General features: G+C 50.2%; 47 protein-coding genes and 1 other RNA gene (1 of these 48 only partly in view). 24 read left to right on the forward strand and 24 right to left on the reverse strand.

Going from position 1 to position 57,671, the window contains the following annotated elements:
- Positions 1-7 precede the first annotated feature (7 nt).
- A complete protein-coding gene (gene yfbV / locus ACTUJZ_RS03845) occupies positions 8-457 on the reverse strand; it encodes a terminus macrodomain insulation protein YfbV (RefSeq protein ID WP_463634934.1) in 450 nt (149 codons plus the stop codon).
- Positions 458-710: 253 nt separating this feature from the next.
- Here yfbV and trxB point away from each other — a divergent pair, with 253 nt between their 5' ends.
- The 4 genes from trxB (at position 711) to infA (ending at position 3,878) form a co-directional block, all read left to right on the forward strand.
- Complete coding sequence (gene trxB / locus ACTUJZ_RS03850) at positions 711-1,676, forward strand: thioredoxin-disulfide reductase (RefSeq protein ID WP_463634935.1); 966 nt, start codon at positions 711-713, stop codon at positions 1,674-1,676.
- A gap of 442 nt (positions 1,677-2,118) precedes the next feature.
- Positions 2,119-2,877: a leucyl/phenylalanyl-tRNA--protein transferase gene (aat, locus tag ACTUJZ_RS03855; protein WP_463634936.1), complete on the forward strand. Its 759-nt coding sequence runs from the start codon at positions 2,119-2,121 to the stop codon at positions 2,875-2,877.
- The gene (locus tag ACTUJZ_RS03860) at positions 2,874-3,581 is read left to right on the forward strand and encodes an arginyltransferase (protein WP_463634937.1); all 708 of its coding nucleotides are present in this window, start codon (positions 2,874-2,876) and stop codon (positions 3,579-3,581) included. The genes aat and ACTUJZ_RS03860 overlap by 4 nt, the downstream gene beginning before the upstream one ends.
- 78 nt (positions 3,582-3,659) lie before the next feature.
- A complete protein-coding gene (gene infA / locus ACTUJZ_RS03865; RefSeq protein ID WP_108567227.1) occupies positions 3,660-3,878 on the forward strand; it encodes a translation initiation factor IF-1 in 219 nt (72 codons plus the stop codon).
- A gap of 121 nt (positions 3,879-3,999) precedes the next feature.
- On the opposite strand, the gene clpA is transcribed toward infA, so the two are convergent.
- Together clpA and clpS are read right to left on the reverse strand one after the other, a co-directional pair.
- On the reverse strand, positions 4,000-6,279 hold the full coding sequence (gene clpA / locus ACTUJZ_RS03870; RefSeq protein WP_463634938.1) for an ATP-dependent Clp protease ATP-binding subunit ClpA: 2,280 nt from the start codon (positions 6,277-6,279) through the stop codon (positions 4,000-4,002).
- A 25-nt stretch (positions 6,280-6,304) separates the two neighbouring features.
- Entirely contained in the window at positions 6,305-6,625 is a 321-nt protein-coding gene (clpS, locus tag ACTUJZ_RS03875) for an ATP-dependent Clp protease adapter ClpS (RefSeq protein WP_463634939.1), read from the reverse strand.
- A gap of 204 nt (positions 6,626-6,829) precedes the next feature.
- Between clpS and cspD the strand changes: the two genes are divergently transcribed.
- Complete coding sequence (gene cspD, locus ACTUJZ_RS03880) at positions 6,830-7,048, forward strand: cold shock domain-containing protein CspD (protein ID WP_463634940.1); 219 nt, start codon at positions 6,830-6,832, stop codon at positions 7,046-7,048.
- 264 nt (positions 7,049-7,312) lie between these two features.
- Here cspD and ACTUJZ_RS03885 read toward each other — a convergent pair whose 3' ends face one another.
- Entirely contained in the window at positions 7,313-9,535 is a 2,223-nt protein-coding gene (locus tag ACTUJZ_RS03885) for an NADP-dependent isocitrate dehydrogenase (protein WP_463634941.1), read from the reverse strand.
- Positions 9,536-9,939: 404 nt separating this feature from the next.
- On the opposite strand from ACTUJZ_RS03885, the gene ACTUJZ_RS03890 reads away from it, so the two are divergent.
- The 7 genes from ACTUJZ_RS03890 to ACTUJZ_RS03920 all read left to right on the forward strand — a co-directional run bounded on the left by ACTUJZ_RS03890 (position 9,940) and on the right by ACTUJZ_RS03920 (position 16,232).
- A complete protein-coding gene (locus ACTUJZ_RS03890) occupies positions 9,940-10,491 on the forward strand; it encodes a pseudouridine synthase (RefSeq protein ID WP_463634942.1) in 552 nt (183 codons plus the stop codon).
- 107 nt (positions 10,492-10,598) lie between these two features.
- The gene (gene mnmA, locus ACTUJZ_RS03895) at positions 10,599-11,723 is read left to right on the forward strand and encodes a tRNA 2-thiouridine(34) synthase MnmA (protein ID WP_463634943.1); all 1,125 of its coding nucleotides are present in this window, start codon (positions 10,599-10,601) and stop codon (positions 11,721-11,723) included.
- Entirely contained in the window at positions 11,723-12,352 is a 630-nt protein-coding gene (hflD, locus tag ACTUJZ_RS03900) for a high frequency lysogenization protein HflD (RefSeq protein ID WP_463634944.1), read from the forward strand. Before mnmA ends, hflD begins: the two co-directional genes overlap by 1 nt.
- A gap of 11 nt (positions 12,353-12,363) precedes the next feature.
- On the forward strand, positions 12,364-13,740 hold the full coding sequence (gene purB, locus ACTUJZ_RS03905; RefSeq protein ID WP_463634945.1) for an adenylosuccinate lyase: 1,377 nt from the start codon (positions 12,364-12,366) through the stop codon (positions 13,738-13,740).
- 265 nt (positions 13,741-14,005) lie between these two features.
- Positions 14,006-14,539, forward strand: a complete 534-nt coding sequence (locus tag ACTUJZ_RS03910) for an adenylate/guanylate cyclase domain-containing protein (protein ID WP_463634946.1) — start codon at positions 14,006-14,008, stop codon at positions 14,537-14,539.
- A 43-nt stretch (positions 14,540-14,582) separates the two neighbouring features.
- The gene (locus tag ACTUJZ_RS03915; RefSeq protein WP_463634947.1) at positions 14,583-15,725 is read left to right on the forward strand and encodes a JmjC domain-containing protein; all 1,143 of its coding nucleotides are present in this window, start codon (positions 14,583-14,585) and stop codon (positions 15,723-15,725) included.
- 30 nt (positions 15,726-15,755) lie between these two features.
- Positions 15,756-16,232: a GNAT family N-acetyltransferase gene (locus ACTUJZ_RS03920; protein ID WP_463634948.1), complete on the forward strand. Its 477-nt coding sequence runs from the start codon at positions 15,756-15,758 to the stop codon at positions 16,230-16,232.
- On the opposite strand, the gene ydiJ is transcribed toward ACTUJZ_RS03920, so the two are convergent.
- Positions 16,201-19,272 carry a D-2-hydroxyglutarate dehydrogenase YdiJ gene (gene ydiJ / locus ACTUJZ_RS03925; RefSeq protein ID WP_463634949.1) on the reverse strand — a complete coding sequence of 1,024 codons (3,072 nt, stop codon included), beginning with the start codon at positions 19,270-19,272 and terminating at the stop codon, positions 16,201-16,203. The genes ACTUJZ_RS03920 and ydiJ overlap by 32 nt on opposite strands.
- Before the next feature lie 204 nt (positions 19,273-19,476).
- Here ydiJ and ACTUJZ_RS03930 point away from each other — a divergent pair, with 204 nt between their 5' ends.
- On the forward strand, positions 19,477-19,692 hold the full coding sequence (locus ACTUJZ_RS03930) for a PGPGW domain-containing protein (protein ID WP_463634950.1): 216 nt from the start codon (positions 19,477-19,479) through the stop codon (positions 19,690-19,692).
- A 106-nt stretch (positions 19,693-19,798) separates the two neighbouring features.
- On the opposite strand, the gene ppsA is transcribed toward ACTUJZ_RS03930, so the two are convergent.
- Complete coding sequence (ppsA, locus tag ACTUJZ_RS03935) at positions 19,799-22,171, reverse strand: phosphoenolpyruvate synthase (protein ID WP_463634951.1); 2,373 nt, start codon at positions 22,169-22,171, stop codon at positions 19,799-19,801.
- A gap of 190 nt (positions 22,172-22,361) precedes the next feature.
- Between ppsA and ppsR the strand changes: the two genes are divergently transcribed.
- Complete coding sequence (ppsR, locus tag ACTUJZ_RS03940; protein WP_463634952.1) at positions 22,362-23,174, forward strand: posphoenolpyruvate synthetase regulatory kinase/phosphorylase PpsR; 813 nt, start codon at positions 22,362-22,364, stop codon at positions 23,172-23,174.
- Here ppsR and ACTUJZ_RS03945 read toward each other — a convergent pair.
- Together ACTUJZ_RS03945 and ACTUJZ_RS03950 are read right to left on the reverse strand one after the other, a co-directional pair.
- Positions 23,171-25,126 (reverse strand): tetratricopeptide repeat-containing sulfotransferase family protein, encoded by a 1,956-nt coding sequence (locus tag ACTUJZ_RS03945; protein WP_463634953.1) that lies wholly within the window; start codon positions 25,124-25,126, stop codon positions 23,171-23,173. The two genes, ppsR and ACTUJZ_RS03945, sit on opposite strands and share 4 nt — an antisense overlap.
- An 88-nt stretch (positions 25,127-25,214) precedes the next feature.
- On the reverse strand, positions 25,215-27,908 hold the full coding sequence (locus tag ACTUJZ_RS03950) for a TonB-dependent receptor (RefSeq protein WP_463634954.1): 2,694 nt from the start codon (positions 27,906-27,908) through the stop codon (positions 25,215-25,217).
- 305 nt (positions 27,909-28,213) lie between these two features.
- Here ACTUJZ_RS03950 and ACTUJZ_RS03955 point away from each other — a divergent pair, with 305 nt between their 5' ends.
- Positions 28,214-30,181 (forward strand): BCCT family transporter, encoded by a 1,968-nt coding sequence (locus ACTUJZ_RS03955; RefSeq protein ID WP_463634955.1) that lies wholly within the window; start codon positions 28,214-28,216, stop codon positions 30,179-30,181.
- Positions 30,182-30,208: 27 nt separating this feature from the next.
- On the forward strand, positions 30,209-30,688 hold the full coding sequence (locus ACTUJZ_RS03960; protein ID WP_463634956.1) for a MarR family winged helix-turn-helix transcriptional regulator: 480 nt from the start codon (positions 30,209-30,211) through the stop codon (positions 30,686-30,688).
- A gap of 20 nt (positions 30,689-30,708) precedes the next feature.
- On the opposite strand, the gene ACTUJZ_RS03965 is transcribed toward ACTUJZ_RS03960, so the two are convergent.
- Both ACTUJZ_RS03965 and ACTUJZ_RS03970 read right to left on the reverse strand, forming a co-directional pair.
- The gene (locus ACTUJZ_RS03965; RefSeq protein WP_463634957.1) at positions 30,709-31,071 is read right to left on the reverse strand and encodes an RnfH family protein; all 363 of its coding nucleotides are present in this window, start codon (positions 31,069-31,071) and stop codon (positions 30,709-30,711) included.
- Positions 31,071-31,499 (reverse strand): type II toxin-antitoxin system RatA family toxin, encoded by a 429-nt coding sequence (locus ACTUJZ_RS03970; RefSeq protein ID WP_463634958.1) that lies wholly within the window; start codon positions 31,497-31,499, stop codon positions 31,071-31,073. The genes ACTUJZ_RS03965 and ACTUJZ_RS03970 overlap by 1 nt, the downstream gene beginning before the upstream one ends.
- A 214-nt stretch (positions 31,500-31,713) precedes the next feature.
- Between ACTUJZ_RS03970 and smpB the strand changes: the two genes are divergently transcribed.
- Positions 31,714-32,187, forward strand: a complete 474-nt coding sequence (smpB, locus tag ACTUJZ_RS03975; RefSeq protein WP_463634959.1) for an SsrA-binding protein SmpB — start codon at positions 31,714-31,716, stop codon at positions 32,185-32,187.
- A gap of 37 nt (positions 32,188-32,224) precedes the next feature.
- On the opposite strand, the gene ACTUJZ_RS03980 is transcribed toward smpB, so the two are convergent.
- Positions 32,225-33,478: an NADH:flavin oxidoreductase/NADH oxidase family protein gene (locus tag ACTUJZ_RS03980; RefSeq protein WP_463634960.1), complete on the reverse strand. Its 1,254-nt coding sequence runs from the start codon at positions 33,476-33,478 to the stop codon at positions 32,225-32,227.
- Positions 33,479-33,753: 275 nt separating this feature from the next.
- On the opposite strand from ACTUJZ_RS03980, the gene ssrA reads away from it, so the two are divergent.
- Positions 33,754-34,112: a transfer-messenger RNA gene (ssrA, locus tag ACTUJZ_RS03985) on the forward strand.
- Between the two features lie 386 nt (positions 34,113-34,498).
- On the opposite strand, the gene ACTUJZ_RS03990 is transcribed toward ssrA, so the two are convergent.
- The 3 genes from ACTUJZ_RS03990 to ACTUJZ_RS04000 all read right to left on the reverse strand — a co-directional run bounded on the left by ACTUJZ_RS03990 (position 34,499) and on the right by ACTUJZ_RS04000 (position 38,780).
- Complete coding sequence (locus ACTUJZ_RS03990) at positions 34,499-36,799, reverse strand: AI-2E family transporter (protein ID WP_463634961.1); 2,301 nt, start codon at positions 36,797-36,799, stop codon at positions 34,499-34,501.
- A gap of 239 nt (positions 36,800-37,038) precedes the next feature.
- A complete protein-coding gene (locus ACTUJZ_RS03995; RefSeq protein ID WP_463634962.1) occupies positions 37,039-37,743 on the reverse strand; it encodes a hypothetical protein in 705 nt (234 codons plus the stop codon).
- 182 nt (positions 37,744-37,925) lie between these two features.
- Positions 37,926-38,780, reverse strand: coding sequence for a vWA domain-containing protein (locus tag ACTUJZ_RS04000; protein ID WP_463634963.1), 855 nt, complete (start codon positions 38,778-38,780; stop codon positions 37,926-37,928).
- Positions 38,781-39,079: 299 nt separating this feature from the next.
- On the opposite strand from ACTUJZ_RS04000, the gene ACTUJZ_RS04005 reads away from it, so the two are divergent.
- A complete protein-coding gene (locus ACTUJZ_RS04005) occupies positions 39,080-39,553 on the forward strand; it encodes an MATE family efflux transporter (RefSeq protein WP_463634964.1) in 474 nt (157 codons plus the stop codon).
- 165 nt (positions 39,554-39,718) lie between these two features.
- A complete protein-coding gene (locus ACTUJZ_RS04010; RefSeq protein WP_463634965.1) occupies positions 39,719-40,324 on the forward strand; it encodes an MATE family efflux transporter in 606 nt (201 codons plus the stop codon).
- A 110-nt stretch (positions 40,325-40,434) separates the two neighbouring features.
- Here ACTUJZ_RS04010 and ACTUJZ_RS04015 read toward each other — a convergent pair whose 3' ends face one another.
- The 4 genes from ACTUJZ_RS04015 to ACTUJZ_RS04030 all read right to left on the reverse strand — a co-directional run bounded on the left by ACTUJZ_RS04015 (position 40,435) and on the right by ACTUJZ_RS04030 (position 45,973).
- A complete protein-coding gene (locus ACTUJZ_RS04015) occupies positions 40,435-42,378 on the reverse strand; it encodes a hybrid sensor histidine kinase/response regulator (RefSeq protein WP_463634966.1) in 1,944 nt (647 codons plus the stop codon).
- Positions 42,379-42,387: 9 nt separating this feature from the next.
- Complete coding sequence (locus ACTUJZ_RS04020) at positions 42,388-42,912, reverse strand: methanogen output domain 1-containing protein (protein ID WP_463634967.1); 525 nt, start codon at positions 42,910-42,912, stop codon at positions 42,388-42,390.
- 1,206 nt (positions 42,913-44,118) lie between these two features.
- On the reverse strand, positions 44,119-44,607 hold the full coding sequence (locus ACTUJZ_RS04025; protein WP_463634968.1) for an energy transducer TonB: 489 nt from the start codon (positions 44,605-44,607) through the stop codon (positions 44,119-44,121).
- A 775-nt stretch (positions 44,608-45,382) separates the two neighbouring features.
- Complete coding sequence (locus tag ACTUJZ_RS04030) at positions 45,383-45,973, reverse strand: carboxymuconolactone decarboxylase family protein (protein WP_463634969.1); 591 nt, start codon at positions 45,971-45,973, stop codon at positions 45,383-45,385.
- 94 nt (positions 45,974-46,067) lie between these two features.
- Here ACTUJZ_RS04030 and ACTUJZ_RS04035 point away from each other — a divergent pair, with 94 nt between their 5' ends.
- Positions 46,068-46,559, forward strand: a complete 492-nt coding sequence (locus tag ACTUJZ_RS04035) for a P-loop NTPase family protein (protein ID WP_463634970.1) — start codon at positions 46,068-46,070, stop codon at positions 46,557-46,559.
- A 19-nt stretch (positions 46,560-46,578) separates the two neighbouring features.
- Here ACTUJZ_RS04035 and ACTUJZ_RS04040 read toward each other — a convergent pair whose 3' ends face one another.
- The 4 genes from ACTUJZ_RS04040 to ACTUJZ_RS04055 all read right to left on the reverse strand — a co-directional run bounded on the left by ACTUJZ_RS04040 (position 46,579) and on the right by ACTUJZ_RS04055 (position 49,468).
- Positions 46,579-47,001, reverse strand: coding sequence for a hypothetical protein (locus ACTUJZ_RS04040; protein WP_463634971.1), 423 nt, complete (start codon positions 46,999-47,001; stop codon positions 46,579-46,581).
- Position 47,002: 1 nt separating this feature from the next.
- Positions 47,003-47,677, reverse strand: coding sequence for a C39 family peptidase (locus ACTUJZ_RS04045; protein WP_463634972.1), 675 nt, complete (start codon positions 47,675-47,677; stop codon positions 47,003-47,005).
- Positions 47,678-47,686: 9 nt separating this feature from the next.
- A complete protein-coding gene (locus ACTUJZ_RS04050; protein ID WP_463634973.1) occupies positions 47,687-48,034 on the reverse strand; it encodes a hypothetical protein in 348 nt (115 codons plus the stop codon).
- A gap of 72 nt (positions 48,035-48,106) precedes the next feature.
- Positions 48,107-49,468: a dentin sialophosphoprotein gene (locus ACTUJZ_RS04055; RefSeq protein WP_463634974.1), complete on the reverse strand. Its 1,362-nt coding sequence runs from the start codon at positions 49,466-49,468 to the stop codon at positions 48,107-48,109.
- A 449-nt stretch (positions 49,469-49,917) separates the two neighbouring features.
- Here ACTUJZ_RS04055 and ACTUJZ_RS04060 point away from each other — a divergent pair, with 449 nt between their 5' ends.
- Positions 49,918-50,712, forward strand: coding sequence for a winged helix-turn-helix domain-containing protein (locus ACTUJZ_RS04060; protein ID WP_463634975.1), 795 nt, complete (start codon positions 49,918-49,920; stop codon positions 50,710-50,712).
- A 63-nt stretch (positions 50,713-50,775) separates the two neighbouring features.
- Here ACTUJZ_RS04060 and ACTUJZ_RS04065 read toward each other — a convergent pair whose 3' ends face one another.
- Positions 50,776-52,014 (reverse strand): transporter family protein, encoded by a 1,239-nt coding sequence (locus ACTUJZ_RS04065; RefSeq protein WP_463634976.1) that lies wholly within the window; start codon positions 52,012-52,014, stop codon positions 50,776-50,778.
- Between the two features lie 356 nt (positions 52,015-52,370).
- Here ACTUJZ_RS04065 and ACTUJZ_RS04070 point away from each other — a divergent pair, with 356 nt between their 5' ends.
- Together ACTUJZ_RS04070 and ACTUJZ_RS04075 are read left to right on the forward strand one after the other, a co-directional pair.
- The gene (locus ACTUJZ_RS04070; protein ID WP_463634977.1) at positions 52,371-53,684 is read left to right on the forward strand and encodes a hypothetical protein; all 1,314 of its coding nucleotides are present in this window, start codon (positions 52,371-52,373) and stop codon (positions 53,682-53,684) included.
- A gap of 197 nt (positions 53,685-53,881) precedes the next feature.
- Positions 53,882-56,305 (forward strand): TIM-barrel domain-containing protein, encoded by a 2,424-nt coding sequence (locus tag ACTUJZ_RS04075; RefSeq protein ID WP_463635241.1) that lies wholly within the window; start codon positions 53,882-53,884, stop codon positions 56,303-56,305.
- A 34-nt stretch (positions 56,306-56,339) separates the two neighbouring features.
- Here the strand turns inward: ACTUJZ_RS04075 and ACTUJZ_RS04080 are convergent, their stop codons facing one another.
- Positions 56,340-57,671: the 3' portion of a GGDEF domain-containing protein gene (locus ACTUJZ_RS04080; RefSeq protein WP_463634978.1), read on the reverse strand. 513 nt of this gene lie beyond the right edge of the window; 1,332 of the gene's 1,845 nt are visible here — the last part of the coding sequence; its start codon lies beyond the right edge, outside the window; it ends in the stop codon at positions 56,340-56,342.

The following is a 57,671-nucleotide window of genomic DNA, read 5'->3' on the forward strand; positions in this document are numbered from 1 at the left end:
CAAAAGACTAGTCGAACCAACTGCGGGTAAACACACGGTCCAGCTGGTCAAAAGCGGCTTTGAGTAACGCAGCCAGTTCCTGATATTTTGGCTGGCTGGTGCGTTGCTGCACTTTACAACCTTCCTGCTGCATTCTGGCATGAATTTCCATGTACCAGTTTTTCAACGCCGGCGGTAAAGTCTGGTTGGCACGATGCCCTAGCCATAGCAGCCCCTGCAGGGGTAAACTTAGAAAAAATGCACCGATGGCGATGGTTTGCGGCAAGTACTCCATGCCCAGGGTGTTGAGCAGCATGGCACAACTGACCAGTGCCGCGGGCGGCATGGTGGCAATGGCAAAGCGAGTAGCGCTAATCACCCGGCACTCAGGAAAATGGGGAAATAATTCTTTTTTAACCGGCCAGGTACGCATGTAGTGCTGCCCGTCACGGAATAATGTCAGAACAGATTGTGACATAACTCACCTCTTGTGCTGGGTATCAAAACCACAAAAAATCATGCCACTGCCAAATAGGACTGTCACAACAGCAATCTTTTCTTATAATACCCCTTTGGTCAGAGTATAGCTCAATCCCTGATGCAACCCCATTGAAAAAATGTTCATGTAAGCGGCTCATTGCATCCCTTCCTATTGAATGTAAAAATTTTGCCCAAATAAACACAGTCACAGATTTTTCAGCCTGTTAAGCAGGTTTTGATTGGAGATAAAAATGGCAGAGACCAGACACGTTCGCCTTATGATTTTGGGGTCAGGCCCCGCAGGTTATTCCGCTGCTGTATATGCAGCTCGGGCAAACCTCAATCCGGTTTTGGTAACCGGTATTCAGCAAGGCGGCCAGTTGACCACCACGACCGAAGTCGAAAACTGGCCTGGCGATCCTGAAGGCCTGACCGGCCCGGATCTGATGGTCCGCATGCAAAAGCACGCGGAAAAATTCAACACTGAAATCGTGTTTGACCATATCAACAAAACTGACCTGAGCAAGCGTCCTTATACCCTGTACGGCGATTCCGGGACGTATACCTGCGATGCATTAATCATCGCCACCGGTGCTTCAGCTAAATATCTGGGCCTGGAGTCTGAAGAAGCCTTTAAAGGCAAAGGCGTATCGGCTTGTGCAACATGCGATGGCTTTTTCTATCGCAATCAGAAAGTTGCGGTTGTCGGCGGCGGCAATACAGCAGTCGAAGAGGCGCTGTATCTGTCCAATATCGCCTCCGAGGTGCACGTTATTCACCGTCGTGATTCGTTCCGCTCTGAAAAGATTCTGGAACAGCGCCTGCGCGATAAAGCCGAAAACGGCAACGTTGTACTTCACCTGAACCGCACATTAGATGAAGTGCTGGGCGACGAGATGGGGGTCACTAAGATCCGTATCGCCGACACCCAAAGCGATGCCAAAGAAGAACTGGATGTAATGGGCTTGTTTATCGCCATCGGCCATAAGCCCAACACCGATATTTTCTCTGGCCAATTGGAAATGCGCGATGGCTACATTGTAGTTAACAGCGGCTTGCAGGGTAACGCCACCCAAACATCGGTGGAAGGTGTGTTCGCCGCCGGCGACGTCAGCGACCACGTTTACCGCCAGGCAATCACTTCAGCCGGCACTGGCTGTATGGCTGCGCTGGATGCTGAAAAATACCTCGACGGTGCCCACGCCGACCAGTGGTAAGTACTTTCGTGTAATAAAAAAACGGTGAGCCTGGCTCACCGTTTTTTTTGCCCGCAGCCATTCCCCGCCAGGCAACCTGGACACCCAATCCAAACTGGACACCCACCTCAAACTGGCCCCCCCCCAAACAGGACCCCCACCCCAAACAGGACACCCACTTCAAACAGGACACCCACCCCAAACAGGACACCCACCCAAACTGGACACCCAACCCAAACTGGACACCCACCCCAAAATGGACACCCATCCAGATCATCTGCTCTGATTAGCTTCCCTTTTATCCAACCTTTTATAGATCCTTTCTTTCCGCCGATGTTATTCACCAGCTGGTAGCAGGCCACCCACTAGAAAAAATCGTTGCCACGGATGCGTCTTTGGTGCGTATTACAGTATCATTGAGGAAACACAGCTATTCGACATTGAACGCGCGCTATTTGCCATTATGATTGAACTGCCCTACCTGACAGAACACACCCCTTTTCCGCCCGTTACTGAAGCGCTGGACGACCCCAATGGCCTGCTTGCCTTTGGTGGCTCACTGACCCCGGCGCGATTGTTGTCAGCATACAGTAAGGGCATTTTTCCCTGGTTTAGCGAGGGTGAGCCCTTGCTGTGGTGGTCCCCGGATCCGCGCGCCATCATTAACCTGGATGAATTTCACTGTTCAAAAAGCCTGGCCAAGCTGGTGCGACGCCAGCACTATCAGGTAACTGTGAATCGGGCATTTGATGTAGTCATAGAAGCCTGCGCAACCAGCCCGCGGATGGTGCGCAGCGCCGGCGAGGAAGCTGAGGAAAGCAGTGCCACCTGGATAACCGCTCAAATGCTGGATGCCTATAAAGCCTTACACCGCTTTGGCCTGGCCCATTCGGTGGAGGTATGGGATGACAGTCAAACCCTTCAGGGCGGCCTGTATGGCGTGGCTGTGGGCGAAATATTTTGTGGCGAGTCGATGTTTCATAAAGCGCCAAATACGTCTAAGCTTGCTATGTACGCGCTGGTAAAGCACATGCAACAGCATCAGCTTGCTTTTATTGATTGCCAGATGCCCACCGACCATTTGGCCAGTTTAGGCGCTGTTACCGTCAGCCGGTCAGAATTTATCGCCCGCTTGCGGCAACATAATCAGACGCTGGATAGCCAGGGCGCTATATTGTCGGCTTATCGCCAATGTTGGCAGCAGCAGGTTATCACGCCATGAAATTTGGTATTACTCAGACCTTTGATTGTAGCTATCTGCCCGGTGAACATGAACAACTGCTAGTGTTTGCCGAGCAGGACCAAAATTATGCCTGGCGATACGGCCAGCTGGTCCAGGCCGGTTTTCGGCGCAGCGGTGAACAAATCTATCGGCCTCATTGCCCACAATGTCAGGCCTGCCAGTCCATTCGTATTCTGGTGGATGAATTTTCCCCATCACGTAGTCAAAAACGTATTTTGAGCCGTAATCAGCATTTGCATTCGGTTCTGGCCACCCAGCCTAGCGACGAATATTACCCCTTGTATGAACGCTATATTACAAACCGCCACTCGGATGGTACAATGTATCCGCCTAGTCGTCGGCAGTTTGATAGTTTTGTCTGCTGTGCCTGGAAGCCGCCGGTGTTTATCGAAGCCTACGCCGGCGATACGCTGGTTGCGGTGGCGGTCACCGATGATATTGACAGCGGTGAGCTGCATCAGGCTTATTCTGCCTTGTACACCTTTTATGCGCCCGAGTTGCATCACCTGTCACTGGGTACCTGGATGATATTGCAGCAAATCGCCCATGCGCAGAGAAATGGTAAGCCCTATGTTTATCTGGGTTATCAAATAGACGGCTGCAACAAAATGAACTATAAAAGTAAATTTTATCCAAATGAGCGATTTTGTAAGAACGAATGGCTACGTTTCGATAAAAGTTAATGTTTAACCTTTACATAGCCGGGTAGATTGGTTAAGGTCTGCGCGGCAAAAATTGACTTACTGAGGTAACTGCTATACATGGCAAAAGAAGATTCTATTGAAATGGAAGGTGTGGTACTTGATACCCTTCCTAACACAATGTTCCGCGTAGAACTGGAAAATGGTCACGTGGTAACAGCGCATATCTCTGGAAAAATGCGCAAAAACTATATCCGTATTCTGACCGGTGACAAAGTCACGGTTGAGATGACACCTTACGACCTGACTAAAGGCCGTATTGTGTATCGCGCAAGATAATATCAGTAAGTAAGAATCTTAATAAAAAAACCCGGCTATTAGCCGGGTTTTTTATGGTTTGGTTTGGCAAGAACCCGAGCCCGGCAATATTTGCACGGGCACCGGACTCGGCCTTGCTCGATTAATTGGACTCAGCTTCTTCACTTTGCGATTCGACCCCGGAGAACTGAAACGTCAGCTTGTTATTCTCCAGCGTCACTTTTACGTTACCGCCTTTGCTTAACTCACCAAATAATAATTCATTAGCCAGTTCTTTCTTGATCTCATCTTTGATCAAACGTGCCATGGGCCGTGCCCCCATCGAGCGGTCATAACCTTTCTCAGCCAGGTACGCACGCGCTTCTGCGGTCACTTCCAGTGATACCCCTTTCACATCCAGCTGCGCCTGCAGTTCGATGATGAACTTATCCACGACCTGCAAGATGACATCGCTTTCCAGATGGTTAAACCAGATGATGGCATCTAAGCGGTTACGAAACTCCGGCGAAAACACCTTGTTGATTTCACTTAGCGCATCGTGGCTATGATCCTGTTGTTTAAAGCCAATAGACTTGCGAACTGTTTCCTGCACACCGGCGTTGGTGGTCATCACCAGCACCACATTGCGGAAGTCTACCTTGCGGCCATTGTTATCAGTCAGGGTGCCATGGTCCATCACCTGCAACAAAATGTTGTAGATGTCGCTATGAGCTTTTTCAATTTCATCCAGCAGCACTACCGAATAGGGGTTTTTGATCACCGCGTCGGTCAGCAACCCACCCTGATCAAAACCCACGTAGCCAGGAGGTGCGCCAATCAGGCGGCTCACTGCGTGGCGCTCCATGTACTCTGACATGTCAAAGCGCACCAGCTCCACACCCATTATTTTGGCCAGCTGTTGGGTAACCTCAGTTTTACCTACCCCGGTAGGGCCGGCAAACATAAAGCTGCCAATAGGTTTTTCTTCACTGCCCAGCCCGGAGCGCGACAAGTGAATGGCATCGGTGAGCGACTCAATCGCCTGATCCTGGCCGAATACCATCATTTTCAGGTCGCGATTCAGATTTTTCAGGATCTCTTTATCTGAAGCAGAGACTGATTTTTCCGGGATCCGCGCCATCTTGGCGATGATCTGTTCAATATCCTGCACATTGATGGTTTTTTTACGCTTAGACTGTGGCAACAAGCGCTGGCTGGCACCGGCTTCATCCATCACATCAATGGCTTTATCCGGCAAATGCCGTTCATTGATGTACTTGGCAGACAGCTCAGCAGCCGCCTGCAACGCTTTTTGCGTGAACCGTACGCTGTGGTGCTCTTCATACCGGTTTTTCAGGCCCAACAGGATCTTGGTGGTATCACTGACACTTGGCTCAGTCACATCCACTTTCTGGAAACGACGCGCCAAAGCGCGATCTTTTTCAAAAATGCTCTGATATTCCTGAAAGGTGGTGGAACCAATACACCGCAATTCACCACTGCTCAACTTAGGTTTAAGCAGGTTCGAGGCATCCATCACCCCACCAGATGCGGCACCAGCACCGATGATGGTATGGATCTCATCGATGAATAAAATCGCATGCTCGTCACGGCTCAATTCTTTCAAAATCGCTTTTAAGCGTTTTTCAAAATCACCCCGGTATTTGGTTCCGGCCAGCAAGCCGCCCAAATCCAGTGAGTAAACAGTGCTTTCGGCAATCACCTCAGGCACATCATCATTGACGATTCGATAAGCCAGGCCTTCTGCGATGGCAGTTTTTCCTACGCCGGCCTCACCCACCAGCAGTGGATTATTTTTACGCCGGCGGCACAAGATTTGGATGGTGCGCTCCAGTTCAGCATCACGGCCAATCAGCGGGTCAATCTTGCCGTCTTTGGCATGGCGGTTCAGGTCGGTTGCATATTTACTCAGCGCCGAGCCACCTTCCTCACCCTCACCGGCTTCTTCCACCGAATCGCTGCCGACGCTACCGTCTTCATCTTCGGCTTTACTGACACCGTGGGAAATAAAATTCACCACATCAAGACGGGTGACATCAGCCTTTTTCAGGATGTAGACCGCCTGTGACTCTTGTTCACTGAAAATTGCCACCAGCACATTGGCGCCGGTAACTTCGTCTTTACCAGAAGATTGCACATGAAACACAGCTCGCTGTAATACTCGCTGGAAGCCCAGGGTGGGCTGAGTTTCGCGCTCACCAATCTGCTCTTCCAGAATCAGGGGAGTGGTGTCTTTAACAAACTCAATCAGTTCGCTTTTGATGTTGTCGATGTTGGCGCCACAGGCTTTCAGGGCTTCCTGCGCTGATGAATTGTCCATTAATGCCAGCAGCAAATGCTCAACCGTCATAAATTCGTGCCGATGCTCTCTGGCAAACACGAACGCTTCATTTAACGTTTGCTCTAATTCTTTGTTCAACATATTGCTCGCCCCTACAGTTGAATACTTACGCCTGTTCCATTGTGCACATCAGCGGATGTTGATTCTTACGTGCATATTGGTTGACCTGCATCACTTTCGTTTCAGCAATTTCGGCAGTGAAGATGCCGCATATCGCTTTGCCCTGATAATGCACGGTCAGCATAAGTTGATTGGCCTTCTCAGCATCCAAGTTAAAAAATCGCATGAGTACTTCGACCACGAAGTCCATCGGCGTGTAATCATCGTTGTTTAACAACACTTTATACATTGGCGGCGGCTGCGTTTTTTTACGCTGCGCATCTCGTAGTTTTTCTTTTTCAATACTGATCGCGTTGTCTTTGCTCATAGTAATAGGATAGTGCTTAAGCGTATATTACGCAGAATTTTTTGTCGTAGATTAATTCTTCAATTTACGCTTGACATTGAGTGGTTAAAATATCTACAGTTTTGAATGTACCTTCATGAAGTGACGCATGAAAGTGCCCTTGCCTCTACAAGCTATTGTGGGGGCATTACTGTGTGAGTTCAAGGATTAAGAGGAAGTCGAAGTATGGCGGTTGGTAAAGTAAAGTGGTTTAACAACGCAAAGGGTTTTGGATTCATTGTGCCTCAAGAAGGCGGTGAAGACATATTCGCGCACTATTCCACTATCCAGATGGAAGGTTACCGTTCGTTGAAAGCGGGCCAGGAAGTAACGTTTGATGTGCAGCAGGGTCCTAAAGGCCTGCACGCTGAGAACATTGGCCTGGTGGACGAGCCAGAACGCTAACACCCACGTACGTTCAGCACAAAAGGGCTTTTTCCGGCATCACCGGCAAGGGCCTTTTTTATGGCCAAAACTCCCCTCCCTGTTTTTATTAAGTTTATTTAAACCGCTGCCATTTGCGTTGATGTAGTCTAGATTTGACGCATTTACGCCGCCTTGCTTGTTATACAAGACTTTGTTACGCAGCCTATCCTGCCTTTAATTTGCGCTGTACAAGCATAAAAAAACCCGGCATTTGCCGGGTTTTTGCCATCAACTTGTGATGATTTAGCCTAAAATTTCATGCAATGTTTTGCTTGGTGACATGGCATTGTAGACTTTCTTTGCATCCGGGTAGTAGTAACCGCCAATATCCTGCGGCTTGCCCTGAGTGGCGTCAATTTCTTCCAAAATTTTGTCCATCTTGGCTTCAAGCTGCTCAGCCACATCTTTAAACTGTGCTGCCAGCTCGCTGTCTGTGGTCTGCTTGGCGACTTCCTGTGCCCAGTACAGCGCCAGCCACACATGGCTGCCACGGTTGTCCAGTTCACCGGCTTTACGCTTCGGTGATTTACCGTTATTCAGCAGATTTTCAGTGGCTGTATCCAGCGCCTGTCCAAGGATCTTAGCGCGCTCATTGCCATGCTTCAGCGCCACATCTTCCAGTGATACCGCCAGAGCTAAGAATTCGCCCAGTGAGTCCCAGCGCAGGTGACCTTCTTCGACAAATTGCTGCACATGTTTAGGGGCAGAGCCACCAGCGCCTGTTTCATACAGACCACCACCGGCCATCAGCGGCACGATAGAAAGCATCTTGGCACTGGTGCCTAGCTCCAGGATCGGGAACAGGTCGGTCAGATAGTCACGCAGTACGTTACCAGTCACCGAGATGGTGTCCAGGCCGCGGATAGCCCGTTCCATGCTATAACGGATCGCGCGAACCGGCGACATGATTTGAATATCCAGGCCGTTAGTGTCGTGCTCGGCCAGATAGCGCTGCACTTTTTCAATCAGCTGTGCATCGTGGGCACGTTCATCGTCTAACCAGAACACTGCTGGCATGCCAGATTGACGCGCACGGGTCACCGCCAATTTTACCCAATCCTGGATAGGCGCATCTTTGGTTTGGCACATGCGCCAGATATCACCTTCTTCTACCTGGTGCTCAATCAGAACCTTGCCGTTTTGGTCCACGATCTGCACGGTGCCATCGGCTTCCACTTCAAAGGTTTTGTCGTGTGAACCATACTCTTCGGCTTTTTGTGCCATCAGGCCTACGTTGGGCACTGTTCCCATAGTGGTTGGGTCAAACGCACCATGAGTTTTACAGAAGTTGATGACTTCCTGGTAGATGGTGGCGTAGGTACTCTCCGGGATTACAGCCTTGGTGTCGTGCGCCTTGCCATCCGGTCCCCACATTTGTCCAGAATTACGGATCATGGCCGGCATGGATGCATCGACGATAACATCGCTGGGGACATGCAGGTTTGAGATCCCTTTGTCTGAATTGACCATGGCAATTGGGGGGCGGTTACCATAGCAAGCGTTGATATCACGCTCGATCTCAGAGCGTTGTGATTCCGGCAGGCTTTCAATGTTGTCATACACACTGCCCAGGCCGTTATTCGGATTAACACCCAGCTCATCGAACAAATCGCCGTACTTATCAAACAGCTCTTTATAGAACACTTTGACACAGTGGCCAAACACGATGGGGTGCGAAACCTTCATCATGGTGGCTTTTACGTGCAGGGAAAACAGCACATTATTGTTTTTGGCGTCTTCAATTTGTTCTTCAAAAAAGGCACACAGGGCTTTTTTGCTCATGAACATGCCATCGATCACTTCACCGGCCAGCAGATCTACCTTAGGTTTTAAGGTCTTTTTATTGCCCTGCTTGTCGGTGAATTCAATGGATACCGGGCCGTCCTGGTCCATAGTCATGGATTTTTCGCTAGAGAAAAAATCGCCGCCGCGCATGTGTGCAACGTGAGAACGTGAAGCCTGGCTCCACTCACCCATAGAATGCGGGTATTTGCGGGCATAGTTTTTCACCGCTTTGGGCGCACGACGGTCAGAGTTACCTTCACGCAGTACCGGGTTTACCGCACTGCCCAGCACCTTGCCATAGCGTTCACGAATGGCTTTTTCTTCATCGTTTTTCGGGTCATTCGGGAATTCAGGAACCTCAAAGCCCTGACTACGCAGTTCTTTGATAGTGGCACGCAATTGCGGAATCGAAGCACTGATATTTGGCAGCTTGATAATGTTTGCGTTAGGATCTTGCGTCAGCTCGCCAAGTTCTGCCAGAGCATCTGGCACCTGTTGCTCTTCGCTCAGGTAATCGGAGAAATTTGCCAGAATGCGGGCGGCCAGAGAAATGTCGCTCAGCTCAATATCGATACCAGCCGCGCCGGCAAATTTTTCGATAATAGGAAGCAGAGAATAAGTCGCCAGCATAGGCGCTTCGTCAGTTTTGGTATAGACGATCGTCGACTTGGCTTTGGTCATTATATACCTCAATGTTTGCGGTAAAAGTACCGTATTAATCCGTTGATTGCATACAACCGGCGAACGCTTGCCGCCAGTCTATCCATGCATCGTCAGGCACATTTAATTTTTTTAACGTATATGAGCAGCGGCCGCACAATTTGCTAAATAGCGTGTGCAAAATCATGAAGATAGGTAAAGCATGCCGCGCTCACGGGGATATCCGTGCCGTCTAGTAGTATAGGGACGAATATTTTAGTTACAAGTCATACCATTGTCGCACACAGGCGGATCATTTGGCCCGGGTGTAAGCCTGGCTGTCCAGACTCCCTGACTGTCTTTTATTGCGGTATTCAGCATTAGCTTTTCTCCCCCTTAGTCAAATTTTGTTATCCTAGGTGCCTTGCAGCAATCAGGAGATCCCCATGGCCATAACGCCCACCCAGGTGGTGTTATTTAATAAACCTTTCAATGTATTATCCCAGTTTACCGACGGCGAAGGCCGCGCCACACTAAAAGACTTTATCGATGTTCCCGGGGTGTACGCTGCCGGGAGGCTGGACCGGGATTCCGAAGGCCTGCTGGTACTGACCAATGACGGCAAGCTGCAGCACAAGCTGGCCAACCCGAAAGCTAAAACCAGCAAAACCTACTATGCCCAGGTCGAGGGCGAGGTGACCGATGAAGCCATCGCGCGGCTATGCGAAGGCGTCGAATTAAAAGATGGCATGACCGCACCGGCTAAGATCCAGCGCATGGCCGAGCCAGAGTTATGGCCGCGCAATCCGCCGGTACGCTTTCGTCAGCATATTCCTACCTCCTGGCTTCAGATTACCATCAGTGAAGGGCGTAACCGGCAAGTGCGGCGGATGACCGCTCATGTGGGCTTTCCTACTCTGCGCCTGGTCCGCTATCGGGTGGGCAGCTGGACGCTGGACGGCATTGCCAATGGTGACTACCTGCAATTTACCTTGTAAACCGGTTGAAATTCACCAGGCCGGCCACCACCTACCCGAAGACGTGAAAGCCGTGCTTTAGACGGTAAATTTTGATAGAATCCGCGACCTTCAAATACACACAGATTATGAGTACAGAGAATCCGGTGACCGAACCTACCCCTGCCCAGCAAAAAGTGATCGTCGGGATGTCCGGCGGTGTCGATTCATCCGTTTCTGCCTACCTGCTTAAACAGCAGGGCTATCAGGTAGAAGGCCTGTTTATGAAAAACTGGGAAGAAGATGACGATGATGAATATTGTGCGGCAGCCGAAGATTTAGCCGACGCACAGGCTGTGGCCGACAAACTGGGCATCCATTTGCACACCATCAATTTTGCCGCGGAATACTGGGACAATGTGTTTGAGTATTTTCTCGCTGAATACAAAGCCGGGCGTACGCCTAACCCGGATATCATGTGCAACAAAGAAATTAAATTCAAAGCCTTCTTAGAGTTTGCCGCCGAAGATCTGGGCGCGGATTTTATTGCCACCGGCCACTATGTACAGCGTCGTCTGCACGATGGCCAATGGCAGATGTTGCGTGGTCTGGATAACAACAAAGACCAAAGCTACTTCTTGTACACCTTAAGTGCGCAGCATGTTGCAAAAACCCTGTTCCCGGTGGGCGATATAGAAAAGCCGCGGGTGCGGGAAATTGCCGAAGAGCAAGGCCTGGTCACCGCCGACAAAAAAGATTCTACCGGCATTTGTTTTATTGGCGAACGCAAATTTAAAGATTTTCTGGCCCGCTATCTGCCGGCCCAGCCTGGCGATATCGAAACCGTCGAGGGTCAGGTCATCGGCACCCACGAGGGCCTGATGTATCACACTCTGGGCCAGCGCAAAGGCTTGCACATTGGCGGCCTGGCCGAATTTGGTGACGACCCCTGGTATGTGGTGGATAAAGATGTGGCGCGTAATGTGTTGATTGTCGGCCAGGGCGCCGACCATCCACGCCTGTATTCCACTGGCCTGGTGGCCAATCAGATCCATTGGGTCAGCCGTCAGCCACTGACCGGCCCTATCCGCGCTACGGTCAAAACCCGCTACCGCCAGGCAGATATCCTCTGTACGGTCACCCCCAGTGGTGATGATGAACTGACTGTGACGTTTGATGAACCGCAAAAAGCGGTTACACCCGGACAGTCTGCGGTGTTTTACCAAGATGAAGTATGCCTGGGCGGCGCCATCATTGAGAGTTATATTCGCTGATGCTCGACGAATCTATTGAAAATTATCTGGCACTGGCTGGTGTGTGCCAGGCCGCTGCACTGGTCAAACAGGTGGCCCGCGATGGTCGGGTCGATGAAAATGCCTACGAGGCCAGCTTATCCAGTATTCTGGTCACCGAGCCGGATAGCGCACAGCAGGTCTTTGGCAGTTTGAATAATGTCAAAATCGGCTACCAAACGCTGCTGGCCCAGTTGTCGGACAAATCCACCACCAAGGATACTGAACTAACCCGCTACATTGCTGGGATCCTGGGCCTGGAACGTAAGCTGGCGAAAAAGCCCGATGCCATGGCCGAGCTGGGCAAACGCATTACCCATGTGCAGCGTCAGCTGGCCCATGTCAGTTTTGAAAATCAGCAGATTGTCGGTTCACTGGCCAGCATTTATTCGGACGTAGTCAGCCCGCTGGCCCCGCGCATTCAGGTGGCCGGCAACCCGGATCATCTGCGCCAACCGGTTAATCAACAGCGTGTACGCGCGCTGCTTTTGGCCGGCGTGCGAGCTGCGGTGATGTGGCGCCAGATGGGTGGTCGCCGCCGTCAGATTTTGTTTAACCGTAAACGTATTGTAGACAGTGCTAGTCAGGCACTGAAGTTAATTACTAGTTGAGGAGCATCAAGGTGGAACTGACTCAGTTAACCGCTATTTCCCCGGTCGACGGACGTTATGCCAGCAAAAGTGAAGCATTGCGCGGTATTTTTAGTGAATACGGTTTGCTTAAGTACCGTGTCGAGGTAGAAGTACGCTGGTTGCAAATGCTGTCACAGCAAGACCAGATCAGCGAAGTACCGGCTTTTAGCGAGCAGTCAAACGCCCGCCTGGGCGCAATCGTGGCCAATTTTTCCGTGGAAGATGCTCAGCGTATCAAAGAGATTGAGCGCACCACCAACCACGACGTGAAAGCCGTGGAATACTTTTTAAAAGAACAGGTGGCCGATAACAGCGAACTGCAGGCGGTAACCGAGTTTATCCACTTTGCCTGTACTTCAGAAGATATCAACAATCTGTCACACGGGTTGATGCTACGCGCTGCCCGTGAAGAGGTCTTGTTGCCTTACTGCGATAAAATCATCGCTGAAATCACGCGCCTGGCCAAAGAAAACCGCAGTGTGCCCATGATGGCCCGCACCCACGGACAGCCAGCTTCGCCTACCACCATGGGTAAAGAGATGGCCAATGTAGTTGTGCGTCTGCGCCGCCAGCGAGAGCAAATTGCTGCTGTATCATTGCTGGGTAAAATTAACGGCGCGGTGGGCAACTACAATGCCCATCTGAGTGCTTATCCCAATGTAGACTGGCATGAGGTGTCTGAGCAGTTTGTGACCGGTTTGGGCTTAAGCTGGAATGCTTTTACCACTCAAATCGAGCCGCATGATTATATTGCTGAACTGTTTGATGCGGTGTCGCGCTTTAATACCATCCTGATTGATTTTGATCGCGATGTGTGGGGCTATATTGCGCTGGGCCATTTCAAACAAAAAACCGTAGCCGGCGAAATCGGTTCGTCCACCATGCCGCACAAAGTTAACCCCATTGACTTTGAAAACTCTGAAGGCAACCTGGGCCTGGCTAATGCGATTTTTGACCATCTGGCCAGCAAGCTACCTATCTCGCGCTGGCAGCGCGATCTGACGGACTCTACCGTACTGCGTAACCTGGGTGTTGGCGTAGGCTATGCGGTTATCGCCTATCAGGCCAGCCTCAAAGGTATCAGCAAGCTGGAAGTTAATGAAGCCAGCCTGCGCCAGGAACTGGATGCCAACTGGGAGCTGTTGGCAGAGCCGATCCAGACAGTAATGCGCCGCTATGGCATCGAAAAGCCGTATGAAAAACTGAAAGAGCTGACCCGTGGCAAAAAAGTCAATGCCGAAGCCATTGCGGCTTTCATTGACGATCTGGATATGCCAAACAGTGCTAAAGACGAGTTGAAGCAACTGTCACCGGCCACGTATATTGGCGATGCTACCCGATTGGTAGACGAGCTGCTAAAGGCCTGAATAGTCCGCCCCTGACAAGCGGTTACAAAAGGGTGTGTGCCTGCGGCGGACACCCTTTTTTTATGGCTGCAAGGAATGCACAATGCTACCTGCCCTACCCACTTTACGATCCGAACTGAATAGCTGGCTGCGCCGGCTGGCATCGTGGCTGAGCGCTGCCCGGCCTCGCCAATGTGATCCCCCTCCCATTCAACAGCCTCACTCTGCACTACGCTTACCACCATACCTTTCATCCGCAGGATATTTGTGCCCTTGGCCTCGCGCGATGGTGCTATTCGCCGATTTGCATCAATACACCCAGCTCAATGCCCGCCTGGGCGATTTGGCTTGTACCCGATTGCTGCATGAGTTCTACCGGCGCTGTAATGCCTTAGCCAGTAAGCACCAGGTGCAACCGCTCAAAACCAACGGTGATGAATATATGGCGCTGGCTGGTTTAAGCACCAGCGGGTCGTCTAGCGGCGACGAACAAAGCGCCCGCCAGCTTTGCCTGTTTGCCAGCCAGATTATGGAAGTGGTCAGCGCGTTACCGGGCTTTTCCAAGGCGGCCATGCAAATTCGCATTGGCATTGCTTGTGGCCCGGTAGTCGCTCGCCACTTTACGCGCGGTGCGCCGGCGGCAGATATTTACGGTCAGACGGTTATCACTGCTGCCCGCCTGCAACGGGCCAGTCAGCCTGGTCAGCCACTGGTTTGTGCGACTACCGCCAGCCTGTTGTCCGCCAACCCCGGCAAAGCACCGCTGGCAGTAAGGCCCGGCCCGGCGGGCAGTTGGATTCTTTTGCCCCCTGCCGGGTAACAATAGGTATACTGCGCGTATTGCAACTACCAAGGATTTCTTTGTGCAACTACACGGCCTTGATATTACCGATTTTTTAGCCAATTACTGGCAACAACGCCCGCTGGTAATCCGCCAGGCGCTACCCGGTTTTGCCGATTTGCTGGATGAGCATGATCTGGCAGGCTTAAGCCAGGACCCGGATGTGGATAGCCGCATCATCAGCCACCAAAACAAGCAATGGGCACTGCATCATGGCCCGTTTGATGATTTTGATGAGGTTTGCCAGGGCCAGTGGACCTTGCTGGTCCAAGGCGTTGACCGGTATTTGCCAGACGCCAGCGAGCTGATGGAAGCCTTTGCATTTTTACCCTACTGGCGCATGGACGATTTAATGGTGAGCTACGCGGTGCCCGGTGCCGGCGTAGGCCCGCATCTGGATGCTTACGATGTCTTTTTGGTACAGGGCCAGGGCCGGCGCCACTGGCAGGTTGGCCAACCCGGCGAGCATGATAAAGTCAGCCCGCACCCGGGACTGGCACAAGTAGCGCCGTTTGAACCGGTGCTGGACGTGGTGCTTGAGCCGGGTGATATTTTGTATATTCCGCCGGGCTGGCCCCATGATGGTGTTACCGTCGAGGCTGGCATGACGTATTCAGTGGGCTTTCGCGCGCCTGATCAGGAGCAACTGGCGCAGGTGTTACCGGCGATATTTGAAGAACCTGATATGGTCAGCACCCGGTTTAGCGATCCCCATCGCCAGCGCCCGGCAGCCAAAGCGGCACTGGACAAAGCCGAAATCGGCCGCCTGACACAACTGTTACTGGCCACCGTGCAGTCGGAACAATGGCCACGCACCCTGGCCAGAATGCTCAGCGAGCAGCACCTGCCGGATAATCCGCCAGATCAGATTGAAACAGCGGCCAGCCTGGCAGAGCATCTCGCACAGGGCGCTGAAGTGCTTCGCAGCCCCGGCTGCCGACCGCTGTTTTTAAGTGCCAACACCGATCCGTTGCAGTTTTTTGTTAATGGAGAGGCGTTTTGTGCCCCTCAGGAACATGCCTTGTTGGTGATAACGCTCCTAGAGGGTGCGCCGTTAACTAACTCATTGATTGCCGAGCACAATGACAACTGTACAATTTTTGAACTTTTCGCTAAACTTGTAAACAAGGGCTATTGGGAATTAGTTGGACCTTCCTTGGTGTAAGCCGAATTCTTTTGCAGAGGATGCTTCACCATGAATGCGGGCACGGCAATGGCGTTTTTTATCGAACAGGTCGATTGGCAAAGTGCCAGTCAGCGGTTGATTGAACTGCGGGAACAGGTATTTGTACTGGAGTGGCAATTGCCCCGCGAGGCCGAGTTTGATGATGAAGACAAAAATGCCGTGCACATCATTATTAGCAATGCCGAGCAAAAAGCCGTAGCCACCGCCCGCCTCACCCTCAATGGCGAAATTGGCCGTGTAGCGATTCGATTGGGCTACCGAAATCTGCAAGTGTATAAACAGTTGTTTGGTGCGCTGGTCACCCTGGCGCACTCACTGAATATTGCCACCCTCACTATGAATTGCGACCTAACCAGTGTCAGTCACCATGAAAGCTTAGGCTTCACCTGTAGTGGCCCTGCTTTTATGGAAGCGGGCATTGCCCGCCAACCCATGAGCTGCCCGCTGGCGCAATTTAAGCTGCCCGATGTGAATCATCTGCACTAGCTGGTGCCTGCTCTAACAAGCTGAGCAGCGTCTGCAGCGGGTGCGCGGGTTTAAAGCCGTCAATACGTTTGACCTGGCTACGGCACGAATAACCCGTGGCCATGACCTCTTCTGGTGGATAGCGGCCTACCGCCTGCTCCCACGACAAATTATAAATGCCCAGTGACTTGTCTTTTTGACTGGCTTCATGGCCGTAGGTACCAGCCATACCACAACAGCCCACTGCCACAATGTCCATCTTTACACCCAACCGGCCAAACAACGACTGCCAGATTTTTTCTGTACCCGGCAACGCGGTTTTTTCGGTGCAATGGGCAAACAAAGCTAGCGACCGGCTGTCTGCCCCGGCTACAGGCACAAAGGCGCTTTCAGGTACCTGCGCCAGCCATTCATGCACAGTGTGCACACAAAATTCGCCGCGCTGCGCGCCTAATGCTTTGGTGTACTCATCGCGATAGCACAGCACCAGCGACGCATCCACGCCTACCATTGGCATACCCAGCGCGTGCACCTGATTTAAAAAATCGGCTGTGTTTTGCGCAGTTACGGCAAACTTATCTAAAAAGCCTTTTACATGCTCAGGTTTGCCGTTGGGGTGAAATGGCAGTAGTACCGGGGTATAACCCAGCTTACCAATCAGCGCGGCAAAATCCGCCACCACCTGAGCATCATAAAAGCTGGTAAACGGATCCTGCACAATCAGCACTTGGCGCGCTCGCTCTTGTACAGACAGATTTTGCATTTCGGCCAAGTCAAAGGTGCGGGTTGCTGTTGGCAGGCGCTGCGGCAAGGCAGGTGCAGACAGCAGCGGCGTATCTACATAACCGACGGTTTTTTCCAGCAGTTTGTTCATCCAGCTGCGGCGCAAGACTGCGTTGATCAAGCGCGGGAAACGCGCCATACGCGGCGCCATTTGCTCGATATTGGCCACCAGAAAATCTTTGGCTGGCCGGGCGTAGCGCTGATAATACAAGGATAAAAAGCGTGCGCGAAAATCCGGCACATCTACATTGATGGGGCACTGGCTGGTGCAAGATTTACAGGCCAGACACCCTTCCATGGCCTCAAATACCTCATGAGAAAAATCAGCCTCGCCGGACTGACTGTTGCGCCAGCGGCTGAGCCAGGAGGTTTTAAATTGTTTAGCCTGCAGCTGGGCATCCTCGATCCCCTGGGCCGCCAGCAAGCGCAACCACTCACGTATGAGACCGGCGCGGCCTTTCGGGCTGTGCCGCCGGTCCTGGGTAATTTTGCTCGACGGACACATGGGCGACGTCGGCTCGTAGTTAAAACATAAACCGTTGCCATTACAATTCATGGCAGGCTTGAAAGTTTCTTTAAACTGGATTGGAATGGTTCGGTCATAGGTGGCGCGTTTGGTATCTGACACCTTCACCAGTTCATCGTCGCTGCCCAGCGGCGTGCAGATCTTGCCCGGGTTCATTTTGTTAAACGGGTCAAAAGCATGTTTAATTTTGCGCAGTTCGCTAAATAGCACCTCCCCAAAAAAGGCCGGGCCATATTCACTGCGATAGCCTTTGCCGTGCTCCCCCCACATCAAGCCGCCATATTTGGCCACCAGCGCCACCACTTCATCAGAGATTTGGTGCATCAGGGCTTCTTGTTCCGGGTCGCATAAATCCAGCGTCGGGCGCACATGCAGCACCCCGGCATCCACATGGCCAAACATGCCATAGTGCAGGCCGTGGCGGTCCAGCAACGCGCGAAATTCCAAAATAAAATCGGCCAGATTCGCGGGCGGTACAGCGGTATCCTCGGCAAAAGCGATGGGCTTTTGCGGGCCATCACTTTTGCCCAGTAAGCCCACCGCTTTTTTACGCATGGCGTAAATCTTTTTGATATCGGCTGTGTCGTAGGTCAGCTGATAGCCAATCACCCCGCTATCGCCGGCCTCAATGGCCGCATTAAGCGACGCTTCCAGCTGCTCAATCTTTGACTCGATGTCCGCCTTGTCGGTACTGTTGTACTCCACCATGTTCAGGCCCAGCAGGGTTTTATCCGGAACATCGGTGATTAGATCGGAAATGGAATGCCAGATGATGTCGGTTTTGGCCAGATTCAGCACCTTGCTGTCCACAGTTTCCACCGAGGTAGCGTCAGCTTCAATCATTTTAGGGGCATGGCGCAGCGCCGCTTCAAAGCTGTCGTATTTGATATTGACCAGCGCGGTGTGTTTTGGAATTGGCGTGATGGCCAGGGTAGCTTCGGCAACAAACCCCAGCGAGCCTTCCGAACCGGTGATCAGACGAGTGATATCAATGGTCTGGCCAGCTTCGTCATAGGCATGTTCCAAATCATAACCGGTTAAAAAGCGATTCATGCGCGGGAATTTTTCTATGATCTGCTCGCGATAGCCAATACAGGTGGCCAGCACCTGACGGGTGATGCGGCTAAGCGTATCGCTGCCATTAGCCAACCGCTTGGCTTCATCCACTGGCATCGGCCGGGTCATCAGTTTTTCACCATTGGCCAGTACCGTGGTCAGACCTAGCACATTGTCACTGGTTTTGCCGTATTTAAGCGAGCCCTGGCCGGAGGCGTCGGTATTGACCATACCACCGATGGTCGCACGGTTACTGGTGGACAGATCCGGCGAAAAGAAAAATCCGTGGGGGCGCAGCACATCATTTAAGGCATCTTTTACCAGCCCGGTTTGCACCCGTACCCAGCCCTGCTCAACATTTAGCTCCAGCACTTTAGTCATGTGCCGGGACACATCCACCACAATGCCGTCGGTCAGGCTTTGTCCGTTGGTGCCGGTGCCGCCGCCACGGGCAGAGAATTTGACCTGTGGATGCTGATTGGCCAGTTCGCCCAGGCATTGCAAATCTTCAGTTGAACGCGGTAATACCACTGCCTGCGGGATTTTTTGGTACACCGAGTTATCGGTGGCCACGGCCATCCGGCTGGCATAGGTGTATTCCACATCGCCGGTAAAGGTCGAGCGTTCCAGCGCATGCAAAAACGCCTGATACGGCTTAGCAGGGCTGTTTTGAGGGTCAATGCGTGGCAATTTCAAGAACTTAACTCCCGGGCTTGGTTTGGGTTTATTATACGCGTGTGCGCCATCATGCTCTAGGCCAATTACAGCGATTTCATGTACCGATCGATCTGACCGATACGCTGAATCGGCTTGCCTGACACAGATTTTTACATCGCTATGCTGGACGCCGACTAAAAAGTCATTATGCTTTAAGCATCTAAATTCCATCCAGGATGTGCTATGAAATCGATTCGCCTGACATTCGGCGCCTTGTTGGTGGCCAGTGGCATCATTTTTACCCTGTTACCTGGCTCTATTTTTGTTTTACTGGGCGGCCTGGTGCTGCTTAGCTACGACTGGCCGCGAGCGCGCGGTTGGCTGAAATTCTGCCAGGGCAGCATGACTCGCAGTGCACGGCGTATTGATTTGTATTTGCTCAAACGTAAACTGCGCTAAGACGTTACCTACGTTGATATAGGTTGTGATCAGCATCAACACCCTATAAGCGATACCAATAAAAAAGCCTGGCATCATGCCAGGCTTTTCTGCTTTAGCTAGTCTGTTAGCTGTGGCTTTCAGCCAGATACAACCAGGTTTCCACCACGGTATCCGGATTCAGCGACACAGAATCAATGCCCTCTTTAACCAGCCAGGCAGCAAAGTCTTCGTGATCTGACGGCCCCTGGCCACATATCCCCACATACTTGCCACGCTTATTGGCGGCTTGAATGGCCATGGATAACAAGGCTTTCACCGCTTCGTTGCGCTCTTCGAACAGGTGTGCAATCAAACCGGAATCCCGGTCCAGACCCAGGGTCAGCTGAGTCAGGTCATTGGAACCAATGGAGAATCCATCAAAGATGTCCAGGAACTTATCCGCTAATAACGCATTAGACGGTAGTTCGCACATCATGATTACACGCAGATCGTTCTCACCCTGTTTGAGACCCTGCTCGGCCAGCAAATCAATCACCTGTTGGCCTTCTTCTACAGTCCGCACGAACGGGATCATGATTTCTACATTGGTCAGGCCCATCTTATTACGGACCCGCTTGATGGCTTCGCATTCTAAGGCAAAGCAATCACGGAACTCTTCAGACACATAGCGGCTGGCGCCACGGAAGCCCAGCATCGGATTTTCTTCGTCCGGCTCGTACTGATAGCCACCCACCAGGTTGAAGTACTCGTTCGATTTAAAATCAGACATCCGTACAATCACCTTTTTAGGGGCAAATGCTGCGCCGATGGTGGCGATGCCTTCCCCCAGTTTTTCGATGTAAAACTCGGTCGGTGACTCATAGCCGGCGATGATGTCGTTGATTTCTTCTTTCAGCTCTTCAGGCTGCTGATCGTAGTTCAGCAAGGCTTTGGGATGCACACCAATCATGCGATTGATGATAAATTCTAACCGTGCCAGACCAACCCCTTCGTTAGGCAGGCGGGCAAAGTCAAACGCGCGATCCGGGTTACCCACGTTCATCATGACTTTAAGCGGCAGATCTGGCATGGCATCAATGCGTGAGGTGGTCACATCGAAGTCCAGCTCAGCACCATAGATAAAGCCAGTATCGCCTTCTGCGCACGATACAGTGACCTTATCGCCATTCTGGATGCTGTCGGTGGCATTACCACAGCCTACTACCGCCGGGATCCCCAGCTCACGGGCAATGATAGCCGCGTGGCAGGTGCGGCCACCACGGTTGGTCACAATGGCCGAGGCTTTTTTCATGATGGGCTCCCAGTCCGGGTCCGTCATGTCGGTAACCAGCACATCGCCGGCCTGAATTTTATTCATCTCGTCAATGGAGCCCAGTACCTTGGCGGTACCGGCACCGATTTTGTGGCCGATGGCGCGGCCTTCACAGACAATGTTGCTCTGGCCGCGCAAGGCATAGCGCTCGATGCTCTGGCTGTCTTCACGGCTGCGCACGGTTTCCGGGCGGGCCTGCACAATATACAGTTTGCCGTCCGCGCCATCTTTGGCCCACTCGATGTCCATCGGGCGCTTATAATGCTGTTCGATGATCACAGCCTGTTTGGCCAGTTCCTGCACTTCATCATCAGTCAGGCTGAAGGCCATACTGTCGGCGCGATCTACATCTACAATCGAGACCTGCTTGCCGTGAGATGCATCATCCGAGTACACCATCTTGGTCAGTTTGCTGCCCAGATTCCGACGGACAATGGCCGGCAGGCCTTTCTCCAGGGTGGGTTTGTGCACATAAAATTCATCAGGGTTTACCGCGCCCTGCACTACCATTTCACCCAGGCCCACCGAACTGGTGATAAAGACCACCTGGTCAAAGCCTGATTCGGTATCGATGGTGAACATCACACCAGAAGCGGCAATATCACTGCGCACCATACGCTGCACACCGGCTGACAATGCCACACCTTTATGGTCGTAGCCCTGGTGCACACGGTAAGAGATAGCGCGGTCATTAAATAAGGAGGCATAAACATGTTTAATGGCCACCAGTACCGACTCGTAGCCTTTTACGTTTAAGAAGGTTTCTTGCTGGCCGGCAAATGAGGCATCCGGCATATCTTCGGCAGTGGCCGATGAGCGCACCGCAAATGAGGCGGCTTCACCCGCATCACCCTGCAGGGTTTCAAACGCACTGGCGATAGCCTGTTCGAACTCTGGCTGAAACGGTGTATCGATAATCCACTGACGGATCTTTTCGCCGGCTTCTGTAAGCGCAGCAATATCATCCACATCCAGCGCATCCAACACTTCGTGAATACGTGCATCCAGCCCGCTTTGCACTAAAAACTGATTAAACGCCTCAGCTGTTGTTGCAAATCCGCCTGGCACCTGAACACCGGCATTGGCTAGATTTGAAATCATCTCTCCCAATGATGCATTTTTGCCGCCGACGCGACCCACATCCTGCATCCCCAATTCTTGATACCAAAGTACGTGTTCTTGCACAGCCTGAGCCTCCAGCTTAGTCTATTTGTGTCCATCTTTTTAATGGAATGGTTTGTAGCCGCCAGAGCCTGAGTGAATAAATACACAAAATCACTGGCGTATCGACAAAGCCATCATAGAATGCGTAAAATTTGAAAGTAAAATATTTATTAAACCTGTTAATAAATTACAACATTGAAAGGAACAGTTTGTGCGCACAGCTTATTATATTTCCGATGGAACCGCGATTACCTCCGAGGTTTTCGGCCACGCATTGCTCTCTTTGTTCCCTATCCAGTTCAATCACAAGACAATCCCATTTGTTGAAACTGAAGAACAGGCTTACAAGGTTTTAGAGAAAATTTCTGAAAGTTTTCAAGATAGCGGAGAAAGGCCGCTCGTTTTTTATACAATTGTGAATGTAGATGTACGCAATATTATCTCGCGTTCGGTGGGCATCAATTACAATTTTTTAGACCAATTTGTGGCTCCGGTGGAAAAAGTGCTGGGGGTGCCGTCTAAACCCGAAAAGCACCGCACCCACAGTATTCACGAAACCACGTACGATATCCGTATTGAGGCGGTCAACTATGCGCTGGCCAATGATGATGGCTCCAATTTAAAAGAATACCATCAGGCCGATATTATCCTGGTTGGCGTATCGCGCTCCGGTAAAACCCCTACCAGCCTGTATCTGGCGTTGCAGTATGGCATCAAGGCAGCCAACTATCCGTTCACCGAAGAAGACATGGGAGATATGTTGAAGCTGCCACCAGCGCTGCGCCGCTTTAAAAACAAATTATTCGGCCTGACCATTCATCCCGAACGGCTCCATCAGATCCGCTCGGAACGCCGGGCTAACAGCCGCTATGCATCGATTCAGCAATGCCGTATGGAGCTGCGTGAGGTGGAAAACCTGTACCGGCGCGAAAAGATCCCATTTTTAAACAGCACCCGCTTTTCGGTGGAAGAGATTTCGGCCAAAATTCTGGCCGAAACCGGTTTGCAGCGTAAAAAATACTAAGCCGGGCTGCGTCCCAGAGCTTCAAACAGTGGGGCCAGGTGATCGGTAAAGGCTTTGTGCTGATGCCGGCCTTGCTGAAAAATCGGCTGGCGCACCTGTTGGGCACTGGGGGTATTGACTGCTCGTTTACTGGCATAAAATTTCAGGCAGGTCGGTTCGAACGGTAGGCCGAGATATTCCAGCATGCGCGTAACCTGGCCTTCCAGGTCATCCAGCACATCTTCGTGCTGCACGGTCAGGATCTGCCCGGGCAACACTGAATGCCAGTGGTCCATCAACTTTTCGTACGCGGTGTAATAGCGACCAATATCGCTCAGCGAATAACTAAATTCCTGGCCATCTCCAAACAATTGCTTGAATCCGCTAAAGCAACAGGCGAGCGGCTCGCGCCGCGCATCAATGATTTTGGCATTGGGTAAAATGCGCTTAATCAGCCCAATATGAATAAAGTTGTTGGGCATCTTATCAATAAAAAACGGCGCGCCCTGCCGGTAAGCCCGGGTTTGTTCGATATATTGGCGGCCCAGCTGCTCACACTGGGCATCGGTCAGGCTGGCAAGATTATAGGGGTACGGTTGCTGCTGCCCGCTGATCCGCGAGGCCAGGCCAAGAATATCGTGCAGCTCCATGGTGCCATCAATTTGCGAATGCGAAGCCAGAATTTGCTCGAGCAAGGTAGAGCCTGCCCGGGGTAAGCCAACAATAAAAATAGGTGCCGGATCAGCACACCCCACCTGCGGGTTAAACAGGCTGCTATCACAGGCCTTTTGCTGGGCCTGTATGGCCTGCTCCACCCGCGTAATATCAAAATTCTGAGTGCGCGCTTTTAGCGCATTGCCACGGGCATAATGAGAAAAGGCGCGATCGGTATCCCCGCTGTCTTCATAGGCTTTGCCCAGGGCAAAATGCAGATGAATGGCATCGTCTAAGCGGGTATCTGGCGCGGCGACAGCAGACTGCATGGTCGAAAGCGTCGCCTCATCAAACCGATAAGTTTTCATGTTTGCCAGGCTCCAATACGCATCACCAAAATCGTGCTGATACTGCGCTGCTGTACGATAAGCATCGATGGCGTCATCAACCTGGCCCGCAGTTTTATACACATGGCCTAATGCGACCCAGGCCGAAGGCCGGTCCGGCTGTTGAGCCAGCAGCTGTTGATATACGGTGATGGCTTCGGCATGTTGCCCGACCCCGGTCAGCGCACTGGCATGAGCCAGTTGCAGGTGGATATCTTGGCTGTTGTTAGCGAGCCGGCGCTCAATTAACGCCAGCGCCTGCGGGTACTTACCCAGCTTAAGCAATAAGGCCTGGTAGGCCCGCGCCGCACGTTCATTGTCTGGATACAGCGCCACGCAGCTTTCTAACAAAAATTCGGCGTCATGATACACCTTTAGCTGCAGGCCAATTTCAGCCAGCAACATCATGGCTTCACTATGATGTTTGTGTTGTTGCAAAAATTGCCGGCAGACCTGCTCGGCTTTGTGCAACTGGCCTTCGTGCATCAAATCACAAGCGCCTAACAGAGGGCGTTCGAGGCTGATGAAATACTTAAGCTGCTCTGTGGCAATGGCCAGAGCAGCCTGGTTGCCGATGCGCTCATAATACGGGATTAATTGTTTCCAGGCGGTTACCAGCGCCGGGTTGAAGCGGGTGGCCTGATAAAATGCGCTGGCGGCCTGGTCAGTTTGCCCCAGGGCCTGCAGGCAATAGCCCTGCTCTTGATAGCCGCGCCCATAATCGGGCTGTAGCTGGACCAGTGCATCTAAGGTGGCAAGCGCCGCGTTAAACTGTTTGGCCAAGCGCTGCGCCACCGCTTTTAAATACAGTAGGCCGGGTTGTTGAGGCTCGCTGGCCTGGGTCAACTGCTCATCGGCCAGGGCCACAGCGTGGTCGAATTGGGAATGCTGAATGGCCTGTTTTATCGATGCAGTGGCGTTTAGGTCGTGCATGGTAATGATATCTGCCTTTTTATATAGGTGCGCTCATACAAAAACGGCAACCTGCTGGTTGCCGTTTTATTACATCAAAGTGTGGCGATTAATAAAAGTCGTAAGACAAGCGCACACCCACTGTGCGGGGGCGATTGGTCACAACTTTAGGCGTGAATTGCTGCGTATCAATGTTCAGCACCGCGCGTTCGTCAAATACATTGTCGACATACAGCTCGGCTTTCCACTCATCGTTGGTCACACCCACTGCCAGGTTAGCCAATACATAGGCATCCTGCACATAGCGGCCACCACGGAACACTTCACCGTTACGATCGGTATAAGTTACCCCTTCATACACTGCTGCTTCGTCCTGGATTTCCAGGCCGGAACCGGTGCCATAGATAAGCTGGGTAGCATCTTCCACCACATAGGCATCCATGGCCATACCGGCAACCCGGTCGCCGGTATAGCTTACCGAGCCATTCACGTAGCCGCGCTTACCGCCGTCCAGCGAGAAGAAATAGCGCGCGTTGACATTACCGGAGAAGCTAGCGGAATACGGCAGCTCGGAGCCTACACCGGCAGAAATGCCCTGCAGCTCTTCGTTGATTCGCACCAGTTCGGTGTCCAGTACACTAAACGCGGCGTTGATGACCAAGTCGTCGGTTGCCAGCCAGGTCAGGTCGGCATCCAAACCGGTGATCTCGGCATCTCCCACGTTATCGGTAAACACCAAAAATGAGATGTTGGTGGGGTCAAAACGTGAAGTTTGCAGATCGCTGATTTCCGAGTAATACGCGGTAGCGTTGACCCGTAAAATGCCATCTAAGAAATCACCTTTCATACCCAGTTCGTAGTTTTCCAGCGTATCTGTGGTGGAGTACACAGGGATGCGGAAGTTTTCGAACTTGCCGGTCTGATTTGTGGCCAGGCCACCACCAACACGGTTGGTCACCGGCGGGCGGAACCCTTCTGAATAGTTAGCAAACAACAGCACATCTTCGTTGACTTTCCAGTCCAGCGCATACTTGAAAATGGTATCACTGACGGTCAACACGCCGTCACTGTCCATGTCGCCCACTTCCAGCTGGCCATTGTTAATCGCTTCGAGGACAGCATCCGGGTCTTCACCCACTGCTGCCAGTTCCTCAGGGTTCTGGCTGCCAAAAGCACGCACCCGACGCGACACATCTACAGTCGTGGTTGAGCCTTTGTATTCATCATCAATTTCATACCAACGCGCGCCAATGCTAGCGGTCAGTGATTCAGTCAGTTCATATTCAAACTGGCCAAACACAGCCATTTGCTCGATGGTGTGGGTGATATCATTCACAAAGCTCACTTCAGACGGAAACGGGCCGCCGTCAGAGTTGATGCTGTCGGTGCCCACCAGCTCGCGCGCCAGATTAGGAAACTTGTCGGTGCTGGCAATCTTAAACTGGCCAACGGTCGCCACTTCCTGTTCATCATAAAACAGGCCGGCAGTGACACGCCACGGTGTATCCATGGTGGTGTTAAAGCGCAGCTCATGAGTAGAGCGCGTGGTAGTGGTATCTTCGCGGTAATACTTGGTGGGATCCAGACAACGCTCATCTTCTGGCGCAATGGCATCGCCGCCGTCGTAATTACACACGTAGAACGCCGAGAACAAACCACCGTTGGTGTAGCCAGTATAATCGGCAAGGGTATCGATTTCACGGTCCAGGTAACCGCCGGTATACACCATATCCAGCTTATTCAGGCGCCCTTCCAGGGTCCAGGTGGTTAAGCCAAATTCATCGCTGTTTTCTTCTGGTTGAAAGCGGTTAGCCGAAGTTTCGCCATCCAGGTTTGGATCGTAGGCAAACACACCTTCGGTGTCCAATGTTTGCTGGGTGTGTTGCACCAACAGATCCCAGCGTTCATTGAAGATATACGATAAACCAAAACGGGCACCGGCATACACGGCATCGTTGAAGTCGTCTTCCACCAGCGCATCATTCTGCGGCGAAATGACCGAGGCTTCGGTGGACGAATTGATGTCCGGGTTGGTGATGCGGTTGGCATCCATGGTAGCCGGGTCAGACAATACACCGCCGGAGATGCGGCTGATCACCTGTGCACTGCTGATATAGCCGCCATTACCAGGATCGTTTTGAATATTGTCAATCCAGCCGCCCTGGCGATCGTTATACGCAGCCACGCGCACCGCCAGGTCGTCTGTGATAGGCATGTTGAAAAAGGCTTCTACCGCATTGCTCATCTCACCGCCTTTGGTGAAACCAATATTGGTATCAACCCCGGCGGAAAAACCATCATGCTGTGGTTTATTGGTGATCATGCGTACCGTGCCGGCCTGCGAGCTGGCACCAAACAGAGTGCCCTGCGGCCCTGGCAGTACTTCGACCCGCTGCACATCGGTGGCATACACATCCAGATTACGCCCAGCCATGGATACCGGCTGTTCGTCCAAATAGAAAGCCACAGACGGCTGCAACGCCTGAACTGACGACAGCATGATATTTGATTGCGTGGTGGCGGCACCGCGGATATAGATTTCATTCTGCCCCGGGCCGGTGCCCTGGAAGGTTACGTTAGGCAAAAACTCGACATAATCCTGAAAATTGTCGATGCCCATGTTTTCCAGTGCTTTGCCATTAAGTGCTGTAACGGCCACCGGCACATCCTGGATAGACTCCGTCCGCTTTGTAGCTGTTACTTCAATGGTTTCAATTTTTGCATTGCCGCTTTGCTCTTGCGCCAGCGCCGGCGTAGTAGCAAGGGCAGCCAGGATGGCGCAGCTTAGCTGTGATTTTTTCATCGCTAGTGTGTTTCCTGTAATAAATTTAATTTGAATACTTTTTATTCACGCATCATTAGAGTGGATACAACGTCCTTTGCGCCCAGCTGTATTATTATTTCTTTTCTACTGGTTACTTAGTATGCGAGAAGGCTGTTAATCGCCTTATCCTTTTATATTTGGCATGAAATTACTGTAAAAATCAAATTGAACTCTAATTATTACAGCAAAAGTTTAAATCCACTGCACCTTAACGTATATTGCGCCGTACTTAGATTCATCCATGTTTTACACATTGCAATCCCCATCAATAGAAGGAATACCCAGTGAACAGTGAAGACACCGACACCGGCCCGTTAAATAAGAAGGTATTTGTTACCTCTTCACTTTTAATTGTGGCACTGATGATATTCGCCGCGACTGACCCGGAGCGCGCCAATGCGGTGTTTCAAAGCGCTCAGGACAGCATCGTTTTAAATGGCAGCTGGTTCTACATCATGACCGTGGCCATTATTCTTATTGCTGTCGTTTTTTTGGGGGTATCCCGCTTTGGCGAGCTGCGCCTTGGCCCGGACCATGCCAAGCCTGAATTTTCCATGCTCACCTGGATCTCGATGTTGTTTGCTGCCGGTATGGGCATCGGCCTGATGTTTTTCGGGGTGGCAGAGCCCATTATGCATTATCAGAACCCGCCCACTGCTGAGCCTGGCTCGATTGAAGCGGTGCGCGAGGCGATGAAAACCACCTTCTTCCACTGGGGGGTCCATGCCTGGGGCATCTACGCCATCGTGGCGCTGGTTTTAGGATATTTTGCCTTTCGCCACAATCTGCCGCTGACCTTACGCTCAGCCCTGCACCCGCTTATCGGCGATAAAATTTACGGCTGGCCAGGCGACCTGGTGGATATCTTTGCAGTGACCTCCACTATCTTTGGTGTGTCCACCTCATTAGGCTTAGGCGCGGCGCAAATCAACGCAGGCTTGAGCTATCTGTTTGATTTACCCAACAACAATGGTGTGCAAATCGGTATCATGGCATTTGTGGTGCTGATGGCCATTGTATCGGTCGCCACTGGCCTGGAAAAAGGCATCCGCCGGTTATCCGAAACTAATATGGTGCTGGCCCTGCTGCTGTTAACCTTTATCTTTATTCTTGGGCCCACTGTATTTTTGCTGCAGGCTTATCTGCAAAACACCGGCGCGTATGTATCAGACATTGTACGTAACACCCTAAATCTGTTTGCCTACGAAAAAACCGACTGGATTGGTGGCTGGACCATCTTCTACTGGGGTTGGTGGCTGGCCTGGGCCCCGTTTGTAGGCCTGTTTATCGCCCGTGTGTCGTATGGCCGTACGATTCGTGAATTTATCTTTGGGGTGCTGCTTATCCCTACCCTGTTTACCCTGCTGTGGATGACCGTGTTTGGTAACACTGCCATTGACCTGGTGTTTACCGAAGGCATGACCAGCCTGGCCAGTATGGTGGATGAAGACTCCTCGGTGGCCTTGTTTGTGTTCCTGGAGAACTTCCCGCTATCCAGTGTGCTCAGTATGCTGGCGGTACTGATGATCATCATTTTCTTTGTGACCAGTTGTGACTCAGGCGCCATGGTAGTGGATATGTTGTGCTCGTATGGCCGCAACGATACCCCGCTGTGGCAGCGTATCTACTGGGCTGTCGGTGTGGGCGTGGTAGCTTCCATCTTGCTGTATGCAGGCGGACTGGGCGCGCTGCAAACCATGACCATCATCTCGGCTCTGCCGTTCTCGGTGATATTGCTTGTGGCCATGTATGGGCTGTTCCGTGCGTTGCGCTTAGATGACTACAAGCGTGAAAGTCTGAGTATGACCGCCATGCAGCCGCCATCAACAGCATCTGATGGTGGCTGGCAGGAAAGGTTGGAGAATATCATCAGCTTTCCTAATGAAAAAACCGTGCACCGTTTTATGCAAAAGGTTATTGAACCAGCCATGGAAGATGTGGCCGCAGAGTTTAAAAACCAGGGCTTTGACGTAGAGCTGCTGGACCAGAAAGACTCGTTACGCCTGACCGTGCACATGGCCGGCAAGACTGACTTTATCTATGCGGTTTACCTGACCCATGAAGACCAGCCTCACTTTATTCCATCAGACGGTGAAGCTACCATCGATGCTGACAGCACCTATTGCCGGGCTGAAGTGCATTTGGGCGAAGGCGGTCAAAACTATGATATTATGGGTTGGTCGAAGCTCGCTATCATCAACGATATCGTCGACCATTATCATAAACATCAGCATTTTCTTCATTTAATGTAAGAAATGAGGAGTTATTAGGACAGGTACATGCGCAAAGAAGAAGAATTATTGGTAGCACTTCGGCGTGTTATCCGGGCAGTTGATTTGCGAAGCAAACAACTTAGTAAAAGTGTGGGTCTGACCGGCCCACAGCTTATGGTGATGCAAAATATTGAGGCTAATCCCGGTGTGATGGTGCGGGAAATCGCTGATAGCATTAACTTAAGCCCCGCCACCATCACCAATATTCTGGACCGTCTGGAAACCCGCGGGCTGGCCAGGCGGATTCGCAGTACCAAAGATAAGCGCAAGGTGAGTGTGCATTTAACAGAACTGGGCAATCAGGCGCTGGAACATGCGCCCCGCCCGCTGCAAGAGCACTTTATTGAGCGTTTCAATCACTTAAAAGAATGGGAGCAGTCGCAGATGGTGGCGACCATGCAACGCATTGCCACCATGATGGATGCTGAGAAGATTGATGCTTCACCCTTTTTGGAAGTGGGCAACATTTCGGACAAGCATTTGTAATCCCCTGCGGATGCAGGGAATTACTCTTCTGTTTTGTCTTCCGCTTTGCCTTTTGGCGAATTTGGCCGGCCGCCGGTAACTTTATCGGCCCGGCCTTCTTCTTTGGCCCGCTCGGCGCGGCGTTTACGTACTTCTTTTGGATCGGCAATTAGCGGCCGGTAAATTTCTACCCGATCACCGTCTTTGACAGCTTCAGATAACTTCACCGTGCGGCTCCAGATGCCCACTTTGCAGGTTTTAAGATCAATGTCAGGGTACAACTGGGTGATCCTGGAGGCTTCAATCACTTCCTGAACAGTGGCGCCTTCAGCAATCGCCACATCAATAATCGACTGACGCGACGGTAATGCATACGCCACTTCGGTATTTAAAATACGGCTCATTAATAAACCTGTTTGGCCCGATCGGTAAATGCTTTGACCATGCTGGCGGCCAGGGCATTAAACACCTTGCCAAAGGCCAGTTCGGTGAGCTTGCTGGTAAACTCAAATTCCAGCTTTAGCTCAATCTTGCAGGCATCATCGGCCAACGGCGAAAAGGTCCAGCCGCCTCTTAAACGTTTGAACGGCCCGTCAACCAGCTGCATATGAATATGACGGGCAGGCTCTAAGGTGTTTTTGGTGGTAAACCACTGCTTTACGCCGGCTTTGGCTACCAGCAACGAGGCTTTCATCATGTTGTCTTCCCGCGCCAGCACTTTACTGTCTTTACAGCCAGGCAAAAATTCCGGATAAGAATCGACATCATTGACCAGATCGTACATCGCCTGGGCACTGTAGTTAACCAGTGCGCTTCGTTCAATTTTTGGCATTAACCTTCACTAATAACAAAAAAAACAGATACGGCAGTTTAGCATGAGTTCTAACGTCCACCTACACCCTGCCCGGCTGTGACACTTTGATTTTTGTTAAGAATGCCCCATATTGGAGACACACACGTAGACTGCTGTATCGTTTAGCGCAAACCGACATCATTCGGACAGACAAACTACAGACATTGCACATGCATTTAGTATAATGGCGGCCATGAAAAAGAATAAAGCAAACACCAGCGGTACCATCGCGCTGAATAAAAAAGCACGGCACGAGTTTCATCTTGAAGACAAGTTTGAGGCCGGCATGTCGTTGCAGGGATGGGAAATCAAAAGTATTCGCGAAGGTAAGGTGAACATTACCGACAGCTACGTGATCATCCAAAATGGTGAAGCCTATCTGGTGGGGTGTCGCATCAACCCATTGCAGCAAGCCTCCACCCATGTGGTGTGCGCACCTGAGCGCGCACGTAAGCTGCTGCTTGGCCGGCGCGAATTAGACCGCCTGATGGGTGCACGCGATCGCCAGGGCTATTCCATTGTGGCCACAGCCATGTACTGGAAAAAATGCTGGGTGAAATTAGAAATTTATCTGGCCAAAGGAAAACTTTCCCAGGATAAACGCGATACTGTCAAAGAGCGTGACTGGCAGCGTCAGAAAGAACGGGTGATGAAGCATAGCGTCTAAGCGCTGTGCTTTTTTAGATCAGCAGGCTTGGGGAATGTTATCCTTGAGACAGGTCCCAGTGGCGGGCATAGTCGCGGTAACGCCGGGTTAAGCGTAATCGATGTACCGTGTCTAATACCAGGCTGCCCAGTGCCGAAGGTTGCTCCAGCGTAGATAAGTCATTGCCTAAGCGGCGAAGCTGACGGCGCACCATCGCCATGGTCACTAAGCTGGCCAGGGTCTTATCCGGCCAGTGACACTGCACAGTGGTGGCCTCAAACCCCGGCTTTTGCTGCCATATTTTGACCAGCTCTGGGGTACTCGCCAGCGCACTGGCGATGCCCACTAGCTGACAGCCCTGGGCCAGCACCTGTTCTGCCACTGCCTGACGTCGGATACCACCGGTAGTCATCACCGGCATCTGTGCTACCTGGCTGATTGCTTTAGCAAAATCCATAAAATAGGCCTCGCGCCGGATGGCTTTTGGATCCTCGGCGCGGCCTTGCATCGCCGGCGACTCATAGCTGCCGCCGCTGATTTCTACCACATCCACACCCAGGTTATTTAAATGAGCCACCACTTCAATGGCTTCATTAGCGGTCATGCCTCCGCGCTGAAAGTCAGCCGCGTTAAGTTTAACCATTACCGCAAAATCATTGCCACAACTGGCACGCACCTGGCTAACAATATTGATCAGCAAGCGGGCCCGATTGGCCAGGCTACCGCCCCATTGATCATCCCGTTGATTTACCAATGGCGACAAAAATTGCGATAACAAATAGCCGTGTGCTGCATGTATCTGCACCCCGTCAAAGCCGGCTTCCTGAGCGCGCATTGCGGTAGTTACAAACTGCTGAGTAATGGTGTAGATTTGTTCACAGCTGGCCGCCTGGGGCTGGGCGAATTGCCGGCTGTAACGGCCCAGTTGCAGCGGTATCGCTGAGGGGGCAATAGCGGTTTTGTTGACTGTTTTGAACACCTGGCGGCCTGGATGATTGATTTGCATGATGGCCAGCGCCCCCCCTGAGCGCATCACCCGCGCCCATTCGGCGAAGGGGGCCAGCGGGCTCTCAGCATCCAGTACTACCCCACCCGGCCCGGTCATGGCAGTTCTGTCGACCATCACATTGCCGGTAATAATGGCGCCCAGATCGCCATGCGCCCAGTATCGGTACAAAGAAAACAGATTACGGTCGGGCAATAATTGCGCCCCCGACATATTTTCTTCCATCGCCGACTTTATCACCCGGTTGGGCAGAACTTTATTGCAGGGTAAGGTTAGCGGCTGAAACAGTACCGATTGTGATGACATAGCTTAGGCTCTTTTGAATGCCTGCGTACTTTACCGATCTGCACATTAAATTGCACCCTCTGTTAGCTTTTTTTGTGCCTAATCACTTGTTTTCAGATAGTTTTACCTCATCTTAAAGAAAGGCAACAAAAATGATTCACACAAATTTTTCTAACCGGTTGAAATCTAATCGGTTACATCGAGCGTATACTTGTGCAGGCGGTATAAACACCGTATAATTCAAGATCTCTGGTGGCAACGCCCAGTCATGGCGAGCCATTGGTTGACACACTTCAGGGGCTGATTAGGATTCGACAGGATCTAGGACGCTGGAGGTGCATGCAGAGGAGGCGGTTGGCCTCTTAAAAAAACCGCATTTAAATAGTCGCAAACGACGAAAACTACGCACTAGCCGCTTAAAAACCGGTATAGGCCCTTCCACCACAGCTTTGTTTGCTAGCGTGGATTCGGAAGGTCATATAAGCAAACTAGCGAGGGAAACTCTCCTGAGGTTGAACCGCGAAATAGTATCAGGACCGCTACGAGGAAGCCTGTTTGTCGGGGTCCGAAGTAGTTAAACAAAAGACAAACTAAGCATGTAGTACCAAAAGTTGACATTTTCTGGACGCGGGTTCAAATCCCGCCAGCTCCACCACACAACAAAAGGCTCGCCATTCGGCGGGCCTTTTTTGTGTCTTGAGTTTGATGAGCTTGAAGCCGCGTAGCGGGTTCACAAATTGTCAGGAACAATTTGTATCGCCGCAGGCGCCCGTAGGGGCAGCGCCAGGGATGGCGCTGAATACAATCCCGCCCAAAGTCTTCTGCCCTATCTGCCATCCATCTGGCATGGTTGTTTATTTTATAGCCTAGTGGAATTGAAGCCGCGTAGCGGGTTCACAAATTGTCAGGAACAATTTGTATCGCCGTAGACGCCCGCCAGGGGCAGCGCCAGAGATGGCGCTGAATACAATCCCGCCAAAAGGCTCGCCATTCGGCGGGCCTTTATTTTACTGATTTTGCAGGCACGGTTATAAATAACCATCATAATTTCTTTCCATCGACTTCCAGCATCAGTTGCCTTGCCAATGTTTCTAATAAAACCACTTCGGCTGGGGTCACATGACGTGGTTTAACATCAATCACACACAAACTACCCACTGCATGACCAGAGCGACTTTTCAGTGGTACACCTGCATAAAACCGGATACCTCTGCTTTGTACAAAAGGATTGTTAGCGAACCGTTTGTCTTTAAGCGTGTCTTCCACGATAACAGCACTGTTGTTCCCTACTACATGACCGCAGATGGAACTTTTTCGTTCTGCCTCACCAGCCTTGCTCAAGTCCTCAGGCAGACCAGTATGTGCTTTCCAAAATTGCCGATCTGAATCAACAATAGAAACCAATGCAATCGGTACCTCAAATGCATTTGCAAGCTTTTTTATAATGTCGTCAAACAGTTCAGATGGCTCATCAGACTGTAAATCTAATCGATTTATTTCTTGGAGGCGCTCCGCCTCATCGTCAGGTATTGGCGCTGTCTCAAAATCAACTTCATTTGATACGGCGCTTATATTTTCTACCCGCTCAATTGCATCATGCATTGTAGTTACCACAAGTGCATCTGCTGCCCTGGACAGCCTTCGTTGCAATTCCTGTGCGTGGGCCGCAGGACTCCAAATTCCGATAATGTATGTAAATCCAGGACAACTTGAAAAAAGTCGCCGGTTAAGTTGTCGTGCCGAAACAAAGGCGTCCGGTGGTACCGCACATATGCACACTATTTGTTTATTTTCGGCTGCCTGCTTGGCACCGAACTCATCAACAAAATGTTTGGTGGAATATAATTTAGTTTTTATCCCATTAGCAGCCAAAGCCTTACCAAATATTTTTGCACTGAGTTCGTCTATATCATCTTTCGCTGGTATAAGCAGAACGGTGGAGCTTTCCACTTTATAGGTTACTTCTTCCATGAAAATATCACCGAGCTCTTCGAGTAATTCAGCGGTATTTTGGAGGATAAAAGCCTGTCTCACTTCTGCTAAATCACCCGAACGCCTGTCTTCCTCGGCCTTATTGAGAGCCGGTATCAATAACTTGTCATAATAGTCAATGAGGTCGTTTTCTTTGATGAAATGCTGAGAAATAATCAGCATTTCATCGTAGTCCATGGCTAACATTCTTTGGTACAGGCGTTCATGAGGTTTTAGCGCAGGGCCGCTGCCCAGAAGCACGCTGATAAAACTTAAACTAGGCACGTAATTTCCCATTACAACAATACAAACCGTCATTGGGGTCGATAAAAATAGCCCTACAGGTCCCCATAGCCACGTCCAAAATACTGCTGCCACCATCAGTGCAAAATTTGATATGCCTGTACTCACGCCATAAAGCCATGGCTCTATAATATTGTTGCTGACCAACTCAAGAACCAGAAACAGCCCTAATGCCATCAAGAATTTTGACCAGCCGGGTTCAATAGCAAAGGCCAGTAATATGGGAAAAAAGGCTGCTATCCATGGGCCTAGATAAGGGATAAATCTAAGTAAAGTCGCAAGAACACCCCACAGAAAAGCGTTCGGCACACCGATAAAATACAGGCCAATCCCAATTGGGATCCCATAAGCGGCATTGACCAATAACTGCGTAAAAAGGTAACGCGAGACGCGTTTAGCAGCCTCATCTATCGCTTCGGTGGCCAAACTCAGGCTTCCTCTGCTAATAATTTGGATTACCCTTTCGCGTAAATCTTCTCGCTGAAAGAGCATTGCGATCACAAAAATCGCAATTAGCATAGTTGTAGCCAAAGGATTTAAAAGCGGCAGCATCACCTGGGCAACTGATTCAATAAACCCCTTTTTCTCTGATTGTATTTCAACGGTAATTGGCTGATTTTCCTGCGAGGGGTTTATTTTGGCGTTTGAGTTCTCTGAGTCGTTTAATTGCTCCCCCTCTAGCTCTTTGCGAAGATTATCAACCATGGTGCCAGCTCTTGTTAACGGCGACTCAATGTCGCTTGAAGAATTAAGCTGACGTACCTTAACCCGTAATGTTTGCTCATAGCGCGGCAGTTGCTCTGCCAGACTGATTACCTGAACACTTACAGTCCACGCTATTGCAGTAATGATGCTAAAGGCAATGATGATGGTAAAAATTATAGCGACTATGCGGTGAAGGCCATATCGCTGCAGCCTGGTCACTAGCGGAGCGAGTAGAAAGGTCAACATCGCAGCAACGGCAATAGGCATTAAAACGACCTCCGCGAAATACAAAATCGCAGTGATGGCCGACAGCCCTATGGTAGTGACCAAAAATTTTGGCTCAGGTGCATGAGAGGAAAGCATGGTTTATTTTTGCATCCATATGAAATACTTATGCACTGTAGATGCAAGAATTTCATGTAGTAAGGTATGACTACTTACGAAGCAGGGTGCAAATTCGATTTTGCCAGCGAAGTGTTGCACACCATTCTGCGGTAAACTCGCTTATTTTAGCCAGGCATAAAACTGCGCCATTCATCCCGGTTAGTTGATGACGCATTTCAGCCATGCCCGAACCATTGCAGGCTAATGATTGACGCCACTCATATTCTTGTTCCAACGATAAAAGAACAGCCTGCAGGCAACAGCCCCGAGTTTACAGCCACCAGCTTTACATAATCGATTTCACTCACTTTATCAGCGCCTTTGAATTGCTTTATTTCAAAGTATGCATTCGAATGTACCGAATCTGTTGTTTTTAATTCAAGGTAAGGATATTGCCTGTACTTCCATATACCGATTTTTGAATGTTCCGCCCTTTCCTGCCCGCCTGATGTAGTAATGCTAAACGTTGCATCCTGTTTAAGCGTCAAAGAAGCAGATTCGCCACATTCTTGCCCTATGTACTCATTGGCTAAATCACGCTTGAATATAACCCCATCGGCATGCTCACCTTCAGGAAAAAGAAATAGCGCTACCGAGTCCTTTGTATACCAATGATTTCCTTGCGTTAATGCTTCGGTCTGCTGAATCGGGAAGCCAGCATTAATGGCCAGGTCATAGGCTGTATCAATATTCGCGGGATCTTGTATTAACAAAGAGTACAGCAGGGTGTTTTGGGTCACCTCGGTTGGGAAATCAAAATCATTGATCTCGACACGAAACTTCTGCGACTGTACAAAGGTGTTTTTAACAGCTGATACCTGGTTATCACTTAAATACTTTGCATACACATAAACCGTGGGTTTGCTGGCGCAGCCCGAAAGCATATGGACTAATAAAACACATCCAAATATCAATTTTTTCATTCTTGATAACTCAGGTAACTCACAATTGATTACAAATGTAATCCATTCGTAGATGTTTAACAACATTCTTGTGGATTTGTTGAATGCACAATAAAAAAATCGCTGCTCACCAATGTGAACAACGATTTTTATCGTGCAGTGTGTGATGTAAGCTTGCCAGAAAAAACGTGATTTCTCATTGTTCAGATAAGTTTTGCGCGACGTGCGCCGATTCCCATCAATCCCAGGGTCAAAATTAGCAAAGTACCAGGTTCGGGAACATCGCGAGGACCGCCATTCTGGCACGCTGGGTCGTTAGGATTTTGGTCACAAAAGTCCAGCGTTTCTTGCAATTTTGCACCTGCAAATGCTGTAACAAAGTCATCTACCGCTTGTTGGTCAGTGGTATTCAACCCTGCCAGATCATAAGCGTCACCACCATTGTTATCGGCCAGGTCGTCTAGTGGACCATTAAACAGGTTTAATGAAATCACCGCATTAAATAACGCTGAGTTAGCCATTAAAAGATTGTTGGTAGAACCAAAATCAAATTCACCATCACCGTTAGAAGGCTCATCAGTGAACAAAATGATATTGGTTACCGCATCGTTTCTGAAGCTAAAGTTAGCGTTTTCGGCAGTAAGCGAATTGAGTGCAAAAGCAGTGGCATCATAGGCTGGCTCAATAAATCCTGAGGTTTCCAGGTTAGCAGCTGCAGCGGCAAAGCCAGCCGCATCAGTAAAGTCGGTTATCTGCCGGATCAAATCAGGGCCGGAGCCATAGCCCACCAAGGCAAACCTGGCGTCGGTGCCCCCGGCTTCCATAATACTGGCAAAAAGCCCAATATTGTCTCGGAGATTTGCTTGCACGGTGCCCATCGACCCCGACTCGTCCACCACCATGACGATATCAGTTTTAATGACATTTGCATTTGCTGAGAAAGAAACTGCCCAGATAAGTGGGAGCCAGATTGCGTATTTAAGTTTGTGAAGTATGTTTTGCATTTGTTTACTTCCTTTATCCATCAGGTTAATTGTTGATTGAGATAAAAAAAGCACCAGATTTACTGCTGTACGAGATCCTTGTAATAGTCATGCACAACGCTTCAGGTCTAGCTATGCAAGTTATACTCCTAAAGTATTAATTATTTGCAATATATAAGAATTGCTTAATATAAAGCTGACAGTTTGGCTGTAGTTGTATAATTTTCCGACAGTATTCAGGGTAACTGCAATCACCCCTCTGCCTCACGGCCTCCGATAATCCTGCAACACGAATGTCCTGTCCTTTTATCATAGATATTGAGACTTTGAGGCGACAAGACCGGCATATTTTGTAAAAAAATCTGACAAACAACATGCTGGTTTATACGGCAGGGATTTCAAAAAAAACCGCTCGTGTAAAAGTATTAAGCATGATGTGTGACAGTGACTGTGAGCCTGCACTGTGGCCCTGCTCTTCAAGCGAAGACAATCTCAATTACCAAAATTGCAGCCATAAGACTTTAAATTCGAAAACGATATCGCAAATAACTAAGAGCCAAGTAAGCCGGCGCGACCTTACCCAGCAACCTTTATTAGCAGCGCTGTTTTTTCAGGCAAGTCCTATAGTGCTGGGTATTGCTGCTGTTTTCTCGATTTCGCTGGTCGATACCTACTTTGTCGGTAAGCTGGGCACACAAGAGTTAGCCGCGCTGAGTTTTACGTTTCCGCTGACCATGGCCATTGCCAGTTTATCCGTGGCGTGGGGGCAGGTGCAGCGTCGCTGGTCAGCCGCATGTTGGGCAAAGGCGAAAGCAACTATGCAACGCACTTATCCACCAATAGTCTGATCCTGTCTATGGCCATCGTGACACTGCTCAGTACCGCAGGCTTTTTTAGCATTGACTGGTAGTTCGGTGCGCTGGGCGCCAAAGACGCCACCCTGCAACTGATTAAAAGCTATATACAAATCTGGTATATCCCGATGCCCTTTCTGGTGATCCCCATTGTAGCCAATGCTATTATCCGTTCGGCCGGCAATGCGCATTGAAGGTGCCGCAGTATCCACTTTACTGGCCAGAGTGTTTACCTTTGTTCTCGCACTGTACGTGATTCACTGGCGTGAGGCATTACTAAATCTGCATCTTCTGTCGTATAAACAATTTTGTGATGCCTGCCTGAATGCCATGAGAATTGCCATTCCGGCAGGCGCTGGCAGTGTGGTAAACCCAATCGCAATTGGCGTGGTCACTGCCATTCTTGCGACCTATGATGAATCTGTGGTGGCTGCGTTTGGTATCGCCACCCGCATTGAATCATTTGCCAGTATTCCGCTGCTGGCCCTATCGGCGGCCATCGGGCCGGTGGTCGGGCAAAACTGGGGGGCGGATAATAAAGCCCGGGTTTATAAAAGCCTGCTGTATTGTTATGGCTTTTGTGTTGGCTGGGCCATCCCGGTCGCGGCATTGCTTGCATTTGATGCCTCTGTAATTGCCGGACGGTTTACCTTTGATGCTTATGTTAAAGCGGTGAGCGTCAGCTTCGTATACTTCTTCCAGCCAGGCAAAAAGCTGTGTAATCTATCTCCTGAAAATTGTGGCGCATATCAACCTTGCTTATAATACACCAGGCTGATACTTGCCGCCGCTCATATTTTTGTTCCATATAAACACGAACAGCCCGCAGGTATGTGTAATCAAAGCAATGCTGTTGTTACCGAATTTTTAAATATCTATTTGGTAATCATTAATGCATTTTGTAACTGTTCCATTGAAGCTGGCTTTACAATATGCTCACTAAATCCCACAGCTTTAGCTTTGTCCACAAAAGACTGTTCTCCATAACCCGACAAAGCAACTATAGGAACCTGTGATAAATTTTGCCTGTTTCGCAAGTTCTCTACCACTTCAAATCCGTCCATTCCAGGCAGCCCTATATCACAAAATATAAATGTAGGGTTAAATTCGTCGGCCAACTTTAATCCCTCAACGCCTGAAGATGCAGAAGTTACGTGGTGACCTTTAAGAATTAATAACTCACTCATCATAGCAGCAGTATCTAGATCATCTTCTATAACAAGAATTCGGTGCTGGCCAACATCCAAGGTACTATTATTGTCTTTTCTAATTTCTTTAGTCGTAGATTCTTTAACTGGTAAAGAAATGCTAACAGTAGTGCCAAGGTTTAACCCCTCGCTATAAATTTCCACTTCGCCGTCATGTAACAACACAATTCCTTTGACCACAGATAACCCCAAGCCCAGCCCTCCATGACTTCGGTCCAATGACTGTTCGGCCTGTACAAATGGCTCAAAAAGGTTCGGTAGTTCTGTAGGAGAAATACCAACACCTGTATCTGATATCACTATAGAAACCTGGGATTCGACTAACTGTACACGGACCACTACCTTTCCACCTTGAGGCGTGAATTTCTGTGCGTTAGATAAAATATTGTGTATTACTTGCATCAACCGGTCAGCATCGCCATCGACCCATATAGAAAATAAAGGAAGTTCTACAGAAAAATTAATAAACGATCGCGCATATTGTGGCTTGAAATCGTTACAGCCTACTTCTATTAACTCTACAATATCCACCAAACTTTTGGAGATTTTCATTTTCCCCGAGTCAACACGGGAAACATCCAACAAATCGTCGACCAACCGTTTTAAATGTAAAACTTTTCGATCTATAATCTGTAAGGTTTTATTATTTGAACTCTCAGAAGAAAAGTCATCTTTTAATAAATCAACTGCATATTTTATAGGTGCAACCGGCGCCCTCAATTCATGAGCCAACATACTCAAAAATTGATTCTTATTTTTGTTCATGTTGAGCAATTCATTCACATGATTTTTAAGTTCTCTCTCAAGCTTTATTTTCTCTGTGATATCATGAAGAATAATGACACGTCCATTTTGCGAAGCGTCGCAAGAGATAGATGAATTAGTTACCTCAACTAATATCTTTCTACCACATCGCTTAGTTAGCTCAGCAGTATATCGAGCAAGATTATTTCTAACGTTACACTGATAATGCGCCTGTACTTCTGGTATATCGTTCCCATCTTCAATAGGTGATAAGACTAAAATTTTGTCGATATGTTTATCTTTGCTGTCCATCGACTGCCATCCCGTCAGGGTCTCTGCTACCGGATTCATAAATAGCAAAAATCCGTTAGAATCTGTTACGATCACTCCTTCGCCTATACTTTTCAAGGTAGCTGATAAGAAAAGAGATTTTTCTCGCAGTTGCTGCTGAGCTGCTTTGCGTCGGCCGATTTCTTTGTTTAGAGAATGGAGCTTGTCTTTTAACACTTTAAATTTTAGTTGCTCGATACTCTTAATATTAAACCGCAGAAAAATAATGGCGTGGCATTGTAAAGATTTTGGTTCTAACAACACCCCATCACAGAATATTGTTTTTTGAGATCCCTTAAGTTTGAATCTACCTTTAATGCGTTGGCTACTTCTTGAAGAGTGATGTAGATAGCTCTTAGCTGAGGAAAGGCTAACATCATCAATAAGATCCAATACGCTCTTCCCCACTATGAGACTGTCACCAAACATAGATAATGCAGAGGGGTTAAAGACTAGCACTTTTCCGTCCTCATCTACGAGCAATGCGGACTCCGGCAAACTAGTAATAATACGAGTATAACAAGACGGAACAGTCATTTGAGGCCCTTAAATCTGATAGTATTCTATTCCGCTTATATTTGCATTGCTATCGAGCGGCTTGAGGTGGATAGTCACCCTACATTGCGAATCGCCCTTAGCAATAGTTTGGTCAAGCGTCACTCTTGAATAGCCAAGATTATCTGCCGCAATCGTGCCGAAGACATTTGAAGTCATCATACACATTGCAGGCTTACCTAATACTTTATCTTCGAAGGGACACTGATTATTACCCAGTACAATGCGTTCCTCGTTTTCCTCGATGATATAAAAATCGCCATGAATTCGCCGCTTCAGGTCGACCAATACTTGGGCTACCTGTGTCCGAGAAAGTTTTTGTAGATTCAGCTCTTTAAGATACTGCTGGTTAATTTCTTCCCCAATCTTCTGTCCCACTATGCTGATAAAACCAGCGGCGTCCTCCATACCAACAACATCTTGTAAAGACCCCGCTAAATGACCTATTAGGGTCCGTAAAAAAACATCCCTTTGAAGAGGAACTTCAAGTATTTCAATACGTTTGTGACTGCTCATGAAGTATATAGCCTTTCTAGCTCTGTGCGGTGTGACGGGTAATCCTAAGCGATCTTTCCCGTATAACTATAGGATACTGATAGATCCTACCTCGGTTTCATAGACGATAAGATGAAGACGTACATTTGTTATCCTGATCAGCAAGTCTACGTTGCATTTTCTGAATATCAAACCGTTCAAAATATCAATTATATCTGCTCTGGCTTAATCTGCTGCTCGGGGATGTCGATGGTTGATGCGTTCGCGCTTCATAACACCGAACAACCACTCTTGGGCTTCGCTTACCGAACCGCGACCAATTGCACTTATAGTGCTGCTTAATTTCTTTTGATTTAGCCCCGCTGATATTTTCCACTGGTAAATTGGGGGGCGCGAACAGAATGCAAAATCAAGTTGGGCTGTTCCTGACGAAGCCAGAGTGCCGTCTCAACTGTCCGCATCACGCTATCGCGATGTGCATTGGCCTTCCCACATAAAATCGACTGAACAGATCCAACTCACGTCACAATTATAATTTTTCTCGCAGCGTGCCAATCTCATTGATATCCACCAGCCAATTGTTGTGTGACTCACAGGCATTAGCGTCACGTTTTTTATGGTTGAATAGATCGATAACTGGTTGGTGAGCAACGTAGCCGCTTCACCCAAAACTGCGTTTCATCAAAGCCGTGGCAAGCTCGCATTTCAATCTTACACCATCCTCATGACGAGGTAAGCCACTACCTGAAAAGCCCGGACTTCAACCGGAGCAGCTTCGCGCTATTAGCCATTAATTAGGTTCGGATTAACCCCGATACCCAGTGCTAACTGGCGGCAACTCGCACCCGGTTGCTGAGTAAGTAAAACGGATTCGTGTTTACACTCCGGCGGATATGCTCTTCGTTTAATCATAGACAGTACCTAAAAGCATAGTATGCCTTTTTATGGGAGTATCCAAAAAATCCGGGTAGAGCCCGTTTTTAAAGCCATTGCAGCACAAACCTGATTGCCAGTGTGGCACTGGCAGTGCCAGAACACAATGAGGGTGTAAAAAGTCAGATAAAAATAGCGCGCTGAAAAATTTGTTTAGCGTGCTAAAGAGGCTAGTTTGGAGTGTGAGCTATGGCTGATAATCTGCAAGTTCAAATCTTTCAGCGTGACGTCCAGCCACTTCAGAATCAAAGCAAAATAGCTCCAGCGAGGATCCTCTAGATAACATCGCGTGACTTAATATCTGCTCATTCGTTTGACTCTACTACCAGCGGCAACCACTACATCCTCGCCCGGGCAAGTTGACGGTGCATCGCGCACTTCCACTTCACAACTCACATCAGTTTTGCTCAAACAAAACTCAAAGCGGGTCCTCAGTTTCATTGGCTCGGTAATGGTACCTTCTGGCAGATTTCCCCATTTCCAGCGTGGGATGACCTTGCTGGCTTCAATGGCAAAATGGTCGGCTGTGGCCTTCACCACCTCGATCTGGCTAATGGTCAATTCAGGCGTCACCACATAATCGATGGTGGCACAGCCATTTTCTCCTGCCTTAGCGGCTTTTACAGGATACAAGGGTGCGAACCGGGTGACGACAGTCGATGACTCGGCGGTGTCAGTATCAGCAGCGCGTTCGGCCGCTGCGATTTCCGGTGCGATGCTGCTGTTGCTTGACTGGCATCCGGCTAACAAAATGGCCATAACGATCAGTGAAAATTTACGCATATCAAATCCTTTTTTGAGGGGCTGTCCGTTGAGAAGCTCAGCGTAACAGCTTAAATAATCAACACAAGAGGATTTATGTCTGCCCGGACTGATTTGTAATGCGGTATTCTAATCAGGCCAGGCAGCAAAAGTGTTATCAGGATCGGTAACCCAGCGAGGTGGAATACACCCAGGGATCAATAGTTATGGATTCTACCCGGCCGACAACGCCAGCGGCGTTAAGACTGGCCTCGATGTCGATATCAATCCAGAGATAAGTTTGCTGCCTCTTTAGAGTAGTCACCGTCTTGTGAGTACATCTGATCGAGGCCGGGGTCTCCTTGTTTCTACTTCGGTATGGCATTGTTGGCATAGGTTGCAAACCCAGGGAGATTGCGGCTTTCGCCGCAATGACTGGTAAAAATTTTGCGATGACTAGTAGACAGCACCGCTATGACTAGGATTTCACCGCAGTGGCAAAAAGAGTCCGTCACCCCGGCGGAGGCCGGGGTCTTTTTGTTTCTACTTCGGTATAGCATTGTTGGCATAGGTTGCAAACCCAGGGAGATTGCGGCTTTCGCCGCAATGACTGGTAAAAATTTTGCGATGACTAGTAGACAGTACCGCTATGACTAGGATTTCATCGTAGTGGCCAAAAGAGTCGGTCACCCCGGCGGAGGCCGGGGTCTCCCCTCTACAACCTCGCTATGGCGTAGGCGGTATAGGTTGTAAGCCAAGAAGATTGCGGCCTGCGCCGCAATGACTAACCCAACCCGGCGTAGGCTGGGCCCCCTGACTACCGGTGTTTACCCACATTCCAGTCGGTTTGGTGCAGCAAACTTTCACCTGACTCTATGGCGGCTGGCTCTAGCGTGGTGCCCATGGAATCATTCCAGCGATTTAAATAGCCAAACAGTGCGATGACACCCATAATTTCCACAATATCATCCTGTTGCCAATGCTTATTCATTGCCGCCATAATCGCCTCGTCCACGCCATTAGGTACGGTAGAAGCAGCCACCGCAAGATCCAGCGCAGCACGTTCGGCCGCATTGAAGGCCGGGTGGGTCTTATATTCCCACACATTATCCAGTTGCTCCTGTTCGGCTCCGTAGCGTTCAGCTGCACGGATAGTATGGGCCTGGCAGTAGCGGCAACCGGTAACATTGCTGGATACATATGCTAACAATCGTTTTAACGCACTGGTCACCGCTCCCTGGTTTTCCATCACCGCCATATTCAGCTGAATAAAAGCCTTGGCAATGGCCGGGCGGTGCATCATAGTCAACACGCTGTTAGGACAAAAGCCTAAGGTTTCGTTAAAAAACTCGGCCATTTTGGCCACTTCAGGATTAGCCTCGGGCGAGAGCGGCGGTATCATAGGCATAGTGAATGTCCTTGGTCTGATTAGAAATTTTTACTATACGCAAGCCCACACCTTTGCCCAACATCTTTTCCTTAGTGCACAAAGGCAAGCGACCATGACACACATACTGATTATGGGAAATTCTGCATCCGGCAAATCGACCCTGGCTCGTCACCTGGCTGCAACCCAAAATATGGTGCATTTGGATCTCGATCCATTGGCCTGGCAACCAACTGATCCGCCCCAGCGGCGTTCGGTCGCACAATCTCTAGTGCCGATTAGTGCTTTTACTCAAGCGCAGCCACAGTGGGTTATCGAAGGATGTTACGCGGATTTGCTAGAGATGCTGCTCCCAAACACTAGCCAGCTACTGTTTTTAGACCTGCCAGTCTCACGATGCATCGAAAATGCCCGGGCCCGGCCGTGGGAGCCACATAAGTACGCCAGTAAAAAAGAGCAGGATGCCAATCTGGCGATGCTAATCGACTGGATAGCCGCCTATGATACGCGTACCGACTGCTGCTCAAAAGCAGCGCATGAAGCCTTGTTTAATCAGTTTGGTGGAGAAAAATTACGCTATACCACTCAGGCTTCCCTACCCGTCTGACTCTATCTTGAACGCGTGGTTAATTATTTAATGCGCCATTAAACATGGTCTCAAACATCACGGTCTGCGCCAGATGATGCTGCACCGGTGCCAGGTTACTCACTGTGATATCGACCTGGGTCAGCGAAGTCAGCACCTGATCGTTTAAGGTGTTTTGGATGATGGTGGTCAGCGGTTTGCCGGCTACTGAGGCCAGGTCAGTTTGCTGGCTGGTAAAATAGGATTCGGCCGTAGGCTGGCCATTTAAAAACAGATGCTTGTGCACCTGAATATCGACAATCATGCCGTTATCCAGCACGAATCCACCGCGCATCTGCTGCAAGGTGATATTGGCAACGGGCGGCCCTAGCACCGTTGGCATAGCCGGTGGTGCAGCCCCGTCGGTGGCGTTGCCCATCAGGCTTAACGCGGCCAGGGTTTGAGTCATGCAATTCAGGCTCATATTAAAAATCCCAGTTTCCGGCAGGGGTGATGGTCAGTACATCCATGCGCTGTATATCCACTGGCAACCCCAAACGGGCGCTGGCCGGCGGTACATATTGCTCATCATAGCGATAATGATATTGGGCAATATCGGTATTATTCTGAATTAAAAAGAAAATGCGGCCTTCCCACATGGCTTCAAACTCGTCTCTGGGCATGATCTTTAAGCCCATAGCCGGATCGCCCACCACAATCTCATTGTCCCGCTGGGCTTTTACCACCACAAAATGCATGTACCCATTGCTGTTAATAATGGTGATACCCGGCCGCTTAATATCAGCCAGTTGGTTTAAGCTCAGCTTAAAGCCATTGGATTGGTAGCCACGGCGCGCCAGATAGTGCTTCATATCCAGCATGGAAAAGCCGTGAAGGCGAATTCTTTCCTGATTGCCGTGCTGATACATGTCCTGAAACACGGTCAGCTCCGACACCCGGTCGTTGTAATGAAAGGATAGCAGGCTGGCCAGGGTGGCCGACCCGCAGCTAAAATCATATTGTTGCCGGTAAATACGATCGAACCGTTTATCGACCATACTTTGCACCTGCACATTAAAATTGTCGCCAATGTTGACCATGCCGGCTACGCTTGAACACGCAAACAACAGCAGAACAACACCTATCCCTATTTGTTTCATCGTTTTGTCCTATTGCTCTTGGTGAATGGTCACCGTGATAATGGTTGAGTCCTGGATGATCACGTTATTGCCAGTGTTTTGAATAATAGAAAACACACCATTTGCATCCGTAAACGAACTACCGTCTATTGAATTACTTCCCGTGACACTGTTTGACGAATCATTGTTCGCCAGTATCGCCTCAAGATGCGCGGCACTGGTGATATCCACCACGCCACCAAGTCCTCGCACAGCGTCCAGCTCTTCTAACAGCACCGGGCTGTCTAACGGGTCATTAGCGTGTGACTGTGCAATCACCGGCGACGTTACCGCGGTGATAACCATTAACGGGCAACAAATTTGGCTCAAGGTTGCCATGGCTATATTCCTGTGTAAGCGGGCCGGCTACACAAGGCAGCACGGCCCATTTATTAACAGCGTTACAGACGGTTACTGACCAGGATTAACACTAACATTGCCCTGGAATGAAACCTGTTGCTGAACCAGTGCGTTCTCGCCCAGGTTTTGCACATTTTGGTTTATTCCAGCGGTGCCATTGAAGGTGTTGTCCATGGAATTGCTGGCAGTAATGGACGAACGGCTGTCCTGTGCATATTCCACATAGTTACCAGTTACTTCACCACTTAGTGCAGACTCATTCACACTGTAGGTGGCCGATACAGTGGCGCCATTATCGCCGGCTGCAGTACCTGCACCATCACTCCACACAGAGCTGTTATCCGAATTATCTGTATTGGTTACCGTTGCAGTGCTGCCATTGTTAGCTGCTGCGCCGCCATTGGCGTTAGCGTAACTGTTATCAGAGTTATCTGAATTGTCTGAGTTATCGGAGTTGTTGGAATTATCCGAGTTATTGGAATTGTCTGAATTATTCGAGCTATCTGAGTTATCTACACTGGCGGTGCTGCCGTTATTGGCCGCTGCAGATCCCATAGCGCTGGCATTGGCCATGCTGTTGTCAGAGCGGTCAGAGTTGGCGGTGCTGCCATTGTTCGCAGCCGCTTCGGTAGACATGGCATAGCTGCCATCAGAATTGTCGGAATTATCAGAGTTGTCCGAATTATCGGAGTTATTGGAGTTATCCGAATTGTTCGAATTATCCGAGTTGTTGGAGCTGTCGGAATTGTCGGATCGGTCAGAATTGGCGGTACTACCATTGTTAGCCGCGGCATCGGTTGCCGATGCATAACTGTTATCAGAATTATCCCGGGCGGAATTATCTGAGTTGTCGGAGTTATCAGAATTATCCCGAGCAGAGTTATCTGAATTATTGGAATTATCCGAGTTGTCTCTGGCTGAGTTATCTGAATTATCAGAACGGTCGCTGATGGCTTGGCTATCATTATTCGCCGCAGCATCAGTAGCCATGGCATTGCTGCCATCAGAGTTGTCTGAATTATCAGAGTTATCTCTGGCTGAGTTATCCGAGTTATCCCGAGCCGAATTATCTGAATTGTTGGAATTGTCCGAGTTATTCGACATGTCAGCATTGTTACTACTATCAGAATTATCGCTGTTGTCAGAATTGTTGGAGTTATCTGAATTATTCGAATTGTCGGAGTTATTGCTGCTATCGGCATTGTTACTGTTGTCAGTACTATTATCCGCGTTGGCTTCGGAATACTCGTTCGCCGCTGCTGAACCCTGACCCACGCTGTCTGCTGTTGCGGTGGCTGTTTGTGAATCAACCACTTCATCGGCGGTATTGGTAGGGTTAGCATAGGCTGGCGCTGATAAGCCAAATGCGATCGCGATGCTTGCTGCTATGAGACTCTTGTTGAAGGCTTTCATCTTTTTTTGTTCTCCAAAGAGAAGCGCTAGTTGCCGGCTATCAGACACCATGTCGACCGTTGCAACATTAACGCATAAGGGTTGTGTGATTTGAGCGCGAAACTGCTTTGCTCACGAAAAACTGTAGGTGAAGCTAAGCTCAAAATTCCATCAAGGCTTACTCAAAATCCACTCAAAATTACTACTTCATAAAAATCTCATGCTGCTATAGGTGTCAGTATTTTTTACATTTTCTTAAATTTCCTCATCCTCGCAAACCGGTCTGGTACGCAAGTACCAGAATATGCGTAAAAACTTATTCACGGTTTGTTTTTTGCTTGATTTTCCTTCGCACGATTTTTCGCTCAACCTAACAACAAGAGACGCATTATTAGCGGGCTGTAGTACGTTTCTCATCGTGTTTTTCCCCGTTTTTTATCTTGCTGTTCATTTGTGAAAAGGTCACAACAATGACAGTCTTATCAAATCAGCAAAGCATTATCGTTATTTCAAAAAATGCCGCACTTAAAGCCTTGCTCACCGGCTACTGCCTGGGCAAAAGCCTACATCTGACTATTCTGCAAACCCTTGAAGAACTTAAACAAATAGATCGAGGATCGATCGTCCAAATGGTGGTATTTGACTCACGTAGTGCCACCCATGCCTTCGACCATGCCGACGAAAAAATCTGGCAAGTACTGGAGGCCAATGGCGGGATCCCTGTCATCTTTATTTACAGCAACCGAAAACCGGAGGTACCGGCATTTTTTACCCATTTTCATTTTTTGCAGGAGCCGGAATTACTGCCCGGGCTGGATTATTACATTGGCCAGTTTTTTGCCCGCCAGGAGCATCAGGAACGCCGGTTACGCGAGCGCCGGCAGGTGCGCGATCGGCGCAGTAGTGTGCGAAACGGCGTTGGATCCGGCGTTGGTTCTGGCGGTTGTGCGGGCAGTGACAGCCATTCCATTGTGACGATGGGGCCGTTTGAAGTGAATCATATGACCAAAACGGTGCACAAGCAGGGCCTTGATTTACACCTCACGCGTAAAGAATATGAGCTATTTACCCTGCTTTTGGAGGAGCACGAAGAAATTCACAGTGTTGAGGAAATTGTTGGCCAGCTATGGCCCAACACACGCCGGGCCAGCAAATCAGATTTATACCAGTACATCCACACCCTGCGCAAAAAAGTGGAGCATGATCCCTGCCAGCCAGAATGTCTGCTGACCGTAAAAGGCGTGGGGTATCAGCTACGCGTCTAAAACTTGCAAGCTTGTTATGCCCGGCCAGGACGGCGGGGCAATATTTATGCGGCCTGGTATGTTTTAAAACGGCGATTGCACCCGCAGGTTCAAACGAACATCCTGCGCATCGTCGGTCACGCCCACTGCCAGAGACATATTGATATTAGTTTGCGCCGTATACCGAAACGAGTAACCCACAATCAACTGGCCGATATCCAGCTCACTGCCATCAATTTTTTCATCATTGATTTTGGACTCCATCACATGTTTGTGCGAGTAGCTCAAGCTCATGGAGGTACGGGCATTTAACGAAACGCCCAGGCCAAAGCTGGCACCGATCCCATCGCCAGCATCCACCTCCCCGGTTTCTGCATCGTCGGTTTTATCATTGTAGGCATAATTGAAGTTGCCAAAAAATACACCCGGATCGGTAGGATAAATGGCGCTTAGACCAGGCTGAATACTTAGATACCCCGATCCGGTGGGCAATTCTGTCGGAAACACAGCACCTGGGGTGGACTGTACAAACTCCACCTCAAACGGGCTCTTGCCGGTGGGAAACGATGCCACCAGGTTGGCCACATAAATTACACCGTGCCCAGCTTCGTTAAGCTGATAGCGGGTTGATACCTGCACATCCCCAAGTCCTTCACCGTCAGCTTCAAATACATCATCTTCACTCACCCCCACACTCACCGGCCGCGACCGTTGAGTATCGTCCCGGCGCACATAGGGCACCTTGACTTCAAGCTCCCAGCGGTCGGTAAGGCCATAACGTGTTGATACGCTGCCAATAAAGCTGTGCCGCTTTATTTGGCGGATATCAATCAGCCCTACCACCAGCGCCGGAATAAACGAATATCCATCCAAAAATACGCGATTATTATCGTTATAAGAATAACTGAGCGAGGCTTCCCACATAAAGTTGCCATTGCCCACCAGCACGCCATTGCCACTACTGACATTCTCCGGCAGTGCACGGGTATCCGCCACCTCAGGCTGAGGCGGCTTTTGCCCCACCGGATCCGGTGTAGGCTTGGCTGCAGGTATGGCTGGGGCTTTTGGCACTGGGGCTGGCGGAGGCGGTGGAACCGTTCGGCTGGCGGATTGCGTCGGCGGCCCGGCCTTTTTCAATGCTTCCAGTTCGCGCTGTAATTGTTCAATGAGCTTGCCCTGGCGTTCAAGTTCCTGCTGATAGCTGCGCGGCGGATCCTCAGCTTGCGTTTGCGCCATACTCTGGCCCGGCACCAGTGCTATCAATGGCAAGGTGAACAGCAAGGTACCGGACTGTGCAGAGCCGCAAAGTGATAAGCGCGCCATATTGCCTCCTTTAGGTAACAGGCTGGGTGGATGTCAGGCGATTCGTATTTATATAAAGAGCGCGTATGTATTATCTACAAGTAAAGTTGGTGTCAGGCGATTAGGCAAGGTGAATAAAGTACTAAAATCGGCGCTTAACAAAATAAACTTGGCAAAGCCTGAATAACTCTTCTATACCTATACCTCCCTGCCATTACCACGTTTTTATTGGCCGGGTTAATGTTGTATCAGGACACTGGCCCGATGCATCACAATCTTCATGATTTTGTGGTTAAAGACGTACAGGGAAATTGTGCATCAGGCTTTGTTAATGCTTTGATTTGAAAGCATCATTAACAATTCTTAGGAGAGAGAATATGTCTGAGTTACAAGTTGCCAAAGCGACTGTGTTAGAACAATTTAAGCAAGCTCTGGGCCCCGATGTTCCCACCCCGGTTCAGGTCACCATCCCACAAATGCTCACCCGGCCGATTTTAAATATTGGAGTGGTCAGCCATGGCGCTTTTGATGTGATCCAGGGGGTCTTTCAGCCCGGCACTACGCCTAACTGGTCCACCGATGAAAATTTTCCCAGCGTGTATAAATCCATGGTGGAAAATATGGCCTACGGGCTGTCGGTCGAAGATCATAACCGCATCAAAGAACTGGAAGTGACTAACCAGGCCACACTCAACAGCCTGGTCAATACTTATGAGCAAACCTACTCACGGATCACAGATGCGCAGTTGCAGGCGGCGAATATGCCTACCAAGATCGACTTTGTGGTGTCCAAAATCGACGAGCTGAAGCGATCATTCAATTGGCCTAAGTTTGCTGCTGATTACGGTTCAGCCAGTGCCGATATCGATATTATGTCGAACCTCAACTCTGCCAAGGTAGAATTTGCCCGGCAGATTACGGCCATTAAACAGCATATTCAATCGCCCGCTGCCACCAATGGCGGCACCGAGGTATTTGATAGTCAGAACAACAAGGTATGGGCTGCCGGCTACAACATTGATCCGCACTTTGCAGAAAAATTTGCCAATGGCCAAACGGTCAAAATCGATATTGAGATCGAAAAGGCCGGTCAATCCGGTTCCAGCTTTAAAGTGAATGGCCAGGCCGGTGGCACATTGCCGGCCGGGTTCTTCCGGATTAACGGCCAGGCCAGCGCTGATTACAGCGATCAAAAATTTCAGCAATTAATGTCGCGGGCGCGCATTACCCTGGAATACAGCAATGTGTGCTATCTAGCTGCCAGCCCCAGTGGCCTGGATATCAATAATACGGTTGGCTGGTATGCTCCTGAACTGCTTCGCCAGGCGTTTGAGAATACCGCAGAATCAACAGGCCCGTATTTTGTCACCAATTCAGAGGCCATGAAAACCCAGCTGAAAGAAAAACGTATGCAGGCGGTACAGGGCTTTTTAGTGTCTACCGCGCCCACCGGGTTTATTGAATTTGCCGAAGATGATTTTAGTACCTTCGAAAAAATCTTCCACGCCCAGGCGCATGCTTCGGTGGATCTGCTGGGCTTTATTCCCATCGCCAGCGCAGATACCAGTTATACCAAAACCAGCGCCGGCTCGTCGGATAGCCGCTTTAATATGCGGGTGCAATTAAACAACACCGCAGACAAAAACCATCTGGTGGTGCATGGCGTGGTACTGGAGGACCCACTGGCCTAACCCTACCCGGCGCAGGCTGCCAAAGGCACCTGCGCCTGCTTTAGCTTCTTCGTCTTGCTTTCCCGCGCTCACACTCTCTCACCGTCCGCAAGTCTGATGAATACGTATGCAAATTCAGCTAAAGGCTTTTTTAATAGATTGTTAACAGCTATCTTGCCCGATGAATTGTTATTGTTTGATATTAAGAGCTTGATGTGATGACCCTTTTTCGCACTTTTTTCACCAGCCGGTCCGCCCTGGCGGGTTACTTGTTGTTATTTTTTTGTTCCTTGGCGCAAGCCGCCGACCTGGTTCGCCACCAGCGACTGGCTAACGGCGTTGTGCTGCACCGTGATGATGGCGTGACGGTGACAGTGTCGGCCTTAACCTCCGGAAGTGTGGAAGTGCTGTACCGCCAACCTGATGAACAGCCGTTGCCGTCACTGGCGGTGCCGGCGGCTAACCGCCCAGAACGTGCTGACGTTGAAATCACACAATCTGAGCAAGGCCTGACGGTTGCCCTGCACGGCATTGAGGTAAAGGTTCAGGCCGAGCCTTTCAGGCTGGCATTTGAACAAGATGGCCGCGCCCTGGTATCAGAAGCAGCCGGCGGCTTTTTTTATCAAACTCTGCGCGGAGTGCAGTTTGCGCTCACCGACGAGGAAAAGCTGTATGGCGGTGGCCAGCGTGTGCTGGGTATGGATCGCCGTGGCAGTCGCATGCCTCTATATAACCGTGCCTCCTACGGCTACAGTGACGGTCCGGTGGAACAGATGTATTTTGGCCTGCCTGCGGTGATGTCCTCGCGTAATTATGCAATTTTGTTCGACAATACTGCCTCCGGCCATCTGGATATTGGCCATACTGCCCCGGATCGCTTGCAGTTTGACGCGGTAGGCGGGCGCTTAAGTTACATCGTAGTGGCAGCCCCGGCATTACCGAAATTGGTGCAACAGGTGGTCAGCCTGACCGGGCGCCAACCACTGCCCCCGCGCTGGGCGCTGGGCAACTTTGCCTCGCGCTTTGGTTATCGCAGTGAACAGGAAACCCGCGATGTAGTCGGCATATTTAATGACCAGAACATCGGCCTGGATGCTGTGGTACTTGACCTCTACTGGTTCGGGCCGGATATCCAGGGTCATATGGGCAACCTGGACTGGGATAAGCAGGCCTTCCCCACCCCACAGGCAATGATCAGCGACTTTGCCGAGCAGGATATAAAAACCGTGGTGATCACCGAGCCGTTTATTTTGACCTCTTCGTCACAATACGACAGTGCCAAACGCAATCATGCGCTGGCCACCGGTCTGGATGGCCAGCCGCGCACCTTTGATTTTTATTTTGGTAATACCGGCCTGGTGGATGTGTTTAACGATAGCGGCCGCGACTGGTTTTGGCAGTATTATCAGCGCTTACTGGACCAGGGCATTGCCGGTTGGTGGGGCGATCTGGGCGAGCCAGAAGTGCACCCGTACGATGCGCTGCATAGCTGGAACGGTGTCACTGTCACCGCCGATGAAGTACATAACGGGTTTGGCCACCACTGGGCCAAAATGGTGTATGAGCGTACCTTACAGGCCCAGCCGGAACAGCGCCCCTTTGTGCTGATGCGGTCAGGCTTTCTGGGCAGCCAGCGCTATGGCATGATGCCCTGGACCGGCGATGTATCGCGTACCTGGGGCGGCTTTAAAGCCCAGGTGGAACTGGCATTGCAGATGAGTGTGTTTGGCCTGGCCTACACCCATTCGGATTTAGGCGGCTTTGCCGGCGGCGAGACTTTCAATGCTCAGCTGTATACCCGCTGGCTACAGGCCGGTACTTTCTTTCCGGTGTATCGCCCTCATGCCCATGAAGGTATTGCCCCGGAACCGGTGTTTCATGATGAGCCTACCAAACAACAGGTCAGCCGGTTTATTCAACTGCGCTACGACATGCTCCCCTACAATTACTCGCTTAGCTTTGCCAATAGCCTGACTGGCATGCCGCTGATGCGGCCCATGGCATTTACCAACAGTGCCCGCTTTTTTGATGAGGGTGAGCAATTTATGTGGGGCGAGGCATTTTTGGTCAAGCCGGTCACAGCGCCGGACCTGAAAACTATGGCCGTAGCACTGCCAGCCGGTACCTGGTTTGATTTTTTCAGTGGCAAAAAATACATAAGCACTGCAGAGACTGAGGTAGAACAGGCACTCACTATGGAGACCATGCCGGTGTACGTAAAGGCAGGCAGTTTTGTACCAATGCAGCCAGGCCTTAAGCGCACAGCCCACTATCAGGCGGATACACTGACGGTGCACTATTGGGCAGATCCTTCGGTGCCCACAGCTACATATCGGATGTATGAAGATGCAGGCCAGTCGCCGCAAAGCTTGGCTGAACAGGCTTATCTGACGCTGAACTTTTCGGCTTCACACAGTGCCGAGGCGTTGCAGCTGCAGGTTGCCCCACAGGGGTCCTACCCCGGCCTGCCGGCCCAACGCAGCCTGACCTGGAAAATTCACGGCATATCTAAAAAACCGGAGAGAATTGAAGGTTTGTCAGCCAAACAATGGCAGTGGGACGAACAAACTAGCATTATTACTGTAACCCAGCCTGTCAGCCATTCTCAAAAGAGCAGCCTGCGCATGGTCTTTGCTGACTAACAATATCTCCCCCGGCGCTTGCCGGGCGGATCTGTTAAGCCACAAAGCGGCAGGTGACTTTATCACGGGGGGCGCTACGGGCATGATTTAGCGCCAGGCTGGCTTTATCCAAAATAGCGTTAAGATCAGCAGATTCATGGGTTTCAATAAAGCCCACCGAAATACTCAGCGGGTGACTGCTGTCACCCAGCTGTTCAGGTAAATGCGCCACACGGCTGCGAAAATGGTTAATTTGCGCCACCGCATCGTCGTGGCTGACATTGTTCATGAGCAGCAAAAACTTTTTGCCGCTGATTCGGCCAAAACTATATTGCGGCAAAAACGCAACGCGAGCGTGATCGGCAAACGCTTTGATCAGATTGTCTCCAAAATTAAAGCCGCAGGCTTCGTTGAATTTTTCCAGCCGGTCCATTTCGATCACCGCCACAATTACAGGTTTTTGCGATTTCCCACTCACCAGTGCATTGAGCCGGCGCATGATTGCCTGATGATTTTCCAGCCCGGTCAGCGCATCGCTGTCTACCGGCGCAAGTTGTTGGCCTGCCCGACGCACTCGCCATAGCCATAGCGTTGGTAGTAGCCCGACCAGGGCCAGCGCGCCACTGGCCCACCAGGCACCATGTCGATACCAGCTATCCTGGGCCAGTCGGGTCTGCAAAAACGTAGCGTGCAATTGGGCATCATTCAGCAGCGCCGCCTGGGTAACCAGCTGCTGTTGCATGGCATCACGGCGCAATGCATCGCGCGCAGCATACTCCACCTGCAGAGTATTATGCGCCTGCTCCAGCTGCATAAAAGCCAATGTCGCATTGCCCTGCTGCATGCTGACTTGTGCCGCCAACTGCTGAAAAAGCGCGGTTTCCTCTACCTGCGAATAAAGCCGGGCCTGCTCCAGCGCAGTCAGGGCAGCATCGGGCTGGCGACTCTTCAACCAAGTCCGGGCAAGGCCGATAAAAGCCTGCGCCGCGATGTCCTGATGTGCCGCACCATCCGGCACACTGGCCTGGCATTGGGCATAATAATACCGAGCGCTATCGGTATGTCCAATGGCCCAGTGTAAATCGGCCATTGCCAGATAGGTGCGGGCGAGACCTAGCATATCGGTTTGCGCTTCAAACAGGCTCTCTGCCTGTTGCAGATAAGTCAGTGCAGCCACCGCATCTTCTTGCTGCCAACTGGCCTCGGCCAGGGCCAGATGCAGATTGCCGCGGTGACTGTCGGACATGGGCAGGCTATGCTGTTCTATATCTTTAAGTAAATACGCCTGCGCCTGGCTGCTGTCCCGTTGGGCGAGTAAGGCCTGGGCAATGGGCAAATACAGAGCATGGGTTGCTGCCACCCGGCCATCCTCGACCAGTTGCTGCGC

Source organism: Alteromonas sp. WD8-37 (genome assembly GCF_055326825.1).

Bases quoted from the DNA above. Each gene is read 5' to 3' on its own strand.
- ACTUJZ_RS04045 (WP_463634972.1), bottom strand. From the start codon at position 47,677: ATGAAACAAATAGGGATAGGTGTTGTTCTGCTGTTGTTTGCGTGTTCA.
- yfbV (WP_463634934.1), bottom strand. From the start codon at position 457: ATGTCACAATCTGTTCTGACATTATTCCGTGACGGGCAGCACTACATG.
- aat (WP_463634936.1), top strand. From the start codon at position 2,119: ATGATTGAACTGCCCTACCTGACAGAACACACCCCTTTTCCGCCCGTT.
- ACTUJZ_RS04025 (WP_463634968.1), bottom strand. From the start codon at position 44,607: ATGCGTAAATTTTCACTGATCGTTATGGCCATTTTGTTAGCCGGATGC.
- clpA (WP_463634938.1), bottom strand. From the start codon at position 6,279: ATGTTGAACAAAGAATTAGAGCAAACGTTAAATGAAGCGTTCGTGTTT.
- ACTUJZ_RS03945 (WP_463634953.1), bottom strand. From the start codon at position 25,126: ATGCACGACCTAAACGCCACTGCATCGATAAAACAGGCCATTCAGCAT.
- ACTUJZ_RS04065 (WP_463634976.1), bottom strand. From the start codon at position 52,014: ATGGCGCGCTTATCACTTTGCGGCTCTGCACAGTCCGGTACCTTGCTG.
- ACTUJZ_RS04035 (WP_463634970.1), top strand. From the start codon at position 46,068: ATGACACACATACTGATTATGGGAAATTCTGCATCCGGCAAATCGACC.
- ACTUJZ_RS03965 (WP_463634957.1), bottom strand. From the start codon at position 31,071: ATGAGCCGTATTTTAAATACCGAAGTGGCGTATGCATTACCGTCGCGT.
- ACTUJZ_RS04030 (WP_463634969.1), bottom strand. From the start codon at position 45,973: ATGCCTATGATACCGCCGCTCTCGCCCGAGGCTAATCCTGAAGTGGCC.
- cspD (WP_463634940.1), top strand. From the start codon at position 6,830: ATGGCGGTTGGTAAAGTAAAGTGGTTTAACAACGCAAAGGGTTTTGGA.
- ACTUJZ_RS03950 (WP_463634954.1), bottom strand. From the start codon at position 27,908: ATGAAAAAATCACAGCTAAGCTGCGCCATCCTGGCTGCCCTTGCTACT.
- ACTUJZ_RS04055 (WP_463634974.1), bottom strand. From the start codon at position 49,468: ATGAAAGCCTTCAACAAGAGTCTCATAGCAGCAAGCATCGCGATCGCA.
- ACTUJZ_RS04040 (WP_463634971.1), bottom strand. From the start codon at position 47,001: ATGAGCCTGAATTGCATGACTCAAACCCTGGCCGCGTTAAGCCTGATG.
- ACTUJZ_RS03980 (WP_463634960.1), bottom strand. From the start codon at position 33,478: ATGTCATCACAATCGGTACTGTTTCAGCCGCTAACCTTACCCTGCAAT.
- ACTUJZ_RS03885 (WP_463634941.1), bottom strand. From the start codon at position 9,535: ATGACCAAAGCCAAGTCGACGATCGTCTATACCAAAACTGACGAAGCG.
- ACTUJZ_RS03970 (WP_463634958.1), bottom strand. From the start codon at position 31,499: ATGCCAAAAATTGAACGAAGCGCACTGGTTAACTACAGTGCCCAGGCG.
- ACTUJZ_RS04020 (WP_463634967.1), bottom strand. From the start codon at position 42,912: ATGAGCAGTCACAAACGTATTGAAATACTTGAAGTTCCTCTTCAAAGG.
- ACTUJZ_RS04010 (WP_463634965.1), top strand. From the start codon at position 39,719: ATGCTATTATCCGTTCGGCCGGCAATGCGCATTGAAGGTGCCGCAGTA.
- ACTUJZ_RS04060 (WP_463634975.1), top strand. From the start codon at position 49,918: ATGACAGTCTTATCAAATCAGCAAAGCATTATCGTTATTTCAAAAAAT.
- mnmA (WP_463634943.1), top strand. From the start codon at position 10,599: ATGAGTACAGAGAATCCGGTGACCGAACCTACCCCTGCCCAGCAAAAA.
- ACTUJZ_RS03920 (WP_463634948.1), top strand. From the start codon at position 15,756: ATGAATGCGGGCACGGCAATGGCGTTTTTTATCGAACAGGTCGATTGG.
- ACTUJZ_RS04015 (WP_463634966.1), bottom strand. From the start codon at position 42,378: ATGACTGTTCCGTCTTGTTATACTCGTATTATTACTAGTTTGCCGGAG.
- ACTUJZ_RS03995 (WP_463634962.1), bottom strand. From the start codon at position 37,743: ATGAAAAAATTGATATTTGGATGTGTTTTATTAGTCCATATGCTTTCG.
- ACTUJZ_RS03910 (WP_463634946.1), top strand. From the start codon at position 14,006: ATGGTGCTATTCGCCGATTTGCATCAATACACCCAGCTCAATGCCCGC.
- ACTUJZ_RS04070 (WP_463634977.1), top strand. From the start codon at position 52,371: ATGTCTGAGTTACAAGTTGCCAAAGCGACTGTGTTAGAACAATTTAAG.
- trxB (WP_463634935.1), top strand. From the start codon at position 711: ATGGCAGAGACCAGACACGTTCGCCTTATGATTTTGGGGTCAGGCCCC.
- ACTUJZ_RS03990 (WP_463634961.1), bottom strand. From the start codon at position 36,799: ATGCTTTCCTCTCATGCACCTGAGCCAAAATTTTTGGTCACTACCATA.
- smpB (WP_463634959.1), top strand. From the start codon at position 31,714: ATGAAAAAGAATAAAGCAAACACCAGCGGTACCATCGCGCTGAATAAA.
- hflD (WP_463634944.1), top strand. From the start codon at position 11,723: ATGCTCGACGAATCTATTGAAAATTATCTGGCACTGGCTGGTGTGTGC.
- ACTUJZ_RS04075 (WP_463635241.1), top strand. From the start codon at position 53,882: ATGACCCTTTTTCGCACTTTTTTCACCAGCCGGTCCGCCCTGGCGGGT.
- ACTUJZ_RS03930 (WP_463634950.1), top strand. From the start codon at position 19,477: ATGAAATCGATTCGCCTGACATTCGGCGCCTTGTTGGTGGCCAGTGGC.
- ACTUJZ_RS03860 (WP_463634937.1), top strand. From the start codon at position 2,874: ATGAAATTTGGTATTACTCAGACCTTTGATTGTAGCTATCTGCCCGGT.
- infA (WP_108567227.1), top strand. From the start codon at position 3,660: ATGGCAAAAGAAGATTCTATTGAAATGGAAGGTGTGGTACTTGATACC.
- ACTUJZ_RS04005 (WP_463634964.1), top strand. From the start codon at position 39,080: ATGCTGGTTTATACGGCAGGGATTTCAAAAAAAACCGCTCGTGTAAAA.
- ACTUJZ_RS03960 (WP_463634956.1), top strand. From the start codon at position 30,209: ATGCGCAAAGAAGAAGAATTATTGGTAGCACTTCGGCGTGTTATCCGG.
- clpS (WP_463634939.1), bottom strand. From the start codon at position 6,625: ATGAGCAAAGACAACGCGATCAGTATTGAAAAAGAAAAACTACGAGAT.
- ACTUJZ_RS03890 (WP_463634942.1), top strand. From the start codon at position 9,940: ATGGCCATAACGCCCACCCAGGTGGTGTTATTTAATAAACCTTTCAAT.
- ACTUJZ_RS04050 (WP_463634973.1), bottom strand. From the start codon at position 48,034: ATGGCAACCTTGAGCCAAATTTGTTGCCCGTTAATGGTTATCACCGCG.